At 65.6% G+C, this 44227-nt stretch carries 46 protein-coding genes and 1 pseudogene (1 of these 47 cut by a window edge); 23 read left to right on the plus strand and 24 right to left on the minus strand.

Features of this window, described 5'->3' with window-relative positions:
* Window positions 1-268, minus strand: partial view of a peptide-methionine (S)-S-oxide reductase MsrA gene (gene msrA, locus LG367_RS16470; RefSeq protein ID WP_226470355.1) — the 5' end (the start) only. Its footprint begins 383 nt before the window's first position; 268 of the gene's 651 nt are visible here — the first part of the coding sequence; the start codon lies at window positions 266-268; its stop codon lies beyond the left edge, outside the window.
* Window positions 269-453: 185 nt separating this feature from the next.
* Here msrA and LG367_RS16475 point away from each other — a divergent pair, with 185 nt between their 5' ends.
* On the plus strand, window positions 454-2109 hold the full coding sequence (locus LG367_RS16475; RefSeq protein ID WP_226470356.1) for a peptide-N4-asparagine amidase: 1656 nt from the start codon (window positions 454-456) through the stop codon (window positions 2107-2109).
* Between the two features lie 41 nt (window positions 2110-2150).
* On the opposite strand, the gene LG367_RS16480 is transcribed toward LG367_RS16475, so the two are convergent.
* Complete coding sequence (locus LG367_RS16480) at window positions 2151-3074, minus strand: DMT family transporter (protein WP_226470357.1); 924 nt, start codon at window positions 3072-3074, stop codon at window positions 2151-2153.
* 213 nt (window positions 3075-3287) lie between these two features.
* Between LG367_RS16480 and LG367_RS16485 the strand changes: the two genes are divergently transcribed.
* The 5 genes from LG367_RS16485 (at window position 3288) to LG367_RS16505 (ending at window position 7929) form a co-directional block, all read left to right on the plus strand.
* A complete protein-coding gene (locus tag LG367_RS16485) occupies window positions 3288-5006 on the plus strand; it encodes a glutamine--tRNA ligase/YqeY domain fusion protein (protein ID WP_226470403.1) in 1719 nt (572 codons plus the stop codon).
* A gap of 201 nt (window positions 5007-5207) precedes the next feature.
* Complete coding sequence (locus LG367_RS16490) at window positions 5208-5621, plus strand: hypothetical protein (protein ID WP_226470358.1); 414 nt, start codon at window positions 5208-5210, stop codon at window positions 5619-5621.
* Entirely contained in the window at window positions 5621-6196 is a 576-nt protein-coding gene (locus LG367_RS16495) for a nucleoside deaminase (protein WP_226470404.1), read from the plus strand. The genes LG367_RS16490 and LG367_RS16495 overlap by 1 nt, the downstream gene beginning before the upstream one ends.
* Window positions 6197-6344: 148 nt before the next feature.
* Window positions 6345-7397 (plus strand): 23S rRNA (cytidine(2498)-2'-O)-methyltransferase RlmM, encoded by a 1053-nt coding sequence (gene rlmM, locus LG367_RS16500; RefSeq protein WP_226470359.1) that lies wholly within the window; start codon window positions 6345-6347, stop codon window positions 7395-7397.
* A 139-nt stretch (window positions 7398-7536) separates the two neighbouring features.
* Window positions 7537-7929 carry an EF-hand domain-containing protein gene (locus tag LG367_RS16505; RefSeq protein WP_226470360.1) on the plus strand — a complete coding sequence of 131 codons (393 nt, stop codon included), beginning with the start codon at window positions 7537-7539 and terminating at the stop codon, window positions 7927-7929.
* Window positions 7930-8079: 150 nt separating this feature from the next.
* Here LG367_RS16505 and LG367_RS16510 read toward each other — a convergent pair whose 3' ends face one another.
* Together LG367_RS16510 and ubiH are read right to left on the minus strand one after the other, a co-directional pair.
* A complete protein-coding gene (locus LG367_RS16510; protein ID WP_226470405.1) occupies window positions 8080-9306 on the minus strand; it encodes a UbiH/UbiF family hydroxylase in 1227 nt (408 codons plus the stop codon).
* A 2-nt stretch (window positions 9307-9308) separates the two neighbouring features.
* The gene (gene ubiH / locus LG367_RS16515) at window positions 9309-10535 is read right to left on the minus strand and encodes a 2-octaprenyl-6-methoxyphenyl hydroxylase (protein WP_226470361.1); all 1227 of its coding nucleotides are present in this window, start codon (window positions 10533-10535) and stop codon (window positions 9309-9311) included.
* Window positions 10536-10617: 82 nt separating this feature from the next.
* Between ubiH and LG367_RS16520 the strand changes: the two genes are divergently transcribed.
* The 11 genes and pseudogenes from LG367_RS16520 to LG367_RS16570 all read left to right on the plus strand — a co-directional run bounded on the left by LG367_RS16520 (window position 10618) and on the right by LG367_RS16570 (window position 21251).
* Window positions 10618-11217: a hypothetical protein gene (locus LG367_RS16520; RefSeq protein WP_226470362.1), complete on the plus strand. Its 600-nt coding sequence runs from the start codon at window positions 10618-10620 to the stop codon at window positions 11215-11217.
* A gap of 40 nt (window positions 11218-11257) precedes the next feature.
* Window positions 11258-11824 carry a cob(I)yrinic acid a,c-diamide adenosyltransferase gene (locus LG367_RS16525; protein WP_226470363.1) on the plus strand — a complete coding sequence of 189 codons (567 nt, stop codon included), beginning with the start codon at window positions 11258-11260 and terminating at the stop codon, window positions 11822-11824.
* 59 nt (window positions 11825-11883) lie between these two features.
* Window positions 11884-12795: a histone deacetylase family protein gene (locus LG367_RS16530; protein ID WP_226470364.1), complete on the plus strand. Its 912-nt coding sequence runs from the start codon at window positions 11884-11886 to the stop codon at window positions 12793-12795.
* A 147-nt stretch (window positions 12796-12942) separates the two neighbouring features.
* Window positions 12943-15579, plus strand: coding sequence for an LPS-assembly protein LptD (lptD, locus tag LG367_RS16535; RefSeq protein ID WP_226470365.1), 2637 nt, complete (start codon window positions 12943-12945; stop codon window positions 15577-15579).
* A complete protein-coding gene (locus tag LG367_RS16540) occupies window positions 15576-16943 on the plus strand; it encodes a peptidylprolyl isomerase (RefSeq protein ID WP_226470366.1) in 1368 nt (455 codons plus the stop codon). Before lptD ends, LG367_RS16540 begins: the two co-directional genes overlap by 4 nt.
* A gap of 4 nt (window positions 16944-16947) precedes the next feature.
* Window positions 16948-17922, plus strand: a complete 975-nt coding sequence (pdxA, locus tag LG367_RS16545) for a 4-hydroxythreonine-4-phosphate dehydrogenase PdxA (RefSeq protein ID WP_226470367.1) — start codon at window positions 16948-16950, stop codon at window positions 17920-17922.
* A gap of 86 nt (window positions 17923-18008) precedes the next feature.
* Entirely contained in the window at window positions 18009-18347 is a 339-nt protein-coding gene (locus LG367_RS16550) for a tRNA-binding protein (RefSeq protein ID WP_226470368.1), read from the plus strand.
* 4 nt (window positions 18348-18351) lie between these two features.
* Window positions 18352-19146: a 16S rRNA (adenine(1518)-N(6)/adenine(1519)-N(6))-dimethyltransferase RsmA gene (gene rsmA, locus LG367_RS16555; RefSeq protein WP_226470369.1), complete on the plus strand. Its 795-nt coding sequence runs from the start codon at window positions 18352-18354 to the stop codon at window positions 19144-19146.
* Between the two features lie 188 nt (window positions 19147-19334).
* Window positions 19335-19718, plus strand: coding sequence for a Co2+/Mg2+ efflux protein ApaG (gene apaG / locus LG367_RS16560; RefSeq protein ID WP_226470370.1), 384 nt, complete (start codon window positions 19335-19337; stop codon window positions 19716-19718).
* A gap of 14 nt (window positions 19719-19732) precedes the next feature.
* Window positions 19733-20566, plus strand: a pseudogene (locus LG367_RS16565) (symmetrical bis(5'-nucleosyl)-tetraphosphatase); the annotation flags it as partial.
* A gap of 22 nt (window positions 20567-20588) precedes the next feature.
* Window positions 20589-21251, plus strand: coding sequence for a DUF1287 domain-containing protein (locus LG367_RS16570; protein WP_226470372.1), 663 nt, complete (start codon window positions 20589-20591; stop codon window positions 21249-21251).
* Here the strand turns inward: LG367_RS16570 and LG367_RS16575 are convergent.
* From LG367_RS16575 to LG367_RS16615, 9 genes are all read right to left on the minus strand, one after another.
* Entirely contained in the window at window positions 21248-21742 is a 495-nt protein-coding gene (locus LG367_RS16575; protein WP_226470373.1) for a dihydrofolate reductase, read from the minus strand. The genes LG367_RS16570 and LG367_RS16575 overlap by 4 nt on opposite strands.
* Window positions 21730-22083, minus strand: a complete 354-nt coding sequence (locus LG367_RS16580; RefSeq protein WP_226470374.1) for a hypothetical protein — start codon at window positions 22081-22083, stop codon at window positions 21730-21732. The genes LG367_RS16575 and LG367_RS16580 overlap by 13 nt, the downstream gene beginning before the upstream one ends.
* Window positions 22084-22103: 20 nt before the next feature.
* Entirely contained in the window at window positions 22104-22898 is a 795-nt protein-coding gene (locus tag LG367_RS16585) for a thymidylate synthase (protein WP_226470375.1), read from the minus strand.
* Window positions 22899-22919: 21 nt separating this feature from the next.
* A complete protein-coding gene (lgt, locus tag LG367_RS16590) occupies window positions 22920-23807 on the minus strand; it encodes a prolipoprotein diacylglyceryl transferase (protein ID WP_226470376.1) in 888 nt (295 codons plus the stop codon).
* A 98-nt stretch (window positions 23808-23905) separates the two neighbouring features.
* Window positions 23906-24400: a TPM domain-containing protein gene (locus LG367_RS16595; protein ID WP_226470377.1), complete on the minus strand. Its 495-nt coding sequence runs from the start codon at window positions 24398-24400 to the stop codon at window positions 23906-23908.
* The gene (locus tag LG367_RS16600) at window positions 24400-25305 is read right to left on the minus strand and encodes a TPM domain-containing protein (RefSeq protein ID WP_425490997.1); all 906 of its coding nucleotides are present in this window, start codon (window positions 25303-25305) and stop codon (window positions 24400-24402) included. The genes LG367_RS16595 and LG367_RS16600 overlap by 1 nt, the downstream gene beginning before the upstream one ends.
* Window positions 25306-25363: 58 nt before the next feature.
* Window positions 25364-25999, minus strand: coding sequence for a LemA family protein (locus tag LG367_RS16605; RefSeq protein ID WP_226470378.1), 636 nt, complete (start codon window positions 25997-25999; stop codon window positions 25364-25366).
* Window positions 26000-26149: 150 nt separating this feature from the next.
* Complete coding sequence (locus tag LG367_RS16610) at window positions 26150-26899, minus strand: TerC family protein (protein WP_226470379.1); 750 nt, start codon at window positions 26897-26899, stop codon at window positions 26150-26152.
* Window positions 26900-27055: 156 nt separating this feature from the next.
* Window positions 27056-27439 carry a diacylglycerol kinase gene (locus LG367_RS16615; RefSeq protein ID WP_226470380.1) on the minus strand — a complete coding sequence of 128 codons (384 nt, stop codon included), beginning with the start codon at window positions 27437-27439 and terminating at the stop codon, window positions 27056-27058.
* 236 nt (window positions 27440-27675) lie between these two features.
* Between LG367_RS16615 and LG367_RS16620 the strand changes: the two genes are divergently transcribed.
* Complete coding sequence (locus tag LG367_RS16620) at window positions 27676-28386, plus strand: SGNH/GDSL hydrolase family protein (protein ID WP_226470381.1); 711 nt, start codon at window positions 27676-27678, stop codon at window positions 28384-28386.
* An 85-nt stretch (window positions 28387-28471) separates the two neighbouring features.
* Window positions 28472-28906 carry a hypothetical protein gene (locus LG367_RS16625; protein WP_226470382.1) on the plus strand — a complete coding sequence of 145 codons (435 nt, stop codon included), beginning with the start codon at window positions 28472-28474 and terminating at the stop codon, window positions 28904-28906.
* A gap of 40 nt (window positions 28907-28946) precedes the next feature.
* On the opposite strand, the gene LG367_RS16630 is transcribed toward LG367_RS16625, so the two are convergent.
* Window positions 28947-29894 carry an isoaspartyl peptidase/L-asparaginase family protein gene (locus LG367_RS16630; protein WP_226470383.1) on the minus strand — a complete coding sequence of 316 codons (948 nt, stop codon included), beginning with the start codon at window positions 29892-29894 and terminating at the stop codon, window positions 28947-28949.
* 378 nt (window positions 29895-30272) lie between these two features.
* Here LG367_RS16630 and LG367_RS16635 point away from each other — a divergent pair, with 378 nt between their 5' ends.
* Together LG367_RS16635 and LG367_RS16640 are read left to right on the plus strand one after the other, a co-directional pair.
* Window positions 30273-32735: a CmcI family methyltransferase gene (locus LG367_RS16635; protein WP_226470384.1), complete on the plus strand. Its 2463-nt coding sequence runs from the start codon at window positions 30273-30275 to the stop codon at window positions 32733-32735.
* Window positions 32732-33625 carry a class I SAM-dependent methyltransferase gene (locus tag LG367_RS16640; RefSeq protein ID WP_226470385.1) on the plus strand — a complete coding sequence of 298 codons (894 nt, stop codon included), beginning with the start codon at window positions 32732-32734 and terminating at the stop codon, window positions 33623-33625. Before LG367_RS16635 ends, LG367_RS16640 begins: the two co-directional genes overlap by 4 nt.
* Before the next feature lie 80 nt (window positions 33626-33705).
* Here the strand turns inward: LG367_RS16640 and LG367_RS16645 are convergent, their stop codons facing one another.
* The 6 genes from LG367_RS16645 to LG367_RS16670 form a co-directional block, all read right to left on the minus strand.
* Window positions 33706-34761: a phytanoyl-CoA dioxygenase family protein gene (locus LG367_RS16645; RefSeq protein ID WP_226470386.1), complete on the minus strand. Its 1056-nt coding sequence runs from the start codon at window positions 34759-34761 to the stop codon at window positions 33706-33708.
* A 120-nt stretch (window positions 34762-34881) separates the two neighbouring features.
* The gene (locus LG367_RS16650; protein ID WP_226470387.1) at window positions 34882-36117 is read right to left on the minus strand and encodes an ABC transporter permease; all 1236 of its coding nucleotides are present in this window, start codon (window positions 36115-36117) and stop codon (window positions 34882-34884) included.
* Window positions 36118-36236: 119 nt separating this feature from the next.
* A complete protein-coding gene (locus LG367_RS16655) occupies window positions 36237-36977 on the minus strand; it encodes an ABC transporter ATP-binding protein (RefSeq protein ID WP_226470388.1) in 741 nt (246 codons plus the stop codon).
* Entirely contained in the window at window positions 36974-38428 is a 1455-nt protein-coding gene (locus tag LG367_RS16660) for an efflux RND transporter periplasmic adaptor subunit (protein WP_226470389.1), read from the minus strand. Before LG367_RS16660 ends, LG367_RS16655 begins: the two co-directional genes overlap by 4 nt.
* A 288-nt stretch (window positions 38429-38716) precedes the next feature.
* Window positions 38717-40015, minus strand: a complete 1299-nt coding sequence (locus LG367_RS16665) for a sensor histidine kinase (protein WP_226470390.1) — start codon at window positions 40013-40015, stop codon at window positions 38717-38719.
* Between the two features lie 49 nt (window positions 40016-40064).
* Entirely contained in the window at window positions 40065-40778 is a 714-nt protein-coding gene (locus LG367_RS16670) for a response regulator transcription factor (RefSeq protein ID WP_226470391.1), read from the minus strand.
* 197 nt (window positions 40779-40975) lie between these two features.
* Here LG367_RS16670 and LG367_RS16675 point away from each other — a divergent pair, with 197 nt between their 5' ends.
* A complete protein-coding gene (locus LG367_RS16675) occupies window positions 40976-41323 on the plus strand; it encodes a DMT family protein (RefSeq protein ID WP_226470392.1) in 348 nt (115 codons plus the stop codon).
* 19 nt (window positions 41324-41342) lie between these two features.
* On the opposite strand, the gene LG367_RS16680 is transcribed toward LG367_RS16675, so the two are convergent.
* The 4 genes from LG367_RS16680 to mazG form a co-directional block, all read right to left on the minus strand.
* Window positions 41343-42332, minus strand: coding sequence for an XVIPCD domain-containing protein (locus tag LG367_RS16680; protein ID WP_226470393.1), 990 nt, complete (start codon window positions 42330-42332; stop codon window positions 41343-41345).
* 62 nt (window positions 42333-42394) lie between these two features.
* The gene (locus LG367_RS16685) at window positions 42395-42697 is read right to left on the minus strand and encodes an Mpo1-like protein (RefSeq protein WP_226470394.1); all 303 of its coding nucleotides are present in this window, start codon (window positions 42695-42697) and stop codon (window positions 42395-42397) included.
* 12 nt (window positions 42698-42709) lie between these two features.
* Window positions 42710-43081, minus strand: a complete 372-nt coding sequence (locus LG367_RS16690) for a hypothetical protein (RefSeq protein WP_226470395.1) — start codon at window positions 43079-43081, stop codon at window positions 42710-42712.
* A 48-nt stretch (window positions 43082-43129) separates the two neighbouring features.
* The gene (gene mazG, locus LG367_RS16695; RefSeq protein ID WP_226470396.1) at window positions 43130-43957 is read right to left on the minus strand and encodes a nucleoside triphosphate pyrophosphohydrolase; all 828 of its coding nucleotides are present in this window, start codon (window positions 43955-43957) and stop codon (window positions 43130-43132) included.
* Window positions 43958-43971: 14 nt separating this feature from the next.
* Here mazG and LG367_RS16700 point away from each other — a divergent pair.
* On the plus strand, window positions 43972-44227 hold a 256-nt coding region (locus tag LG367_RS16700), incomplete at its 3' end, for a hypothetical protein (protein WP_226470397.1).

Here is a 44227-nt window from a genome sequence, read left to right on the forward strand (position 1 = left end):
TGCACACTTCGCGGTACGTGGCGTTTGGGGTGTAGCCGCCGGCATAGCCGACCGCCGTGGTGTCCACGCCGGGAATCGACCAGAACTTGCGTTCGGCGCCCCAGAAGCAGCCCATGCCGAACTGCACGCGGCTCAGTCCGGCGAAATCGCCGCGCAGCGGACGTCCGTGAATGTGGTGAGCGTTGTGCAGCGGCATTTCGCTGCTGCGTCCCGGCAGCGCCTTATTGGGTTGCGGCATGCGTTGCTTGTAGGCACCAATTCCGAACATGGTCGGCTCCGCGGAGGGGGGACGAACACAATCTGCGGCTGCGAGCGAAGGATTCAAGATGCCGCGGCACCCGAGTTGTGCGGGTGCATCAGGACGATCCGAACCGCTCTTGTAACCTAGCCGCGTCAGGGTATGCGGGGGGCGTGCCCGAGCCGCAACGCCGCCATCCAGCCCTGGAGTCCGCCATGCCCGCCGATCCGATGTTCCGCTCCCTTTCCCACCTCGCCGCCGGCCTGCTCGTGCTCGGCACCCTGCTCGCTCCCGTGGTCCATGCGGCGGATGAATTCGGCACCGACTGGGACGATCCGCGCACCGCCGATCCCGCCGTCGCGCGTCCGGATACGAAATCCTGCTCGGTGCAGATCGTCGATCACGGCTTCGACAATTTCGATCCCTATCTCAGCAGCATCGCGCCGCCACCGGGTTGCCCAGGCCCCTGGAACAAGATCGTGCTGGAGATGGACGGTGCGGTGAAGGGCGTGCAATACGACCGGATCTCGCACCTGGAGATCGGCGGTGTCACGGTGTTCCGCACCAGCACGCCCGAGCCCTCGCGCGAAGGCATCCAATGGCACGTGGAGAAGGACATCACCGCCTACGCGCCGCTGCTGAAAACGCCGCAACCCACGGCGATGTATCTCGGCAACGTCGTCAACGACACTTACACCGGCGTGATCTACGTGAAGGCGCGCGTGGTGTTCTACCAGGCCGACCGCAAGCATCCGGCCGCGCAGACGGCCGACGCGGTGCAGCCGCTCTCGGCGCCGCGCCGCGACGGCGCCGACCTGATCGGCGACTACGTGCTGCCGATCGATGCCGAACGCTGGCAGGCCGAGGTCTATGCCACGGGCTCCGGTGGCGGTTGCGAGGAATTCTGGTACTTCATCGCACCGACGAGCACTGGCTATTCCTGCCCGGGTCCGGGCCCGTATCGCGAAGTGCAGGTGCTGATCGACGGCCGCGTCGCCGGCATCGCCATGCCCTATCCGCACATCTACACCGGCGGCTGGTCGAATCCGTTCCTCTGGTACGTGATCCCCGCGCCGCGCGCCTTCAACATCGAACCGATCCGCTACGAACTCACGCCCTTCATCGGGCTGGTCAACGACGGTAAGCCGCACGAGATCCGCTTCCGCATCGCCGGACTCGACCCGAGCGCCAGCGGCTGGGAAATGCAGCCCAACCTGCAGGTCTGGCGCGATCCGCACGGCCGGCGCACGCAGGGCGGCCTGCTGACCTACAAGCTCGGCGACATGCAGAACGCGCCGGTGTTCAGCACCTTGCCCGACGGCCGCTCGCAGGTGGCCACGCGCGGCGGGCACCAGCTTGAAGTGAAGGGATGGCTGCGCGGCTCGCGCGGCTACCGGCTCGTCAGCGTCAAGCGCGCCGTCGGCAATACCAACACGCACACCTGGGACGAAGGCGAATACCACGACGGCGTGGTCGGCGACTGGAACGACACGTCGGTGGTCACCACCACCTTGCCGGGACGATTGCCGGAAGTCTCGACCGATGCGCAATCCTTCGGCTTCGACGGCATGATCAGCTTCGAGCCCGTCGCGGGCCAGAGCTACTACCGCATTACCACCCGGCTGAAGATCTACGACAAGGCCAACGCACTGGCCCTCGGCGGCGCTTCCCTGTTGCCACGTTGGCTGATCAAGGACAACAGCTTCGACGGCGAGGCGGGCTGGAATTACGGCGTGCCGCGCGACCAGCGCCATGCCATCGGGCATTCCACCCAGCGTCATCGCCACAGCAGCAATGCACTGCCCTGCTACGACCGCACGATCTCGCAACAGAACGGCTTCGTGAGCACCGACAGCAACGGCTGTCGCTGACGCCCTTCGCCCGCTCCCACGCACGGGAGCGGGACCGAGCGCTACGTCGGCTGCTCGGGCAACCGCGAGCGTCCCTTCAAGCTGGCCAGGAAGATGCCGGCCAGCGTGAAGGCCAGCCCCAGCCATTCGCGCGACGTGGTGAGGCGATCGAACAGCGCCACATCGAGCAGGAAGGCGACGATCGGCTGCAACAACAGCATCAGGCCGATCACCGCCACGCGCAGGTGCGACATCGCCTTGGAGATCAGCACCCAGCTCAAGCAATGCCCGATGCCCGCCAGCGCGAGCAACACCAACAACGACTTCAGCGACGGAATCGCGAACGACGTTCCCTCCGCCACGCCGGCCATGCCAAGCGCCGCGGCCCCGATCAGCGACACGATTCCCAGCACCTGCGCCACCGGCGCCGGGCGCGACGGATCGACATGCGCCACCTGCTGCGTACGCCGCAGCCCGACATTGAAGATCGCATACGACAGGCCGGTCGCCAGCCCCATCCAGACGCCCCAGCGGTACGCAGGCGGCAGCGTCGCCCAGCTGCCGCCCAGCATCAGCCACAGGCCGAAGAACGACAGCAGGATGCCCATCAGGAAGCGTGGCCCCAGACGCTCCCCGAACAGCAGCACACCAGCCAGTGCCATGAAGAACACCTGCGCGTTCGCCAGCAGCGTCGACAGCCCCGGCCCGATCAGCAGGATGCTGCGATGCCAGAGCCACAGGTCGCAGGCGAAGATCGCGCCCGGCAACAGTGCCCACAGCCAGACGCGGCGCGGCAGCGACTGCCATTGCCGCGTCGCGCGCGCATAGAGCAGCACCAGCACGCCGCCGAACAGCAGGCGCCAGAAGGCGGACACGGTCGGGGGCGTTTCCGCGATCCGGACCATCAGTCCGTTGGTACCGATGATGATCGCGCCGATCGCCATCCACACCAGCGCTCGGGATTCGGTCTTGTGGGGGGCTTGCATGGGGGAATTTCGGTGGCCGCGAACGGCGGCAAGCGCGCACGCTAGCACGAGCGGGCGTTTTCTGACCGGGATGTCGTGCGCGGGCGCGCGCCGCCTCGGCTAAACTGGCGGTTTCCCCACAGCGTCCCTGCCGCGATGAGCCATCCGTCCCGCCCCGCCACCGTCGATCCCGCCGCCGTCCCCGTGACGACGGTGCAAGACGCGACGCCCGCGATGCAGGCGGCTGTGAAACAGGATTTCATTCGTCAGATCGTTCGCGACGACCTGGCCAGTGGCAAGCACCACGCCATCCGCACGCGTTTCCCGCCCGAACCCAACGGCTACCTGCACATCGGTCACGCCAAGGCGATCTGCCTGGACTTCGGCATCGCCGAGGAATTCGGCGGCGTGTGCAACCTGCGCTTCGACGATACCAATCCGGCCAAGGAAGATCCCGAATTCGTGCAGGCGATCCAGGACGACCTGCATTGGCTCGGCTTCGACTGGGCCAACCTGCGCCACGCCTCCGATTACTTCGAGGTGTACTACCTCGCCGCGGAAAAACTGATCCGCCAAGGCGACGCCTTCGTCTGTGACCTCAGCGCCGAACAGGTGCGCGAATATCGCGGCACGCTCACCGAGCCCGGCCGCAATTCGCCGTACCGCGATCGTTCGGTGGAGGAAAACCTCGACCTGTTCCGCCGCATGCGCGCGGGCGAGTTCGCCGACGGCGCGCGCACGCTGCGCGCCAAGATCGACATGGCCAGCGGCAACATCAACCTGCGCGATCCGGCGCTGTACCGCATCAAGAAGGTCACGCACCAGAACACCGGCGACGCCTGGCCGATCTATCCGATGTATGACTTCGCGCACGCGCTCGGCGATGCCGTCGAAGGCATCACCCATTCGCTGTGCACGCTGGAGTTCGAGGACCATCGCCCGCTCTACGACTGGTGCGTGGACAAGGTCGATTTCGCCCACTCGCCCGAACTGCTGCAGCCGCTGCTCGCCAGCGGCCTGCCGAACGAAGCCGCCAAGCCGCGCCAGATCGAATTTTCGCGCCTGAACATCAACTACACCGTGATGAGCAAGCGCAAGCTGGTGGCGCTAGTCGGCGAGAAGCTGGTCGACGGTTGGGACGATCCGCGCATGCCCACGCTGCAGGGCCTGCGCCGCCGCGGCTACACGCCGGCCTCGCTGCGCCTGCTGATCGACCGCGTCGGCATCAGCAAGCAGAACTCGGTAATCGACTTCTCCGTGCTGGAAGCCTGCCTGCGCGAAGACCTCGATGCGCACGCGCCGCGACGCATGGCGGTCATCGATCCGCTCAAGCTGGTGCTGACGAATCTGCCGGAAGATCACGTCGAAACGCTGACATTCCCCAATCATCCGAAGGACGAGTCGGCGGGCACGCGCGGTGTTCCGTTCTCGCGCGAGCTGTGGATCGAGCGCGAGGACTTCGCCGAAGTGCCGCCGCCGGGCTGGAAGCGCCTGATCCCGGGCGGCGACGTGCGCCTGCGCGGCGCCGGCATCATCCGTTGCGATGAAGTGATCAAGAACGACGCCGGCGAGATCGTCGAACTGCGCGGCACGCTCGATCCCGAATCGCGCCCCGGTATGGAAGGCGCCAACCGCAAGGTCAAGGGCACCATCCATTGGCTCAGCGCGGCGCATGCGAAGGCGGCGGAAATCCGCCTCTACGATCGCCTGTTCGCGGTCGCCGATCCGGACGACGAATCCGAAGGCAAGACCTATCGCGATTATCTCAATCCCGACTCCAAGCGCAGCGTGCGCGGCTACGTCGAACCCGCCGCCGCGGAGGCCGCGCCGGAGACGTCGTTCCAGTTCGAGCGGCTCGGTTATTTCGTCGCCGATCGGCGCGACCACCGTAGCGATGCGCCCGTGTTCAATCGCAGCGTCGGATTGCGCGACACCTGGACGACGAAAGGCTGAGATCGTCAAACGCGCGGAACGCGTGAGATTTTCACCCGTTCCGCGCGCTCCAAAGCTTTCTCCAGACTGATGCGTCGATGCAATTCAGCGCCGGCGCGTCAAATCGGGCACGCGTCCGGAGCAAGCGAACGGCACGAAAGGTAAGATTCCCGCTCCCGTCCGCGTCCTGCAGAACGCCGGCCATCCTCGCGGAGTCTTCTCATGAACAGAATCGCGCTCCTGCTCTGCCTCGCCCTGTCGGCCTTGCTGCCGTCGGCTTGCGCGTCGTCCTCGGCCGGCGATCCCGCCGGACAGACCACGCCACCGCCGATGAGCACGCCCTCGCCACCGGTCCGCAGCGCCATGCCGGCGCTGGATGTTTCCTGCCGCACCAATGACGACTGCGCGGTGAAGAACGTCGGCAACTGCTGCGGCGCGATGCCCGCCTGCGTGAACAAGGACAGCCCGACCGATCCGGCCGCCGTGCAGGCGCAATGCGCGCGCGAAGGCCGCATGAGCGTCTGCGGCTTCCGCGAAATCAGCTCATGCCAATGCAATGCGGGCCGCTGCGAGCCCTCGCAGGAATCGCGCGAGAAGACACTCATCCCGTCGGAATCCAAGGAGCCAGTCCAATGATGTTGTACGCACAAGTCCACCTCACGCTTCCGGTCTGGGTGCAGGACGCCGTCGATGCCGGACGCCCCTATCCTTCCGACCACGACAAGGTCGCGCTCGCGGTCGACCTCTCGCGGCGCAACATCGAAGCCGGCACCGGTGGGCCCTTCGGTGCCGTGGTGTTCGGTCCCGAAGACCGCATCGTCGCCATCGGCGTCAACGTGGTGCTGCCGCAGCATACTTCGCTCGCCCATGCCGAGAACATGGCCTACATGCTCGCGCAGCAGCGTTTGCAGCGCGCGCGCTTGAACCTCAACGAGCAGGGCGAACGCGACGGCTCCTACACCTTGGCGACGTCCTCGCAGCCGTGCTGCCAGTGTTACGGCGCCACGGTCTGGGCGGGCATCGACCGCCTGTTGATCGGCGCGCGCGCCGAGGACGTGATGGCGCTGACCGAGTTCGACGAAGGCCCGCTGCCGGCCGACTGGATCGGCGAGCTGGGCAAGCGCGGCGTCGAGGTCACGCGCGACATCGCGCGCGAGGCCGCGTGCGACGTGCTGCGCGAGTACGGCACGCGTGGCGGCGCCAAGTACTGAGCCACACCATCACAATGCCGAATTTCTTTCCCCGTCATTCCTGCGAAAGCAGGAATCCAGTGCCTTTGCTGCAACATGTCGACTGCCAAGCTGAAAGTCGCTGGATTCCTGCTTTCGCAGGAATGACGGGAAAGGAGCATTGCAGGCAATGACGACGGGATTGCTCTGCTACTGCCGCGCCGGCTTCGAACCGGAGCTCGCCGCCGAACTCACCACGCGCGCCGCGGAAGCCGGCTGCGCGGGCTATGCGCGGACCGAGCGCAACAGCGGCCATGTCTGCTTCATATGCGACGATGCCATTGCCCTGTCGCGCGCGTTGCCGTGGCGCGATCTGATTTTCGCGCGGCAAAAGCTCGTCCTGATCGGCGAACTGCGCGGACTCGATCCGCGCGACCGCATCACGCCGCTGCTGGAAGCGTTGCCGCCATTGCCTTCCGAATTCGGTGCCCTGCTCGTCGAACACCCCGACAGCGATGAAGCCAAACCCTTGGCCGGGCTCGCGCGCGCCTTCGGCAACGCCCTGCGCCCTGCCTTGCGCAAGGCAGGACGGTTGACTGCCACCGATCACCCCGCATCGCCGCGACTGCATGTCTGCTTCATCGCGGGCGATCACGCCCTCCTCGCCCAGGCCGATCCCGCCGACAGCGCTCCCTGGCCACTCGGCATCCCTCGCCTGCGCCTGCACCCCGATGCGCCATCGCGTTCGGCGTTGAAACTGGAGGAGGCGCTGCTGACATTGCTGGACGATCACGAACGTGCGCAACAACTACAGTCCGGCATGCGCGCCGCCGATCTCGGCGCGGCTCCCGGCGGCTGGACCTGGGTATTGACGCGTCACGGCCTGCACGTGAGCGCGATCGACAACGGTCCGCTGCGCCAGCACGTGCTCGACACCGGACTGGTCGATCACCTGCGCGCCGACGGTTTCCATTGGCAACCGTCGACGCCGCTCGACTGGATGGTGTGCGACATGGTCGAGCAGCCGCGCCGCGTCGCCGAACGCATGGCGACCTGGTTCCGCGAGGGCTGGTGCCGGCATGCGATCTTCAATCTGAAACTGCCGATGAAGAAACGCTGGGACGAGACGCAGCTTTGTCTCGATCTGTTCGCCATGCAGGCGCAGCGGCCGTTGCGGATCCGTTCACGCCAGCTGTATCACGACCGCGAAGAAATCACGGTTTTCGCGACGACACGCCAATAAAAGCGTGCTCGATCGCGCCTGGCGCGGATCACCGATCGTGAATTCGCTCTGAGTGTTATCTCCAACGTATTCATTATTTTACGTCCGCTTGATGATCCCGCGCCCAGGATGCGCATGTCCTCACAAGCAAGGGCACGTCATGAACACTTTCAAGCAATGCACGCTCGCGCTCACACTGCTCGCGGCCTGCGCGGGCTCGGCCATCGCCTTCGCCCAGGATGCGGTCACGCAGGATCAGGTACCGCCTGCCGAACCGCAGACGCAACCGATGCCGCAGCAATCGGCGCCAACCACGCAGACACCACCTCCCGCCGCCGCGGCAACGGGTCAGGTCACGGTGAAGTCGGTCGAACCCAATTCGATCGTCGGCGACTACAAGATCGATTTCGACGCACTCGACAAGAATCACGACGGCTGCATCAGCCGCGCCGAGGCCAAGGTCAATGCGACGCTCACGGCGGAATTCCGCGCCGTGGACGAGAAGCACAAGGGCTGTCTCGACAAGCAGGCGCTGGCTGGCTGGATCATGTGATGCCTGTATTCACCCTTCCCCCTCCGGGGAAGGTGCCCCGAAGGGGCGGATGAGGGCGGAAAATCACTGGCCAAAGAACGCTCCCTGGCCAGTCATTCCCCGCCCTCATCCGGCGCTACGCGCCACCTTCTCCCGGCGGGAGAAGGGAAATCAAAGCCTGGCGGCGCGGCGCCACAGCGCCGCCGTCACCGGCGGCAGTTTTCCGGCAAGACCGAGCAGTTGCCCGCGCAGCAACGTGCGATGCATGCCGTCGCTGGAGAAAACGCGATTGATGCCGTCGAACGTCCATGCGGCGACCGCGTTCTCGCTCTTGCGCGTGCGCGCCCAGCGCGCGAGGCGCGAAGGCGATGACCAGTCGGCGTTGCGTGCGAGCGCGGCGGCGACCGCATCGCGAAGTCCGGCGACATCCCGCAATCCGAGATTGACGCCCTGCCCCGCGAGTGGATGCACCACGTGCGCGGCATCGCCGATCACCAGCACGCGACCCGCCACGTAGCGATCCACCAGCTGCCGGCGCAGCGGGAACGCGACGCGGCGCGATGCCGGGCGCACTTGCCCGAGGCGCGCATCGAAGGCACGCGTCAGCGCCTGCGAGAAAGCGGCATCGTCGAACGCCAGCACTTCGGCGGCTTGTCCTTGCGGCAAAGTCCACACGATCGAACTTTGTCCGCCGACGAACGGCAGGAAAGCGAGCGGACCGCCCGGCAGGAAGCGCTGCCATGCGGTGTCCTCATGCGGGAGGTCCGTTTCCACGAATGCCACCACGCCGCGCTGCGCGTAATCGTGCGCGGCGACTTCGGCGCCGGCGAGTTTGCGTAGCATCGAATCGGCGCCATCGGCGGCGATCGCCAGTCGAGCTTCGAGCCGGCTGCCATCGTCGAAACGCAAGGTGACACCAGCGTTTTCCGCGCCTTCGCCGTCCTGCTCCAGGCCTTCCACGCGCAGCGGCGCACGCACGTCGACACCCGCCTGCGGCAGCGCCGCCCAGAGACGATCGACCAGCAGGCCGTGCTCGACGATCCAGCCGAGCTCGCGTCGTCCGAGCGCATCCGCGTCGAAATGCAGTTCGCCACCGCCCGCGGCATCCCACACGCGCATGTGGCGATAGGGTTGCACGCGCGCGGCGCGTACCTGCGGCCATACGCCAAGGGTATCGAGCAGCGCCGCATTGTCCGGCGCGAACGCGTAGACGCGCAGATCGGGCGAAGCGGCGGACCACGCCGATGGCTCGGCCGCTTCCACCAGCACGACATCGAGTTCCAGCCGCGCCAGGGCCAGCGCGCAAGCGGCACCGACCACGCCACCGCCGACCACCGCGACATCCACGCGCCTGCTTCTGGAACGCCTGCTTCCAATGTGTCCGCTTGCAGAGTGCATGCTCATCGCAATTCACCCCTGCACAGCGCCGGCACGTCGCCGCGATAGCCCATCGCACCGCCGACCAGCAGTGCCTGCGCGGACGGAATGCGGTCCGCGGCCAGCATGCCCAGGCTTCGCAGCGGACGCAGCAGCGCCGCATCGTTGGCGGTGAGTTTCGCCAGGCCGTCGGTCATCGCCAGGGTGCGTTCGCGATCTTCGCGACGGCGCCTGGCGTAGGTTTCAAGCAAGCCGGCATCACCAGGATCTTTATCGGTAGACCCGCCGCCCAACGTCTCGATCAGCTCGGCCAGCGTCAGTGCATCGCGCAGGCCAAGGTTGAAGCCTTGCGCGCCGATCGGATGCAAGGTCTGCGCGGCATTGCCCACGAGGATGGCGCGGCTCGCGGTCGTGCGCCGCGCGACCACGCGTACCGCGTCGTACACGCTGCGCGTGCCGACGGAGAGGAAGCGTCCCGCGCGCCACCCGAAGGCGCGCTGCGCACGCGCGAGGAACGCTTCGTCGGACAGCGCGCGCACATCCGCCGCATCGCCGCGCGCGACACCATGCACCAGGCCATAGTGGCGATCGGCACGCGGCAGCAATGCGGTCGGACCATCGTCGCCGAGTCGCTCGAACGCGGTGCCATCGGGCGCGCGCTCGGTGCGCAACCGCGCGACGAACAGCGTCTGCCCGTAATCGTGTTCCTCCGCCGCGATGCCGAGTGCATCGCGAACACCGCTGCGTGTGCCGTCGGCGGCCACCAGCAGTTTCGTGCGCAGGATGTGTTCGCCGGCATCGTCGGCCATGCGGACGATGCGCTCGCCATCCTCATCAATGTCGGTGCCGACGAATCGGGCGGGACGGAAGCGCGTGAAGCGAACCAGCTCCTGCAATCGCGCTTCGAGCGCCTCGCCGAAATCGCGCGCGACCACGACCTGCCCGAAGGCCTCACGGCCGTAATCGGCGGCCTCCAGCTTCACGCGTCCAAAGTCGCCACTGCGGCTGGCGTGGATGCGCCGGATCGGCGCGCCGGGAACCCGCAGCTTCGCCAGCACGCCCAGCGCCGTCAGCGCATTGATGGTGGCGTCGGCGAAACTGAGGTTGCGTTCGTCGAACACCGCCGGCAGCGCGCCGGCCGGGGTGGCCTCGATCATGGCCACGTCCAGGCCGAGGCGGTCCAGGGCGATCGCCAGGCTGGCGCCGACCAGGCCGCCACCCACGATCACCACGTCGTAACTTGCCTTCATCACGACATGATAAAGCCCCGGGCGGGCACAGTCCGCTAGAATGACGGCCTGAACCGTCGCCGCGTCCGGAGCTTCCCGCCTCATGAACACCACCCTGCAACGCGCCATCGTCCTGTCGCTGCTCGTGCTGCTGATGGGGGCGACCCGGAGCCACTATTTCTCGCACTTCGCGCCGGTGCCGGACGCTTCGTGGGCGATCTTCTTCATCGGCGGCTTCTATCTGCGCGCCTGGACGCGCTGGGCGTTCCCGCTGCTGATGGTGCTGGCGGTGGGCATCGACTGGGTCGTGATCACCGGTCAGGGCATCGGTTTCTGGGAGCACTACTGCATGTCCCCGGCCTACTGGTTCCTGATCCCCGCGCATCTGACGATGTGGCTGGGCGGCATGTGGATGCGCCAGCACTACCAGGGCGCCAGCGTCCCCGCGCTCGGCCGGCTGGCGCTGAGCGTGGTCGCCGCCACCGCGCTGTGCCATCTGCTCGCGCAAGGCAGCTTCTACTGGATCAGCCGCAACGTCGCCGAGCCGACTTTCGCCGGCTGGTGGCAGAACTACGCGCAATGGTTCCTGCCCTACCTGCAGAGCACGGCGACCTTCGTCGGCGTGGCGGCGGTCGCGCAGGCCGTGTCGGAGCGAATCGCCAAGACGTCCCACGTCGAAGCGCGGGACGCCAAGCACCGCTGATCTAGCGCTGCCGATCACGCACTGCTGATTACTGATCGCCGTGGGCAACCGGCTCTCGAAGATCTACACCAAGACCGGCGACGACGGCACGACGGGCCTCGGCGACGGTACCCGCACGCCGAAGGATTCGGCGCGCGTGGCCGCCTACGGCACGGTCGACGAAGCAAATTCGACGATCGGCCTGCTGCTCGCGTCGTCCGAGGTTCCCGATGACATCCGCGAGCTGCTCACCACGGTGCAGCACCAATTGTTCGATCTGGGTGGCGAGCTGTGCATTCCCGGCCATGCCGCCATCGACGATGCCGATGTCGAGCGCCTGGAGCAGCATCTCGACCACTACAACGAGGCACTGCCGCCGCTGAAGGATTTCATCCTTCCCGGTGGTGGCGAAGCGGCGGCGCGCTGCCACGTCGCGCGCACGGTGGTGCGCCGGGCTGAACGTGAAACAGTCACGCTTTCCCGCCTGGAGACAGTACGGCCGCAGGCGATCCGCTATCTGAACCGGCTGTCCGACCTGCTGTTCGTGCTCGCGCGCGTGCTCGCCCGCGCCAGCGGCCATGGCGAGGTGCTGTGGGCGCACGAACGACGCAAACGTACCCGCAACTGACGCGGCCACGACTGAGCCGGGAGTAACATCCGGCCGGAACTCCCCGCCCGGCCCCGCTCTTGCACATCTACACCCATTCCGCGTGCCTGCTGCACGACACCGGCCCCGGCCATGCCGAGCGGCCGCAGCGGCTGGGCGCGGTGATCGAAGCGCTGCGCACCGGCTTCGACGATCTTGATTGGTGCGAAGCGCCACGCGCCACGCGCGGGCAGCTGCTGCGCGCGCACGACGAACGCCTGCTCGCCAGCGTGCTGGAAACCAAGTCCGATCATCGTGTCCAGCTTGATCCGGACACCGTGCTGTCCCCGGCTTCGGCCGAAGCCGCCCTGCGTGCCGCGGGCGCGGCCGTTGCCGCAGTGGATGCTGTGCTCGCCGATGCCTGCGCCACCGCGTTCTGCGCCGTGCGGCCGCCCGGTCATCACGCCACGCCCGAGGCGGCGATGGGCTTCTGCCTGTTCAACAACGTCGCCGTGGCGGCCATGCACGCCCTCGACAAGCACGGTCTGTCGCGCGTGGCGATCGTCGATTTCGACGTCCATCACGGCAACGGCACGCAGGCGATCTTCGACGCGGAACCGCGCGTCCAATATTTCAGTTCGCATCAGATGCCGCTGTACCCGGACACGGGAGGCGTGCGCGAGCGCGGTGTCGGCAACATCTTCAATGCGCCACTGACGCCGGGCACCGGCAGCCGTGGATTCCGGACCGCCTGGAGCGAACGCCTGCTCCCCGCCCTGGATGCATTCGCGCCGCAGCTGCTGTTGATCTCGGCGGGCTTCGACGCGCACTGGCGCGACCCCCTCGCGCAGTTGCAGCTCGATGCCGAGGATTACGCCTGGATCACCGGCGAACTGCGCACGCTCGCCGCCCGTCACGCACAGGGCCGCATCGTGTCCATGCTGGAGGGCGGGTACGACCTGCAGGCGCTGCGCGAGTGCAGCGTGGCGCACGTGGGCGTGCTGCACGGCTGATCCGCCGCCTCTATGGCGCTCGGCCCGCGCTTTGGCGGGCATCGGGCCCGGATCATTCAGCTAGCGTTTTGCGGGGAACGCCCGCGCATTGCCGCTGCGCGGGGGATGCGTCAAGCTAGCGGTCGTTTTGGCTGAACGGATGCCTGCGTGCGCCGAGTTTTCCGACTGCTGCCGTTGCCGTTGTGCATCGCCTTCTCGCTCACCGCGCAGGCTGCCGACGACCCGCCCGAGGACTACTCCCTGTGTCCGGTGGATGACGCAGTGCCGTTCTTTCCCGACGCCCAGCCGCCGGTCGGATCACCCGAAGACCGCACCAACCTGCCGACCGACGTCAAAAGCGAAGGCGCCCAGGGCGTCAGCGGCGAGACGGTCACATTCCAGGGCAATGTCTCGCTCAAGCGCGGCGACCAGTTCCTGGGCGCGGACAACCTCAGCTACAACCAGCAGACCGATCAGTACGTCGCCGAAGGCAACGTGCGCTATCAGGATTCCAGCATGCGCATGCTGGCCGACCGTGCCACGGGCAACCAGGACCAGGACAAGCACAAGATCGATCAGGTGCGTTACCAGCTCACTTCGCGCCGCGGCAACGGCGGCGCGAAAGAAATCCAGATGGATGGCACGCACGGCAAGCTGATCGGCTCCTCGTACTCGACCTGCCCGCCCAACGACCGCCGCTGGGAACTACGCGCGCCCCAGATCGATCTCGACACCGAAGAAGGCTTCGCCACGGCGCGCCACGCCACCGTGCGCATCGGCAAGGTGCCGGTGCTGTACATGCCCTGGTTCAAGTTCCCGATCGACGACCGGCGCCATACCGGCTTCCTCATGCCGAACTTCGGCCAGTCGGGCCGCAACGGTTTCGATTACCGGCAGCCGATCTACTTCAATCTGGCGCCGAACTACGACATGACGCTCGAACCGCGCATCATGACCAAGCGCGGCGTGATGCTGGGTACCGAGTTCCGCTACCTGACGCGTACCGGCAAGGGCACCTTCAACTTCGACTTCCTGCCTTCGGACGACCTCACCAAGCGTGAGCATGACGAGGAGCTGGACGATTTCACGCGCGAGGGCTATTCGCTCGAGAATCGCCGCAAGAGCGATCGCGGCCGCTTCTTCTTCGTCGGTTCGCAGAACATCACGCGGCAATGGCAGGCGCTGGCGAACCTGAAGTGGGTGAGCGATCCGCGTTATCGCGACGATTTCTCCAACACCCTCACCAATCAAGCGTCCTACAGTTCATCCAGCGATATCGGCTTGTACGGCCGTGGGCGCTATTGGGACGCCAGCATCACGGCGTCCTATTACCAGCTCACCGACTACACGCTGCGCGAGGCCATCAATCTCCCCTATAACCGCATGCCGCGGCTCAACTTCAATTGGGAGCAGCCCTTCAGCCGCTGGATGGTCGCCGGCCTCAATACCGAAGCGACGCGTTTCGAGCATACGGGCGACGGTTCCACCGACGTCTTCCGTACGATCACCGCCACCGAAGCCGCGTGCACGAGCAAGGGCGGCGCCTTCCGTCCGGGCGACATTCTCGACAACGGAGTCGAGTGCCTGCAGACCGTGAAAAACAGCAGGCCGGGCGGCAGCCGTCTCGACTTCAAGCCGTATGTCAGCTTCCCCATCGGCGGCGCCGGCTGGTTCATCACGCCGACGCTGGCATGGCGCTATACCGCGTATCAGCTCGAAGACGAGTTGGCGACACAGATCGCGGGACAACGCGCCGCGGCTTACGTCAGAAGCACACCGGAAAACGACGTCGTCACTCCCGCCCTGATCACGCGTTTCTACGACGACAAGCCGACCCGCAGCCTGCCGATCGGCTCGCTCGACGCCGGCCTCTACTTCGATCGCTCCACCTCCTGGGGTGGCGAGAGTTTCCTGCAGACGCTCGAACCGCGCCTGTTCTATCTCAATGCGCCCTATCGCAATCAGGATGGCCTGCCGCTCTTCGACACCGGCGATCTCACCTTCAGCTGGGGTCAGTTGTTCCGCGACAACCGCTTCTCTGGCGCCGATCGCCAGACCGACGCCAATCAGCTGACACTCGCGGTCACCAGCCGCTGGCTGCGCGAATCCGACAGCCGCGAAAAACTTTCGCTCAGCTTCGGACAGATCATCTACTTCGAGGATTCCAAGGTCCTGCTCGCCCCGAATCGGCAGCCGATCGAAAAGGGCAAGTCCGCGTGGGTGGCCGATGCCAATTACGCGATCAACGATCGCTGGACGATCGGTGGTTCCTACCAGTGGGATCCGAAGGACAGCACCAAGGATTTCGTCAGCCTGCGCACGCGCTATCTGGTCGGCGACAAGGGCATCATCAACCTCGCCTACCGCTATCGCCGCAATCTCGGCTACGACCCCACCAGCACCAATGAAGATGTCCGCAATCCGGACCTGATCGATCAGATCGATTTCTCGTTCCTGTATCCGATCACGCAGTCCTGGAGCATCGTGGGTCGCTACTACTACTCGATGCGCGACAACCAACTGCTCGAAGGCATCGCCGGTATCCAGTGGGACAGCTGCTGCCTGGCCGCGCGTCTGGTGGGCCGCCGTTACGTGCGCAATCGCGAATCGGAGATGAACAGTTCCATTCAGTTCGAACTTGAACTGAAGGGCCTGGGCTCGGCCGGCCAGAAGACGGAGAACCGCCTACGCCGTGCTATTCTCGGCTACTACCGCGACGACCTCTATCTCGTTCCGCCGGCCCAGATCAGCAACGATGGCGTCGACAACAACGACGTCGATCCCACCGACACTCTCATCCCATGAAAAGACTGCTCGTTACCTTTCTCGCCGCCGCCGTATCGCTCGGCGCCATGGGCACGTATGCCCAGTCGGAACAGCCGCTGGATCGCATCGCGGCCGTCGTCGATGAGGACGTGATCCTGCAAAGCGAACTCGACCGCGCGCTCAACAACGTGCTCGCCCAGTACGCCAACCGCCAGGACCAATTGCCGCCGCGCGACATCCTGCAGCGCCAAGTGCTCGAGCGCCTGATCCTGGTGAAACTGCAGACCGCCGACGCCGCCCGCACCGGCTTGCGCGTCAGCGATCAGGAAGTGGACAACGCCATCAACAACATCGCCAGCCAGAACAAGCTGACGCCTGATCAGCTGCGCGCGCAACTCGCGCGCGACGGCATGTCGTTCGAGGATTTCCGCAGCTCGCTGCGCGACGAGATCCTGACCCAGCGCGCACGCCAGCGCTTCGCGCAGACGCGCATCAGCGTCAGCGAGAGCGAAGTCGACGCCGCCGTCGCGGCGCAGGCCAAGGGCGGCACGCAGTACCACCTCGCGCACATCCTGATCTCGCTGCCGGAAGGCGCCACGCCCGAGCAGACCGCCACCGGCCAGCAGAAAGTCGACGGCATCAAGGCCCTGATCGACAAGGGCGAGATGACATTCAACGCCGCCGCCGTGCGCTACTCCGACAGTCCGAACGCGCTGGAAGGCGGCGATCTGGGCTGGCGCAGCGCCGACGAGATTCCCAACGCCTTCGCCAGCACCATCACCAGCCTGCAGCCGGGGCAGGTGATTGGCCCACTGCGCGGCCCGAGCGGTTTCCAGCTAGTGCAGCTGATCGAAACCCGGCAGGCCGACCAGACCGCGAGCCAGACCGTCACCCAGTACCACGCCCGCCACATCCTCGTGCGAGGCGACGACGACAAGGCCAAGGCGAAGATCGACACCCTGCGCGCGCGCATCATCGGCGGCGCCGATTTCGCCAAGACCGCTCAGGAAGATTCCGACGACACCACCACCAAGACCAAGGGTGGCGATCTCGGCTGGTTCACGCAGGACCAGTTCGGTCCGGAATTCGGCACGCAGGTCAGCGCGCTACAGGACGGTCAGGTATCGCAGGCGTTCAAGACCCAGGCCGGCTGGCACATCGTGCTGCGCGAAGGCACCCGCCAGACCAATGTGACCGACGAGAACCGTCGCGCCCAGGTCCGCGAGAGCATCGGCCAGCGCAAGCTGGAAGACGAGTGGAACCGCCATCTGCACGAGCTGCGTGGTGAGGCTTTCGTCGACATCCGCACCGTGGGCACCACGGCGCCGGCTGGCGATGCGACTACGCCCGCTCCCGCAGCCCCGGCCGCCACCGAAGCCGCACCGCCCAAGAGCGGCAGCTGACGAGATGACACCCGCCCGGTTGGCGCTGGTCCCGGGCGAGCCGGCCGGCGTCGGGCCGGAACTGTGCGTGCGCGCGGCGCAGCAGCCGCGCGAAGACTGCGACATCACCGCCTTCGCCGATCCTCAAACGCTGCAGATGGCTGCGGACGCGCTGGGATTGCCTCTGCGACTGCTCGATCCCGATCAACGGCCGCAACGCCCCGGTGATCTGCCACTGATCCCTGTCGCGAACGCCGCTCCAGCCATTTTCGGAACGCCCGATCCTCGCAACGCCGCTGCGGTGGTCGGTGCCTTGCGCAAAGCCGCGGATGCCTGCCTGTCCGGCACCTTCCACGGCATGGTCACCGGCCCCACCCACAAGGCCATGATCAACGCAGGCGGTATCGCCTACAGCGGCACCACCGAACTGCTGGCCGAACACGCCAACCGCGACGTGGTGATGATGCTGGCCAACGACATCGTTCGCGTCGCTCTGGTCACTACCCACCTGCCGCTGCGCGCCGTGGCCGACGCCATCACGCCCAAGGCGCTCGAACGCTGCCTGCGCATCGTGCACGCATCCCTGCGTGAGCGTTTCGGCATCGCCGATCCCACGATCTGCGTGCTCGGGCTCAACCCGCACGCCGGCGAATCCGGCCATCTCGGCCGCGAGGAAATCGAGGTCATCGAACCGACGCTGGCACGCCTGCGCGCCGAAGGCATGCGCCTGCACGGCCCGCTGCCGGCCGACACCGCCTTTCTGCCGGCGAAGCTGGCCGGATTCGACACGGTCGTTGCGATGTATCACGACCAGGGTCTGCCGGTGCTGAAGTACAGCGGCTTCGAGCGCGCCGTGAATCTCACCCTCGGCCTGCCCTATCTGCGCGTCGCGGTCGATCACGGCACCGCGCTCGATCTCGCCGGCAAGGGCGTCGCCGATGCGTCGAGCCTGTTCGCGGCGATCGATACCTGCGCGCGGCTCGTGCCGCACCAGCATTAGCTTAGGCGGCCACTCGTCATCCCTGCGAACGCAGGAATGACGGGCAACAGCGTATGCTTTCCTCAACTTCTCACATACTTTTCCGCATGCAAGAGATCGCCTGGGACGACTTCATGAAAGTGGAACTGCGCGTCGGCCGCGTGCTGTCGGCCGAGCCGTTCCCGCAGGCGCGTAAGCCCGCCTTCATCCTGCAGGTCGATTTCGGCCCCGAAATCGGCGTGCGCAAATCCAGCGCGCAGATCACGGCCTTGTATACACCGGAGCAACTGATCGGCCGCCTCGTCGTGGCGGTGGTGAATTTCCCGAAGAAGCAGATCGGTCCGCTGATGTCCGAATGCCTGGTGACCGGATTCCACGACAGCGAGGGCCGCGTCACCCTGTGCATGCCCGAGAATGAAGTGCCGCTCGGCACGCGGCTGCTGTGATCACATGAACCTCCACTTCCGCGAACCGGCGAAGAAATCCCTCGGTCAGCACTTCCTGCACGAGCGCGGCATCGTCGAGAAGATCCTGCTCGCGGTCGATCCGAAGCCCGGCGATCGGCTGGTCGAGATCGGCCCCGGCCAGGGCGCGATGACCTTCCCGCTGCTCGACCGGCACGGCACGCTCACCGCGATCGAATTCGATCGCGACCTGCTCGCTCCGCTGACCGAACAGGCGCGGGCGCATGGCGCGCTCACCCTCATCCATGCCGACGTGCTCAATGTCGATTTCACCGAGCTGGCCGGCGACGGCGGCCCGATCCGGCTGGTCGGCAACCTGCCCTACAACCTGTCCTCGCCGATCCTCTTCCACGCGCTCGATCACGCCGCGGCGATCCGCGACATGCACTTCATGCTGCAGAAGGAAGTGGTCGACCGCATGGCTGCCGGTCCCGGCAGCAAGGTCTATGGACGGCTCAGCGTGATGCTGCAGGCGTATTGCCAGGTGTCGGCCCTGTTCACCGTCGCGCCCGGCGCGTTCCGGCCGCCGCCGAAGGTGGATTCGGCGGTGGTGCGGCTGGTGCCGCGGCCGGCGGACGCGGTCGGCATTCGCGACCCGCGCCGTTTCGCCGATCTGGTGCGCGCCGCGTTCGGACAGCGCCGCAAGACCCTGCGCAACGCCCTGCAGACACTGTGTGACAGCGATGCGATCACGGCGGCCGGGATCGACCCGCAAGCGCGCGCCGAGCAGCTTCCCGTGACCGATTTCATACGCCTGGCGAACCAAACCGGGACCGCGTAGTCCAAGACAACGCTGAAAATCAGCGTTGCCGCGGTACAGGGATGTGCCGCTCGCGAATCAATCACGCAAGTGGTTGATTCGCGGAAGCGAGTCCAGGCTTAGCCTGGACTCGCGATTGCTGAAAAAGTCCTGGATGGACTTTTTTAGCATTACTCCTAGTATTCAGACATTGCGCTTACACTTCCGACATGGACGAGACATCGGACTACACCCTCGAGATTCAGATCTCGACCCGCTACCTCGACGAGGAATCGGCACCCGAGGACGATCGTTATGTCTTTGCCTACACGATCCGCATCCGCAACCTGGGCCGCCTGCCGGCGCAGTTGCTCTCGCGCCATTGGGTGATCACCGATGCCAACGGCCGGATCGAGGAAGTGCGCGGCGACGGCGTGGTCGGCGAACAGCCGCGCATCGAACCCGGCGAGCAGTTCACCTACACCTCGGGTGCGATCCTCGCCACCGCCGTGGGCACCATGCAGGGCAGCTACGACATGATCGGCGACGACGGCACGCATTTCGATGCGCCGATCCCGCCGTTCACGCTGTCGATGCCGCGAACATTGCATTAAGGCGACCCTAGCGAATGGCCGTCTGGGCAATCGGTGACCTGCAGGGCTGTTACGCCCCCACGCAGAACCTTCTCGAGAAAATCGCGTTCGATCCCGCGCAGGACAAGCTCTGGTTCTGCGGCGATCTCGTCAATCGCGGCGGCGAATCGCTGGAGACGCTGCGCCTGGTGCATTCGCTGCGCGCCAATGCCGTCTGCGTGCTAGGCAATCACGATCTGTCGTTGCTCGCGATCGGCGAGCGCCAGGAAAACGAGCAGCGCAAGGTCAACCCCGACTTGCAGCGTGTGCTCTTCGCCGAGGATCGCGACACCTTGCTCGACTGGCTGCGCCAACAGCCGCTGTTGCATGCCGACCGCGAACTCGGTTGGATGATGGTGCACGCCGGCCTCGCGCCGAAATGGACCACACAGCTGGCCGAGCAATACGCGCGTGAAGTCGAACAAAAACTGCGCGGCGACAGCTTCCGAAAACTCTTCAAGCGCATGTACGGCGATCGCCCGCACTGGGCGCCGAACCTCACCGGCCTCGATCGCGATCGCGCCATCATCAATGTCTTCACCCGCATGCGCTATTGCACGCCGCGCGGGCGCATCGCCTTCGAGGAAAAGAATGCGCCCGGCTCGCAGCAGCCCGGGCTGTACCCGTGGTACGAAGTGCCCGGTCACGCGCCGCGCGATCTGAAGATCGTCTGTGGCCACTGGTCCACGCTCGGCCTGTTCATTGGCCACGGAGTGCATGCCATCGACACCGGCGCGGTCTGGGGCGGCAAGCTCACCGCGCTGCGGCTCGACAGCGAAGACCTGCGCATCGTGCAGGTGCCGGGACGCCCGGTGCCGCCCCCCGTTCCGCGAACGACCTGACTTCTCCGACATGCTGCAACGGATTTGCGGCTTCGCACTCATCGGCGGCATCGCGCTTGCGGCCTGCACGCCGGATCGGCCGCAGGGTGATACGGCTGGCGCGAAGAAACCGGCGGTGGCGCAAAATCCCGTCACGACGGCCACGCAATCTCCGCCATTGGTCCGCGCCGCGCGCAGCCAAATCGGCGCGACCCGCGTCTACGATCCCGCCTACGTCCGCCTCGCCTATCCCGGCGGCGATGTCCCGTTCACGCGCGGCGTCTGCACCGACGTGGTCATCCGCGCCTTGCGCACGCAAGGCATCGACCTGCAACAGCGCATCCATGAGGATCGCCTCGCGTACTCCGAGCACTATCCGGCGCGCTGGCGCGGGCTCGCGGCCGACCGGAACATCGATCATCGCCGCGTTCCGAATCAGATGGTCTGGTTCGACCGGCAAGGCTGGCGGCAACCAATCACGGCGCGGGCTTCCGACTATCGTCCCGGCGGCATCGTCGCCTGGGATCTCGGGCGTGGCGTGCTGCACATCGGCATCGTCTCCGATCGCACCACGCACGACCGGATTCCCTTGATCCTGCACAACATCGGCAGCGGAACGCAGGAAGAAAACCTGCTGTTCGGTTACAAGATTATCGGCCACTACCGGCCGGTGCTGTCTGCCGTGCCCGGCTAGGCGCGCCGGTATTCCACGAACTCGAATGCGAACGCATGCTTCGCATCGGCGGCATGTGGCTCACGCGATACCGCACCCCAGGCATCGCGATCGAATTCGGGAAAGAATGCATCCGCGCCCTCCACGATCGTGTCGACGTGGGTCAGATGCAGCACCGTCGCCGCCGGCAGCGTCAACGCATAGATTTCGCCACCGCCGATCACGCACAGTGCCTCGGAGTCTTGCGTGGCGACTCGCGCTTCTTCCAGCGAGGCGACCGCTTCCATGCCCTCGAACGGTACTTGCCCGGATCGCGTCAGCACCAGATTGCGACGCCCCGGCAGCGCGCGCCCCAACGACTGCGCGGTCTTGCGCCCCATCAGCACCGGCTTGCCCAGCGTCAGCTGCTTGAAGCGCTTCAGATCGTCCGGCAGATGCCAGGGCAACGCATTGCCCTCGCCGATGGCGCCGCGACGATCGAGCGCGGCGATCAGTGCGATCACCTGCGCCATTGCTGACGACGACGCACTGATTCGGATGTCGATATGGACCTGGCTTCGATGTCGTCGTAGATGCGGGCGGCGCCGCTTCTCACGCCCCACACGAAACCCAGCGCCGCCAGATAGAAGATCACGAATGTGGCGCATTCAACCGGATGCTCGGCGATGCTGGCGAGCAGGCCGACCATCGTCAACGGCTGGCTCGCCAGGAAGATCGCCCTGGCCACCGCGATCAGCGGGACCACGAGCAGACCGCTGATCAAGCTGATGCTGACGCCGTTGGCCACGGCCATCAAATGATCGGCGAATTTCTCTCGCGCTTTCGCCGTTTTTCCGAAACTGTCCGTGGGCATGCGGCTCACTCCTTTGAACGCTACACCGCCACGGGCGCCTTGATCGCCGGTAACGGGTCGTAAGCGTGAATCTCGATGTCGTCGTAGGTGAAGTCGAACAGATCGGACACGTCGGGATTCAGATGCAGCTTCGGCAGCGGACGCGGAGTGCGCGTGAGCTGCTCGCGGGCCTGCTCGAAATGATTCGAATACAGATGCGCGTCACCCAGCGTGTGGACGAAATCGCCCACGCGCAGCCCCGTCACCTGCGCCACCATATGCGTAAGCAACGCGTAGCTGGCGATGTTGAAGGGCACACCGAGGAAGATGTCGCCGCTGCGCTGATAGAGCTGGCAGCTGAGCCGGCCATCGGCCACGTAGAACTGGAACAGCGCGTGACAGGGCATCAGCGCCATCTGCGGCAGGTCGGCGACGTTCCAGGCCGAGACGATCAGGCGGCGCGAATCAGGATTGCGCTTGATCTCCTCGACCACCCATTTGATCTGGTCGATCTCGCCGCCATCAGCGGTGGCCCAGCGACGCCATTGCTTGCCGTACACCGGGCCGAGTTCGCCGCGCGCGTCGGCCCACTCGTCCCAGATGGTGACCTTGTTGTCGCGCAGGTAGGCGATGTTGGTGTCGCCCTTCAGGAACCACAGCAGCTCGTGCACGATCGAGCGCAGATGCAGTTTCTTGGTGGTGACCAGCGGGAACCCTTCCTCGAGATCGAAGCGCAGCTGCCAGCCGAACACGCTGCGCGTGCCGGTACCGGTGCGGTCCGATTTTTCCGTTCCGTGCTCGAGGACGTGTCGCAGCAGATCTAAGTATTGCCTCATGGGTATTGCTTCATGACGATCTCAGGCCTTTTCGGCGGCTGCCGGCGGCTGCGGTTGCAGCGTCGGCGCGCGGTGCGATTTCCAGAGCCAGAACAGACCGATCAGGATCAGCGGCACGCTCAACAGCTGTCCCATCGTCAGCCAGCCGAAGGCAAGATAACCCAGGTTCTCGTCCGGCAGGCGCACGAATTCCACCGCGAAGCGGAACACTCCGTACAGCAGCGCGAACAGCCCGGAAATCGCATAGCGCGGACGCGGACGGCTCGAGTACCACCACAGGATCACGAACATCGCCACGCCCTCGAGCGCGAACTGGTACAGCTGCGAGGGATGACGCGCATACATGTTCAACGCGCCTGATTCGAACTGCGCGCGCAGCATCGTCGGATCCAGGATCAGCCTGGATACTTCCGGGTCCTGCGGGAACACCACGCCCCAGTTGCCGCCGGTGGCCTTGCCCCAGAGTTCGCCGTTGATGAAATTGCCCAGGCGCCCGAAGCCCAGGCCCGGCGGCACCAGCGGCGCGACGAAATCGGCCACGTCGAAGAAATGCAGCTTGTGGCGCCGCCCCCACCAGAACATCGCCACCACCACGCCAAGCAGGCCGCCGTGGAAGCTCATGCCGCCTTGCCAGATCTTGAAGACCTGCAGCGGGTGCTCGATGTAGGTGCGCAGGTCGTAGAACAGGATGTAGCCGATGCGGCCGCCCAGCACCACGCCGAGCATGGCGTAGAACATCAGATCGCCGTAGGCGTTGGCGTCCACGCCCGGCAGACGGCCGGCGCGCACGCGGCTGCGCCCGAGATACCAGGCCGCCACGAATCCCAACAGATACATCAGTCCGTACCAATGCACGGCCACGGGACCGATCCGGAACGCGATCGGGTCGATCTGGTGCAGATAAAGCATCGGGCGAGGCACTCCTGGTCAATCCAAGGTGTCTATTGTGCCTGTCGGAGCGATGGCCGGACACCGAAGGCCGGCCGGCGATCGCTCAATCCAGCGCGCTAATCGAGCAGATAGGGCCGGTCCGGCAGCTCGTTCTCGTCCGCCTCGCCGGGCACGCGCGGGAAATGCGCCGCGAGCAGGTCGGAGGCCGCCGTCACGCCCGCGATCACCGCGTCTTCCGCGTCGCCGGCCTTCAGGCGCTCCTCCATCAGCTGGCAGACGCCGCGCCATTGTTCGTCGCTGACCAGACCTTTCAGGCCGCGATCGGCGACGATCTCGATGCGATGATCGGCCAGAAGCAGGTAGAGCAGGACGCCGTTGTTGGCCTCGGTGTCCCAGACGCGCAATTGTCCGAAGACCTGATGGGCACGGTCGCGCGCCTGCATGCCGCGCAGCACCGCCCTCGCCGGCAGTCCGGCCTCCACCGCGAAGCAGACCTCGCCACGATGGCGAGCTTCTCCCGTCTTCACTGCGTCGGCGATGCGGTGCAGGCTGTCCTCCGGGAACAGGCGCCGGCTCGAAGGCGGGAACAGATGACGCAACAGGCGCTTCATCACCACCCCCCCGAGGCGCCACCGCCTCCGCTCATGCCGCCGCCGCCCGACCAGCCGCCTCCGCCGCCGGAAGAGCCGCCACCCCATCCTCCGCCACCACCCCAGCCTCCGCCGCCGAAGCCGCCCCAGTCACCGCCACGCGCGAAGCTGCCGGCCGGCAGCTTGACCAGGCCGTAGAGGAAGCCAAAGAAGGCGGCCACGCCGCCGAGCACCAGGAACGAGGAAATCAGCCAGGCCACGCCACCGGCCGCGACGCCCGTCAGCAGTCCGCGAATGCCCGAGGGCGTGCGTCCGAACAGGCCGCGGGCGATGTTGGCGACGATGAACGCGGCGAACAGGGCGAAGATCCAGTCGCCGCCGCCGCCCTGGCCGCGTGCGTTCGCCCGTGTGTCCGCCATCGGTTCCGGCAAGGGCTCGCCGTCGATGAGCTTGGTCAACGCCGCGGTGGCATCGAGGATGCCGCCGCCGTAATCCTCGGCGCGGAATTTCGGCACCAGATATTCCTGAATGATGCGCCCGGCGGTGATGTCGGGGATCGCGCCTTCCAACCCGTAGCCGACTTCGATGCGCACCTTGCGATCGTTCTTGGCGATCACCAGCAGCACGGCGTCGTCGACGCCCTTGCGCCCGATCTTGTATTGCTCGAAGGCGCGCACCGCGTACTGCTCGATGGTCTCCGGCTGCACGCTCGGCACCATCAGCACCTGCAGCTGGCTGCCCTTGCGCTGCTGCAGCGCGAGGGCCTGCTGTTCGAGTTGCTGCTTCTGCGCGGCATCGAGTGTGCCGGTGGTGTCGACGACCGGCGAATCCAGCGCCGGGATCGGCGCCAGCTGCTGCGCCCAGGCCAGCGCGCAAGGCAGCAACAGCAGCAAGACGAACAGACGGATGGCGGTCAGCCGCGGCAATTCGAACTCCCGGGGCGCCGCTTCCGCGACGGCGGAAGCGGCTTTGGCCCGATCAGGCTCAGTTGGCCGGCTGCGGCGCGGGCGCCTGCTGCGCCGGCGGCTGCGAATTGCCGAAATCTACGCTCGGCGCGTTCTGGATCTGCGCTTCGTTCTCGACCGCGAAGTTGGGCTTCACCGCGTAGCCGAAAATCTTCGCGATCACCACCTGCGGGAACGAGCGGATGTAGGTGTTGTAGTCCTGCACCAGCTGGATGTAGCGGCCGCGCGCCACGGTGATGCGGTTCTCGGTGCCTTCCAGCTGCGTCTGCAAGCCGATGAACTGCTGGTCGGCCTTCAGATTGGGATAGTTTTCCGTCACCACCATCAGTCGCGACAGCGCCTGCGACAGATCGCCCTGCGCCTTCTGGAATTGCGCCAGCGACGCGGCATCGTCCGCCTTGACGTTGATCTGGCTGACCTTGGCGCGCGCCTCGGTCACCTGCGTCAGCACCTGCTGCTCGTGCGCGGCATAACCCTTGACCGTTTGAACAAGGTTGGGGATCAGATCGGCACGACGCTTGTACTGGTTCAGCACCTCGGACCAGCCGGCTTTCACGGCCTCATCCTTCTGCTGGATCTCGTTGTAGCCGCATCCGGACAGCAGGGCGGCGAGCAATGCGATCAGGACGATCCGCATGGGCGAAAGGATACGCATGGGCGATTCTCCAGCTGGTTGAACGAGCCTGTTTTGAGCAGGCATGTCGAGCGGCACTCCGACAGCATATGGGGCCGCTGCGGCCTGCATTCCAGCACCCTGCGGGTGACGACGCAATCACATACGGCCGTCACCCGTCGCCGAAAACGATTACCAATCGCCCGCGCCGGGCACGTGGTGCTGGGAAGCGCGGCGGCGCATCAGCAGGTTCAGCCACTCCACCAGCACCGAGAAGCCCATCGCGAAGTAGATGTACGGCTTGGGCACGTGCACGCCGAAGCCATCCAGGATCAGCACCACGCCGATCAGCAGGATGAAGGCCAAGGCCAGCATCTTCACCGTCGGGTTCGAGTCGATGAAGCGGCCCAGCGGATTGGCCGCCAGCAGCATGATCGCCACCGCCAGCAGGATCGCGAACACCATGATCGGAATGTGCTGGGCCATGCCGACCGCGGTGATCACCGAATCCAGCGAGAACACGATGTCGATCACGGCGATCTGCGCGATCACCACCCAGAACACCGAGGAGGTCTTGGTGGTGCGCGGGTCCTCGTCGTGACCGCCGCTGATCAGGTCGCGGATTTCCATCGCGCCCTTCACCAGCAGGAACAAACCGCCCAGGATCAGCACCAGATCACGGATCGAGATGCCCATGCCGAAGAGCGTGAACAAGTCCTGCTCCATGCGCGCCAGGAAGGCGAGCATGACCAGCAGCATGATGCGCGTGATGCAGGCCACCGCGATGCCGATCTTGCGTGCGATCGGACGCTGGTGTGCGGGCAGGCGCCCGACCGCGATCGAAATGAAGACCAGGTTGTCGATACCGAGCACGATTTCGAGCGCGCTCAAGGTCACCAGTGTCAGCCATGCATCGGGGGAAGCGAGGAAGCTCAGATCCATTCGTTATCTCTTTTTTAATTCAATTGTCGAAAAGCGTGTGCTGCGCAAAGGTAAGTTGCCTTCCTTGGCGCGAGTGTATTGGCTCTGGATGACCGGCCCGGCCATCCATGACCCGGCGTTCGCCGACGCTGCGCGGCAATGCCGCGCAAACTCGCGTCAGCTCACCCACCGGGGCAACAGGATCGCCGCCCAAACCAGCGCCACGTTCAACAGCAGCACGAACACCGCGGCCGATCCCATGTCCTTGGCGCGTCCGGCCAGTTCATGATGCTCCGGGCCGTAGCGTTCGATCACCGCTTCGACCGCGGAGTTCAACAATTCGATGCTCAGCACCAGCAGCACCGAACCGATCATCAGCGCCCGCTCGACGCCGTTCTCGCCCAGCCACCAGCCTAGCGGCGCCAGGATCACGAACAGATAGACCTCGAGCCGGAACGAGGATTCGTGCAGCCAGGCCGCGCGCAGCCCCTGCATCGACCACTTGGCCGCGAGCAGGATCCGCGCCGGACGGCGTGGCAGGTGGCCGAATTCATCCGCCATCGCGCAGCCGCCGGTTCAGCGCCGCGCCGGCACGACGGAACGCGACAATGAAGTCGCGCCCTCGGCGGAGATGCGGTGATGGACGGAGGCCAGCGCGTCGGTCGGTAACATGCGGCGGGGTCGGATGCGGCCTGCGGCCAGATTGCGTATTTTGCCACAGGGCGGCTGCCGGTACGTTTGCAATCGCGGCGGTGTCCTGCTATCCACGGACGCTTCCCGCCACTGCCCGAGACGCCATGCGCCCGCATCGGTTCTTCCTCGTCCTGCTGGTCGCATCGTTGCTCGCGACTGGTTGTGCCTCGCCCGCCGATGTCGGGCGTTCCGAAGCGCCCACCGAGGCCGCTCTCGATCCCGTCTCCTCCCCCGAGTGGACCGCGGACATGACCCGCTTCGCCGAGCAGGACGCGGCGAATCCGCCGCCCGCAGCGCCGGTGGTCTTCACCGGCAGCTCCTCGATCCGCCTGTGGACCACGCTCGCCGAGGACTTCCCCGACCTGCCGGTCCTCAACCGCGGCTTCGGCGGCTCGCAGGTGCGCGATTCGGTCTGGTACGCGGATCAGGTGGCGATCCGCTACCAGCCGCGCCGCATCGTGCTCTACGCCGGCGACAACGACATCAATGCCGGGCGCGCGCCGCAGCAGGTGTCGTCCGATTTCCGCGCCTTCGTCGCGCGCATCCGCCGCGATCTGCCGAAGGTGCCGATCGTCGTGCTCTCGATCAAGCCCAGCCTCGCGCGCCTGGCGCAGCTGCCGCGACAGCGCGAGGCGAATGCCCTGCTGAAAGCGGACGCGGCCGCCCTGTCCGGCGTCACCTTCGTCGACATCGCCACGCCGATGCTCGATGCCGACGGAAAGCCGCGCGCGGAGTTGTTCGGCGAGGACGGTCTGCACATGAATCGGCAGGGATATGATGTCTGGCGGAGCGTCGTCGCGCCGTACTTGCGTTGATCGCGACGTGGGGCCGGCGCACGCGGTGAAACCAGCTGTCGGGAAACAGTCCGCCGAAAAACAGGAAATAGAAACAGGAGATGTCATGAGCGACACCGACATCGTGCTCCAGACTCGCGATCGCGAGCACCTGCGCCTGCTCGCGATCTTCCACTACGTCTTCGCCGGCCTGTCGTTGTGCGGGCTCGGCTTCATCGTCGTGCACTTCGCGATCATGCGCACGGTCTTTTCACCGGAGCATTGGCAGCCATCCTCCGGCGAACCGCCACCGCCGGAACTCATGTGGATCTTCTTCTGTTTCTATCTCGTGTTCGGTACGATCATCCTGGTCGTCGGCGTGCTCAATCTGCTGGCCGGGAATTTCCTGCGCGCCCATCGCAACCGCACGTTCTGCCTCGTGGTGGCGGGAATCAACTGCCTGCAATTCCCGTTCGGCACGGTGCTCGGCGTGTTCACGCTGACCACGCTCACGCGCGATTCGATGCGCGAACTCTTCGCGCAACCTCCGGCGACGGGTTGACCGCGACGCGTCAGTCGCGGGCACTTCAGGCGCCAGCGCTTCAGTCGCGAAAAATCGCCGTCCCGCGCGAGCCGTCCGGCCGGATCCAGCCGCGATACATCCCCGCCGTGTTGAACGGCATCGCGATATTGCCGTCCGCATCGAGCGCGATCGCGCCGCCGTCGCCGCCGAGCGCGGGCACGGTGTCCATGATCACCGCATCGGCGGCCACCTGCAGACTGTCGCCGCGATAGGCGACGCGCGCGGCGATGTCGTGCGCCACCGCGCAGCGGATGAAGAACTCGCCCCAGCCCGTGCCGGACACACCGATGCGCGCATCCGCCCAGGTACCGGCGCCGATCAGCGGCGAATCGCCGACGCGGCCCCAGCGCTTGTTGGTCATGCCGCCGGTGGACGTCGCCGCGGCGATACGTCCCTGCGCATCGAGCGCCACCGCGCCGACAGTGCCGAAATACTTGCCCTTCAGGTTTTCGCCCGCCGCCGCGTCCTCGCGCTCGCGTGCCTGCGCCTGCTGCCATTCGCCGCGACGGTGTTCGGTATCGAACCAGGTGTTCGGGACGCGCACGATCTCGCCGCGGCTATCGGCGAACGCCTCCGCGCCGGCGCCGATCAGCAGCACGTGCGGGGAATGCTCCATCACCGCCCGCGCCAGCGAGACCGGATTGCGTATCGTCGTGACGCCCGCCACCGCACCGGCGCGGCCGCTGTGCCCTTCCATCAGGGACGCATCGAGTTCGTGCCGCCCTTCCGCATCGAAGACCGCACCCTTGCCGGCGTTGAAGCGCGGCGAATCCTCCAGCACGCGCACCGCTGCCTCCACCGCGTCGAGCGCGCTGCCCGCGCGCGACAGGACCGCATGGCCGGCATCCAGCGCCGCGTCGAGATCCGCGCGGATACCCTGCTCCTGCTCGACCGACAGCTGCGCGCGCTCGATGACGCCCGCGCCTCCGTGAATCACGAGTGCCGTGGGCCTGGTGGTTGCGGTCATGGTTGGAATCGGTCGCTGAACGGTTGCGCAGGATACCGTCTCCCGCGCTGTCGCCGCCCGCCTGGCGAAACGGCTCGTGCTGCACGATCTAAACAAGCCGCCGCAAGTGTCTTCAGACTGACCGAAATCGTCCTCATCCGACCAAAGCTTGGCCGATGATGCAATGCGGCAACAGAGTTCCGGCCGCCCCCGTCTACCGGTGGAACGATGCAGAGCGCGCCGTAGTCGAATCTCGGAGTGCGTCCTGGGTCAACATTCTGTATCGTCGCCCCCTACGCAGGGGAACGGCGACCGAACGCCTCGTTCGGCACCGGGGCGATGCGAATCGCAGGAAGCGCATTCACATCGCTATCGGATAAATCCGTTTTGGGAGGACGTGTGACAGACAGTGTCGAACAGGTGCTGAAGCAGCCGCGTGGCGATACCGGAGATCCGCCGCCTCCCGCGCCGCCTTCCGATTCGTTGCAGAACGCGACGGTCGCGCCGTTCTTCGAAGGCTTCGTCGACGGCGTCAGCGACGGCGTGATCCGTGGCTGGGCCTGGTTCCCGCAACATGCCGGCCATCGCGTCGTGGTCGAGGCCGTGATGCATGGCGCTGTCGTCGCCACCACGACGGCTTATCGATACCGCTCCGATCTGGAGAGCGCGGGCAAGCACGACGGCTATTACGCCTTCGCGCTCCCCTTGCAACACCTGGCTCGTACCGACGCCTCGGTTTCGCTGCATGCGCGGCACCCCGACGGCAGCAGCATCGAACTGTTCGGCAGCCCGCTCCCGAGCACGATGCTCAGCGACACGGCCGCCACACGCACGCCCGACAAGCCACCGATCGCTTTGTGCAACGCCGAATTTTTCGGCTACCTCGATACGACCTCGCACAGCAGGATCGGCGGCTGGATTCACAGAGCCGACGGCGCGCCGCAACGCGTCTCGCTGGCGGTTTACGAAGGCGATCAGTGCCTCGTCACTTTCGATGCCGATTTGTGGCGAAGCGATATCGCCGATCTGCAGCAGGGCAACGGCTTCTGCGGCTTCAGTGTTCCCACGCCCGAATCGCTGCGCGATGGAGAACTGCATGAGATCGACATCTGCATCGCCGAAACGCGCCAGCCTCTCACGGCCCGCCCGATCCGCATTCGCGAAAACAAGCGCACCATCGCCGCGCATCGTACGGCACTCGCGCCCATCGTCAGGGACGCAGTCGCGCCGGAAGTCGACATCACCTTCATCGTCAACTTCTACAACATGCGCCGCGAGGCCGAGCGCACGCTCACTTCGCTGAGCCGCCGCTACCAGCGTGGCATCGACGGTGTCACGTACGAAGTGCTGTGCATCGACAACGGCTCCAACCCGCCGCTGGACAAGGCATGGGTGGAGAGCTTCGGACCGGAGTTCAAACTCTTCCGTCCGAACCAGCTCCTGCCCTCTCCTTGCGCCGCGATCAACGAAGCCGCGCGCCAGGCACGCGGTGCACATCTGGCCATCATGATCGATGGCGCCCACGTGCTGACCCCCGGCGTGATCCGCGAAGCGATCGACGCGTTCTCCACGGATCCGCATGCGATCGTGGCGGTGCGCCATTGGTTCATCGGTGGCGATCAGCGCTGGCTTTCCGCGGTCGGCTACACGCGGGAGATGGAGGACAAGCTGTTCGAACGCATCCACTGGCCCGCGGACGGTTACCAGATGTTCTTCATCGGTGACCCCATCGGTGAAAACCCGGAGCCGTGGCTCAATGCGCTGATCGAGAGCAACTGCCTGTTCCTACCGACGGGCCTGTACGACCGCATCGGTGGCATGGACGAAGGCTTCAGCGAGCCCGGCGGCGGTTTCGCCAACCTCGATCTGCTCAAGCGCGCCGCCTCCGGCATGACGGGCGAGATCGTGTCGCTGATCGGAGAGGCGACTTTCCATCAGTTCCACGGCGGCACCACCACCAATGTCGACGACGACGAAAAGGATTTCCGCGTCCGCACCTACCAGCACAACTACCGGCAACTGCGCGGAGAGGAATTCCAGGCCATTCCGCGCGATCGCATCCGGCTTCGCGGCCGTATCCACCATGATGCGTCGGTGTCGGTCCGGCAGCGTCCGCTGTTGCCGTTGCGACTGGGCATCACCGACAAGACGCGTCCCGGCAACATCGAAATGCATTTCGATCGCGGCGCGCAGATCTATCTGCAAGCGTCCTACGCCGAATCCAATCTGCATCGGAAAACCACATGGCTGGGCCAGCCGGTCGGCGTGTCTCCAGCGGATCTGGTCAACTTCCAGGAGATCCTCAGGACCGAACGCCCGCAGTGCATCGTGACCACGTGTTCCGAGCACGGCCTGATCCTGTTCCTGGATTCGATGTTGACGATGTTCGGCCTGGAGGATTCCAGGATCGTCGTCGTCACGGACGAGCCGCTTCGCACGCAATTGCCGGCCAGGGTGCGCCTCGTCGTCGGCGATGCCTACTCCGGCGATACCTTGTCCGCGGTCCGTGGCCTGGTCGGCGCCGACGAAACCAGCCTCGTGTTCTTCTCGCCGCGCAAGGAGGATTACATTCCGGTGGAGCAGCTGCGTGCGTACGCGCAGTTCGTCTCGTTCCGGTCCTACCTCATCTTCCTCGGCTCGGTCTTCGGCCAGCCTTGGCTAGGTTATTCCTCCTATTGGTTCCAGAGCGCGATCAACGGCTTCGTAGCCTCGTCGGCATTCGTCATCGACAAGACGTGGAACCAGCATCTGATTTCCACTTCACCGAACGGTTATCTCCGCCGTGTCGGCGATGTCGGCCCCTTCGACGCCTACGATGCTTCCCTGGACAACTTGGATTCGCAATCAGGTCACGCCCCATGAACCGTTTCTGGTATCGCCACCTTCAGCCCATCATCGAAACCGTGCGGCCCAGCCGGATCATGGAAGTCGGCGCGGATCGAGGCTGGAACACCCAGCACATCCTCGAATACTGCCGCCAGCACGATTGCCACGTCGACATCATCGATCCGGCGCCGCAGCCTTCGCTGCACGAAGTCATGTCTCGCTATGGCGACGAATACACCTACCATCCGTTGCGCAGCGTCGAGGCCATCCCGTTGGTGGCGACTCCCGACATCGCCCTGCTGGATGGCGACCATAACTGGACCACCATCTACAACGAACTGACCCTGATTTTCGCAGGCGCCGCCGAAGCGGGCGTCAAGCCGCCGATCATCCTCGCGCACGACTGCGCTTGGCCCTACGCGCGCCGCGACATGTACTACAAACCCGACGACCTCGATCCCACGGAACGGCACCCTTACGCCTACCGCGGCATCCTGCCCGGCGTCTCCGAACTGGTTGAGGAAGGGCTCAACGGCGTTCTCGCCAATGCCACGCATGAAGGCGGCCCGCGCAATGGCGTCCTGACCGGCATCGAGGATTTCATCGCATCCTCCCCGCATCCGATCCACGACTTCATCCTGCCGTTCTTCAACGGCCTGGGCATCTTCGTGCCGGAATCGCGCATGACGCCGCAATTGCGCGCGTTGATCGACAGTTTCTTCACGGCCGAAGCATTGCTGCAGGCATGCATCGCGATCGAGAACGACTCCATGCACCTGCGCGCGATGCTGCAACAGACCGAGGGACGGCTGACACGTCGCACGGACGCGCTCAAGCGCGCGCGCGAATTGCTGGCCCAGCAGGCCGCATTGATCGAAACGCTACAGGCCCGCATCGACGACGCGGACACCGTCCTCGCGAGCTGAGATTCCGCAGCTTGTCCAACGGCCCGGTCGCATGCGCACGATGCGACCGGGCCGTTTTCACGCGGCGCGCGCCGATCGTTTCAGATGACCAGCGGCCCCTGCTGCACCGGATAGCTCGACGGTGCGAAGAACCAGGACTCGATCGCCCAGCGATCCTTGGTGCGGCCCGGCGGCAGACCGGTGCGGTGCAGGAACAGATGATCGAACAGCAGCGCATCGCCGGCCTGGAATTCCGGCGTAGTGATCGGCGTGCCCTCCGCGCTGATCTCGGCCAGGCCATGCCCCACCGACCACGGAAAGTAGGCGCCGTGGGTGCCGGTTTCGAGGATGCGCGGAATGCGGCGCGGGACGACGTCCAGCCCGGAAGCATCGACGCCACAAGGCGTCAGCGCGACCCAGACATTCATGCTGCGCACGTCCGCGCCGAGGAAGGCGCCGTCCTGATGCCAGTCGGTGTGGTTCAAGGATGCCGCGACGCGGCGCAGCGTCGACTTGCCCATCGACAACGCCGGCCGCTCGCCAAGATATTCGGCGATCAGGCTGACGATGCGCTTGCGTTCGAACAGCTCGATCAGATTGAACAGATTGCGCGGCGAATCTGCGGTCCACACGGCGCCCGAGGATTCCACCCACTCGCGGGATTTCCCCAATTCGGTGCCTTCCGGATGCGGGTACGGCGTGTACCAGGCCGCTTCCTCATCCGTGGCATGTCCACCGAGCGCGGCATCGCGCGCGGCCATCGCCCGGTCGATGCCGGCCGCGTAACGTTCTGCTTCCTCGACCGAGAACAGCCCGCGCACGAGGACATGGCCGTGATGCAGGATGCCGCCGGCAAGCGTTTGCAGATTCAGCTGATCCGGCGTGATTTCATACAGTCCGCCCACGCCGGGACGCGGATCTTCGGCGTACGGCGGCCACTCCGGCCGTGGCTGTGACTTGTCCAGATCGGCGAAGGCCGCGCTGCGCCATTGCACCAGGCGGGATTCCAAAGTCGCGTCGCGCTGACGGCGAATTTGTTCAACGGCGCGGTCGATCGCCTCCAGATAGCGACCCGACGCGGCCAGCCGCTCGGCTTCGCCGAACACCTGTCGTTCCGCTTCGGGCGCGATGCGATCGCTTTCCAGGAAAGTTGACATGACCTCTTCCCGTTCCGAGACGAGACAAGGATAACAGTTCGACGGTGACGGGCAGAGGCTTCTCGACGCGCCCGCTCATCACGTCATCCACGTTCATGTCCGCGATGCCGCGATGCGGCATCACTGCTGTCGCAATGCCTCGATCGGATCCAGCTGCGAAGCCTTCCGCGCGGGGTAGTAGCCGAAGAACAAGCCCGTCGCGATCGAGAACGCGGCCGCGAGCCCGACGACCTGAACGTTCAGCGCCACCGGAAGCTCGCTGAACTTGCCCACCAGCAACGCGCCGACGATGCCGATAGCGATGCCGATGACGCCGCCGATCAGCGAGATCAGCATCGCCTCGGCGAGAAACTGCCGGCGCACGTCGCTCGGCGCGGCGCCGACGGCCATGCGCAGGCCGATCTCGCGGATGCGCTCGGTCACCGAGACCAGCATGATGTTCATGATGCCGATGCCGCCGACGATCAGGCAGATGGTCGCCACCGCGCCGAGCAATTTCGACATCAGATCGGTGGTGGCGGTGCGCGTCTTCACGATCTCGCTGATGTTGCGGACGTTGAAGTCGTCGTCGTCACCGGGCTTGATCTTGTGACGCTGGCGCAGCAGCGCCTCGATCTCGGTCTGCACGTAGGCCAGGTCCTTGGCGTCGGCGACGGTGAGCGAGATCTGCATCACCGCGCTCGGGGGCAGGCCCATCATGCCCATCAGACGGCGGCGCCCGGTTTCCAGCGGCACCATCACCACGTCGTCCTGATCCTGGCCGAAGCCGCCCTGGCCTTTCGGTGCCAGCGTGCCGATCACGGTGAAGGGCACGCGGCCCAGACGGATGGTCTGTCCGATGCCGTCGTCGTCACCGAACAACGTGCGGCGCACGGTGTCGCCGAGGATCACTTCCTTGGCCGCGCTGCTGTAGTCCTGCGCGTCGAACAGAGCGCCGTTGGCCACGCTCCAGCCGTTGATGTCGAAGAAATCCGGCTGTACGGCCTGCCAGTTGGTCGCGGCGTTGTTTTCCGCGTACACGACCTGGGTGCTGCCGCGCAATGCACCGGCCACGTATTGCACTTCCGGGATTTCGGTGCGGATCGCGTCGACGTCGCCCTCGGTAAGCGTGAAGAAACTGCTCGCGCTCATGCGCACGCCGCCGGCACCGCGACCCGCACCGGGATTGATGTCCAGGCGCTGCGACCCGAGACCGGATACCAGCTTGTCGATCTCCCGCTGCGTGCCCTGCCCCACCGACACCATCACGATCACGGCGGCGATGCCGATGATCACCCCGAGCGAGGTCAATGCGCTGCGCATCCAGTTGCCGCGCAAGGCATAGATGGCGGTGCGGAGGATGTCGGTGAAGTTCATACAAAGCCTCTTGGTCGTAATGCTCTGCCATCCTTGGCGCAACTTAACTGCCTTGCGGATCGCCCTGCCCGGCCATCCTTGGCCGGGCGCTCGGAGCCGCAGCTGATGCCGATAGGGCATCAGCTAAGCGCGGCCCCTCCCCCTTCGGGATGCAGCTCGCCATCGTGCATGACGTAGATGCGATCGGCGTGCGCGGCGACGTCGGCATCGTGGGTGATCAGCACCACGGTGTGGTCCTCGTCGCGCAGGCTCTTGAACAGCGACAGGATTTCCTCGCCGGTGCGGCTGTCGAGCGCGCCGGTGGGTTCGTCGGCGAGCAGGATCGGCGGACGATTGATCAGGGCGCGCGCGATCGCCACGCGCTGCTGCTGGCCACCGGACAATTCGCTGGGACGATGGTCCGCGCGTTCGGACAGACCCACCGCGGCCAGCGCCTCGCGTCCCAGGCGCAGACGCTCGTGCGGCGGCACCTGCGCGTAGGCCAGCGGCATCGCGACGTTCTCCAGAGCATTCATGCGCGGCAGCAGATTGAAGCCCTGGAAGACGAAACCGATCTTCTCGCGGCGCAGCATCGCCAGTTCCTCGGCATCGAGGGTGGCTACGTCGACACCGTCACAGGCGTAACGTCCGGTACTCGGCGTATCGAGACAGCCGATCAGATTCATCAGCGTCGATTTGCCGGAACCCGACGGCCCCATGATGGCGACGAAATCGCCACGCGCGATGCGCAGGTTCACGCCCCTGAGCGCCACCACTTCCGCCTCGCTGCCGGGCGAATAAACCTTGCCCAGGTCATGCGTCTCGATGACGGCCGCCGCTTCCCGGCCTGTCGCAGCCCGGCTTGTGACAGCCTCGCTCATTGCGCGGCACGCTCGCCGGTGACGACCTGGTCGCCCTGACGGACGTCGCCGGAAATCTCGGTGCTGGTGCCGTCGCTGACGCCCACGCGCACCATGATCCGCTGCGGCTTGCCATTGACGAGCTTGAACAGCGGCGCGCGCTTGGCGCCGATCAAGGCCGAGATCTGCGCGTCCCATTTCTTCTGCTGGTCCGCATTGAGCGTGGCGCGGAAGGCGGCGAATTGCTGATTCATGCGTTCGGCCATGCGCTGACGCATCTGTCCCTGCGCATCGCCGCTGCCGCCCATCGTGATGCGCATGCCGCCCGGCCCACCGCCGCGCCCGAACAGGGTGCTGCCACCGTTGCCGGCCTGCGGCGCCGTGCGCGCGGCGATGCGCTCACGCACGGCAGCGATCGCCTTGTCGAATTCGGCCTGCTGCTGTGCATTGAGTCCGAGTTCGGCCGCGGTGCGGCTGAGATCGTCGACCATGCCGCTGCCACCGGCGGCCCGCGGTGCTTCCGGTGCCGCGTTGTCGTCTTCGGCTGGCTTGTAGCGCAGCGCCGCGTTCGACACCTTGAGCACGTTGCTGCGCTTGCTCACTTCGATTTCGGCATTCACCGTCAGGCCTGGCAGCAATGTGCCGTCGCTGTTGTTCACGGTCACGATGACCGGATAGGTGACGACGTTGTTGGTGGTGGTGGCCGACAGCCGCACCTGTTCCACCGTGCCCTTGAACTGTCGATCGGGAAACGCATCGGCGGTGAAGGACACCGCCTGCCCGACCTTGAGCTGGCCGATGTCGGACTCGTCCACGGCCAGCTCGATCTGCATCTTGCTGAGGTCCTCGGCGATCTTGAACAGCTCCGGCGTGTTCAAGCTGGCCGCCACGGTCTGACCGGGCTCGATTGAGCGCGTGAGCACCACGCCGTTGACCGGCGAGCGGATCACGGTGCGTTCGAGATTGATGCGCGTGGTCTGCGTGGAGGCGGTCTGCGAGCGGATCGTCGCCTGCGCGGCGTTCACCTGCGCCTGCGCCTGATCGCGTGCGGCGCGCGCGAGGTCGACGTCGCTCTTGGCGACGAGCTGTTGCTGGACCAGTTCGGACTTGCGCTGGAAATCGAGTTCGGCATTCCGCAGTGTCGCCTGCGCCTGCCGCAGCGAGGCCTCGGCGTTGGCGATCTGCGCCGCGCCCTGCGTGATCTGCGCCTCGTAGCTGCTGGGATCGATGCGGGCGATGACCTGGTCTTTCTCGACCTTGTCGTTGTAGTCGACCAGCACGTCGGTGACCTGTCCTGAAATCTGGCTGCCGACGGTGACCGTGGAGATCGCGCTCAAGGTGCCGGTCGCGGAAATCGCCACGCGGATGTCGCCGCGTTCCACCGGCGTCGTGCGCCAGGCGCCTTCCTCGGCCACGGCCTTGTGTTTCTGCCAATACCAGAGCCCTACTCCGACAAGGGCGAGGACCGCCACGACGATCACGATGCGGCGCAATGTGCGCGAAGATGACTTTCGGGCGCTTGACTGACCTGCTCTTGACGGACTTGTTGTGCTCATGCGGTCGCTATGGTGAGAGCCGATACCCAACAACGCGTCAGGCCGGCCTTGGTTGACAGGTGCGTGGCGGGCGTATTTCGAGGGAGGGTTCGGGCTGGGTCAATGGCAAGTGCCCGAAAGCGGGATGGAGCGCCGTAAGCAGGATCGCATGCTGTGGCGAAAGTTCCCGATTGCGCCGACTTTCGTTCCGGCGCCGGTCGGGCGCTATCCGATCAGGTGCCTGGTGAACCCGATCGTCGCCGTGGTGCCGACGCCCGGCGCGCTATCCAGCGTGACCTGCCAGCCGAAGCGCTCGCCCAGCCGACGCACGATCGACAGGCCCATGCCCTTGCCTCCGCGCCCGAAGATGTCGGCGCGATAGAACGGGTCGTAGGCCTTGCTGAGGATTTCCGGCGACATGCCGATGCCGGTGTCCTGCACGATGATGCGATCGTTCTCGAGGATCACCTCCACGCGGCCCTGGTCGGTGAACGTGCAGGCGTTGTCGAGCAGCTTGTCGAGGATCACCGCCAGCGCGCGCGGCGAGGCGTACAGGCGCGGCGAGGCATACGCGGTCACCACCAGTTCGACCGGCTTGTTGCGCAAGCGCGCGCGTGCCTTCTCGGCTTCGTCGTCGACCACGGCGCTGACGTCGAAATCCTCCAGCAGCGCGCTGTCGCCGTCCTCGCGCGCGAGGATCAGGAAGGCGTCGATCACCGCTTCCATGTCGCGGCCGGCGCGCTGCATGCGCGACAGCGCGCGCTGCGACCGCGGCGAGGTTTCCGGATCAGCGATCATCATGTCGGTGGCGACACGGATCACGGTGAGCGGCGTGCGCAGTTCGTGGCTGGCGTCGCGAGTGAAATCGCGCTCGCGGCGGACGAAGTCGTGCACGCGCTCGATGAGTCCGCGCAATGCCGCGCTGAGCTGCCCGACCTCGCTGCGGTCGTCGTCCGGAACGCGGCTGCGCGCCAGCAGATTCGCCATGGCGCCGGTGTCCGGGTCGCCAGGCTGCCAGCGCGAGACCTGCTCGGCCAGCCAGTTCACCGGCGTCACCAGACGCTTGGAGATGCGGTAGGTGACCCAGGTCGCGGCGACGACCGCGAGCAGCGCCAGCAGGATCGAGATCGTGGCGGTCCAGATCACGGTCGCATCGGTCACGGGAAAGGACATGACGATGTACAGCCGCCCCTGCGGCCGTTGTTCGAGCAGGACCTTGTAGCGCGTCCCCGGCAACTTCGACACGCCGGGCTGGATGCCGCGCAGTTCCCGCGGCAATGCATTGGGCGAGGCGCCGGGCGCCAGAAAATAGCTGCGCACGGTCGAGGTCGTCGGCAGCGGGAAACGCGGATTGGTCGCGCGGCCGGTCCAGTAGTACTGCGCCTCGGCGCGCAGCCGCTCCACGCTCGCCATCTCGCGGACGATGGCACCAGCGACGACGATACCGATGGCGATGGCAAGACTCATCAGCACCGCCTGCAAGATGAAGGCGTAGCGGAGCTTGCGTGGCAACCCCTGGGGCATGGCGGGACCGTGCGGAGGGTCCGCAAGCTTACATCAAGACTCCCTCCCGTCAGGAGGGGGGTTGCTCGATGTCAGCGATGCGATATCCAGCGCTCTGCACGGTGTGCAGGAGCTGCTTGCCGTAGGGCTTGTCGATGGTCTTGCGCAGGTTGTAGAGGTGGCTGCGCAGGGTGTCGGAATCCGGAAGGCTGTTGCCCCAGATCTCGCGCTCGATCTCCTGTCGGTTGACCACCCGCGGCGACTCGCGCATCAGGATGGTCAGCAACTTCAGGCCGATCGGCGAGAGCTGCAGTTCCACCCCGCCACGCGTGGCGCGCAGGGAGGCCGGATCGAGCACCAGATCGGCGACCTTCAGCACCTCCGAGCCGACCTGCCGGCGCTCGCGGCGGATCAGCGCGCGCAGGCGCGCCTCCAGCTCCTGAATCGCGAACGGCTTGGTGAGGTAGTCGTCGGCCCCGGCACCCAGGCCGGTGAGCTTCTCATCGAGGGTGTCGCGGGCGGTCAGCATCAGCACCGGCGTCGACTTGCGCGCCTCCTCGCGCAGGCGCTTGCAGACTTCGATGCCGTCCAGGCGCGGCAGCATCAGATCCAGCACGACCACGTCGTAGCTGTTCTCGGACGCCAGCCGGTAGCCGTCGAGCCCGTCGGTGGCATAGTCGACCTCGAAACCCCGCCCCTCGAGGTACTCACCCACCATCTCCGAAATATTGCGGTTGTCCTCGACGATCAGGACAAGCCCGCTTGGTTCTTGTGATCCGCGCATACCTGCTCCTGAGTCCCGAGACTGTGCAAGACGATCTTCACCAGCGTTCCCGCCTTCACGACCATCCTGATGCCCCGGAACCCAATCGTTAATGAAGGCCCCTTCAGCTTTGTGAAGGGTGGGGGGCCGCGAGTGGAGAAAGCGTGAAGGCGGTTAACCTTTTCACCCCATCCGACCCCTCCCTGCGACCTTCCACCATGCCGACCCTGTCCGAACGCCTCCTGCCCGTCATTCTGCTGATCGGTTCGAACGTCTTCATGACGTTCGCCTGGTACGGGCATCTGAAGTACAAATCCTCGCCCCTGATGCTCGCGGTGCTGGTGAGCTGGGGCATCGCCTTCTTCGAATACTGCCTGCAGGTGCCGGCGAATCGCCTCGGCAGCGCCGTGTACTCGGCGCCGCAGCTCAAGGGCATGCAGGAAGTGATCACGCTGCTGGTGTTCGCCGTCTTCTCGGCGACCTATCTCGGCCAGGCGCTGAAGTGGAACCACTGGGCCGGCTTCGCGCTCATCGCGGTGGCGGCGTGGCTGATCTTCCTGGAGTGACTTCCTGGAATGACGGTCCTCAGGGCGTCGCGGCGAGCGCCTCGAGCTTCTTGAAGGTCTCCGCCGCCGACGCTCCCACCGCCGACCCGGTATCGGTATGCGCACGGCGGTGCGACCACGAGTGGTAGTCGTTCTGCACCACGAACACGTTCTGCCCGCGCGTCACGTAATCGGTCTTGATGCTCAGGATCACATGATCGATGCGATCGAGCCCGGCCTGCTTGGCCACCAGCAGCATGCTCGCGGCCAGTCGCTCGCTGGCCTCGTCCGGCGTCCGGCCCAGGCTGGCATCGAGCTTGTGCACTGCGGCCAGGCTCTGCCGGTACAGATTGTGGTCCGGATGCGTGGCGCTGGTGGGATCGAACGACGGCGGCCTGGGCGGTGAAGCCGCGGCACGCGACTCCATCCGCGGCCTGGGCTCGCTCGGCAGGGCTTCCGGCGTCTCCGCATCCTCGCGCGGCCCTTCGAAACGGAAGCGGAAGGCATCGATCTGCTTGGGATCGAGCATGCGCAGCGCGACGCCCGGCGCATCCCCGTCCTCGAACACGTGCACTTCCACGCCCATGATCTCGCCAAGGGTGGCGTACACGCTGTTGTCGTCGACGCCTTCCTCGCCCGCGTCCGGATAGTCGGCATCCTGGCGATTCAACAGCGGCAACAGCGAAGCCGCCGAATTCCATCGCAGCAGCGCCTCGGTCGCGTCACCGACGAATACCGCCAGCGTCTTCTGCCCTTCCCAGTACAGCGCGCTGTCGTTGAACTCGGTGCGCTCCGGCGCCATCCACAGCCCTTCCACTGGCGCATGGATGTAGTGCCACGCCTGCAACGCATGCCCATCCTTCGCATCCAGCCCGAACTGCAGCGCGGCGCCCGTGGCGCGATCGGTGATCAGGCCGTGCAGTTCCGCCAGGGGTATTCCCGTCGACAGATCGCGCAGCAACCAGTAGTTGTGACTGACCGATAGTTCCTTGACGCGGTACAACCGCGCCTCGATCGAATATTTCGCCATTGCGGTGGTGTCTTCTTCCGTGTGTCGCTGTTTGCGGGTAGAGGGGACTTAAAAAAGCGGGCTTAGAACTTGATCTTCCCGGCGATGATGTCCTTGAACATCACCCAGTCGCCGATGAAGGAATAGATCGGATGCTTGAACGTCGCCGGACGATTCTTCTCGAAGAAGAAATGCCCCACCCAGGCGAAGCCGTAGCCGCAAAACAACGCGGCCAACAGCCACCAGCCGTTGCCCAGCACGATCGCGGCGACCACCAGCCCCAGCACGCCGCAGCTGCCGATGAAATGCAGGCGTCGCGAGGTGCGGTTGCTGTGCTCGCTCAGATAGAACGGATAGAACTCTCGGAAATTGGCAAAGCGTGACATGACGGCATTCCTCTAACGAATCGCTCTCGCCCACGTGCGGTTGCGCAAAAACACGGCCAGTGCCGCCAGCAACCAGAGCAGGCCGAACGTGCCGGTGAACCAGTAATCGCGGCCGCTCTGGTATTCCACCCATGCCGAATACAGGAAGACACCGCCCATGATCGCGATCAGCAGCGGCGCCGACCACAGATAACGGCGGCCCGCCGTGTAAGCCGCGCCGGCTTTGTGGTTCAAGGCTTCGATGTGACCGATGCGGATGCTGCATTCGCCCCCGCAGGACAAGCCGAAGCCCAGATCCTCGGCGCAACCCTCCGCGCAAAGCCCTTTGCCGCAGCCCCGGCAGACGCCCACCGCGGCACGATCATGGTGCTTGTAGCACTGCATGGAACCTCCCGTTCTCGATTTAGGAATCTCAAGGCAATGCGAGATTGCTCAGCTTCCCTGGACCTTCTCCTTGGCCTTGGCCCGGTCCCAATACGCATCCTGCACCGTCAGCGGCAGTTTCTGCAACTCGACGCCATCGGCTGCCGCCAGCGTCTCCATCGCCCGGAAGCGACGCTCGAACTTGAGATTGGCGCGGCGCAGCGCGTTGCCGACATCCACCTTGGCGTGACGCGCGAGATTGGCGCAGACGAACAGCAGATCGCCGATTTCGTCCTCCAACCGGTCACGCGCGCTTGCGTCCTGCGGATCGGCCGCGATGGCGGCGAACTCCACGCGCACTTCATCGATTTCCTCATGAAGTTTCTCGATCACCGGCTCCGGCCCGGGCCAATCGAACCCAACCCTCGCGGCGCGATTCTGCAACTTGATCGCACGCTGCCACTCCGGCAGCCCGCGCGAGATGCCGGCCAAGGCTGAAGTGTCGCTTTCACCGGCATCGCGACGCTCCGCCTGCTTGATCTGCTCCCACGCCAACTTCACCGCATCGGCATCATTGTGCGCTGCACTGCCGAACACGTGCGGATGACGACGCAGCATCTTTTCGCTGATCGCATCGACCACGTCACCGAAAGCGAAGGCACCCTCCTCCTTCGCCATCTGCGCGTGGAAGACCACTTGCAGCAGCAGATCGCCGAGCTCGTCCTTGAGCGCTGTCAGATCGTTGCGATCGATGGCATCGGCGACTTCGTACGCTTCCTCGATCGTGTATGGCGCGATCGTGGAGAAATCCTGCTCGAGGTCCCAGGGGCAGCCGCCATTCGGGTCGCGCAGGCGGGACATGATGTCGAGGAGGTTTTGGATGTTGTTTTCTGCCACGGAAGAGTTTCCGGTTGCTCTTTGGTTGGAACCTTAAAGCAAAAGCGTTCCGTCCGCTGTCGCAGCTTTGCTCGTCATCCCAGCGGAAGCTGGGATCCATTTGGCTGTTGCCTTTGCTGTTGCTGTTGAAAGATCAAAAGCGTTTCGCCCCTGAAGGGGCGAGTTCATTTCTTTTGGTAAGCCCCACTGCACGCGCAGGAGCGCGTGCGAACGGCGAAGCCGGCTCCGAAGGGGTGAGCGCCATGGATGGCGCGAATCAAAGAAACGAAC

Origin of the sequence: Luteimonas panaciterrae (assembly GCF_020511115.1) — a bacterium.
Classification (GTDB): Bacteria; Pseudomonadota; Gammaproteobacteria; order Xanthomonadales; family Xanthomonadaceae; genus Luteimonas; species Luteimonas panaciterrae.

Coding starts and splice junctions, on each gene's coding strand:
- LG367_RS16475 (WP_226470356.1), top strand. CDS start 454: ATGCCCGCCGATCCGATGTTCCGCTCCCTTTCCCACCTCGCCGCCGGC.
- LG367_RS16480 (WP_226470357.1), bottom strand. CDS start 3,074: ATGCAAGCCCCCCACAAGACCGAATCCCGAGCGCTGGTGTGGATGGCG.
- LG367_RS16485 (WP_226470403.1), top strand. CDS start 3,288: ATGCAGGCGGCTGTGAAACAGGATTTCATTCGTCAGATCGTTCGCGAC.
- LG367_RS16490 (WP_226470358.1), top strand. CDS start 5,208: ATGAACAGAATCGCGCTCCTGCTCTGCCTCGCCCTGTCGGCCTTGCTG.
- LG367_RS16495 (WP_226470404.1), top strand. CDS start 5,621: ATGTTGTACGCACAAGTCCACCTCACGCTTCCGGTCTGGGTGCAGGAC.
- rlmM (WP_226470359.1), top strand. CDS start 6,345: ATGACGACGGGATTGCTCTGCTACTGCCGCGCCGGCTTCGAACCGGAG.
- LG367_RS16505 (WP_226470360.1), top strand. CDS start 7,537: ATGAACACTTTCAAGCAATGCACGCTCGCGCTCACACTGCTCGCGGCC.
- LG367_RS16510 (WP_226470405.1), bottom strand. CDS start 9,306: ATGCACTCTGCAAGCGGACACATTGGAAGCAGGCGTTCCAGAAGCAGG.
- ubiH (WP_226470361.1), bottom strand. CDS start 10,535: ATGAAGGCAAGTTACGACGTGGTGATCGTGGGTGGCGGCCTGGTCGGC.
- LG367_RS16520 (WP_226470362.1), top strand. CDS start 10,618: ATGAACACCACCCTGCAACGCGCCATCGTCCTGTCGCTGCTCGTGCTG.
- LG367_RS16540 (WP_226470366.1), top strand. CDS start 15,576: ATGAAAAGACTGCTCGTTACCTTTCTCGCCGCCGCCGTATCGCTCGGC.
- pdxA (WP_226470367.1), top strand. CDS start 16,948: ATGACACCCGCCCGGTTGGCGCTGGTCCCGGGCGAGCCGGCCGGCGTC.
- LG367_RS16550 (WP_226470368.1), top strand. CDS start 18,009: ATGCAAGAGATCGCCTGGGACGACTTCATGAAAGTGGAACTGCGCGTC.
- rsmA (WP_226470369.1), top strand. CDS start 18,352: ATGAACCTCCACTTCCGCGAACCGGCGAAGAAATCCCTCGGTCAGCAC.
- apaG (WP_226470370.1), top strand. CDS start 19,335: ATGGACGAGACATCGGACTACACCCTCGAGATTCAGATCTCGACCCGC.
- LG367_RS16570 (WP_226470372.1), top strand. CDS start 20,589: ATGCTGCAACGGATTTGCGGCTTCGCACTCATCGGCGGCATCGCGCTT.
- LG367_RS16575 (WP_226470373.1), bottom strand. CDS start 21,742: ATGGCGCAGGTGATCGCACTGATCGCCGCGCTCGATCGTCGCGGCGCC.
- LG367_RS16580 (WP_226470374.1), bottom strand. CDS start 22,083: ATGCCCACGGACAGTTTCGGAAAAACGGCGAAAGCGCGAGAGAAATTC.
- LG367_RS16585 (WP_226470375.1), bottom strand. CDS start 22,898: ATGAGGCAATACTTAGATCTGCTGCGACACGTCCTCGAGCACGGAACG.
- lgt (WP_226470376.1), bottom strand. CDS start 23,807: ATGCTTTATCTGCACCAGATCGACCCGATCGCGTTCCGGATCGGTCCC.
- LG367_RS16595 (WP_226470377.1), bottom strand. CDS start 24,400: ATGAAGCGCCTGTTGCGTCATCTGTTCCCGCCTTCGAGCCGGCGCCTG.
- LG367_RS16605 (WP_226470378.1), bottom strand. CDS start 25,999: ATGCGTATCCTTTCGCCCATGCGGATCGTCCTGATCGCATTGCTCGCC.
- LG367_RS16610 (WP_226470379.1), bottom strand. CDS start 26,899: ATGGATCTGAGCTTCCTCGCTTCCCCCGATGCATGGCTGACACTGGTG.
- LG367_RS16615 (WP_226470380.1), bottom strand. CDS start 27,439: ATGGCGGATGAATTCGGCCACCTGCCACGCCGTCCGGCGCGGATCCTG.
- LG367_RS16620 (WP_226470381.1), top strand. CDS start 27,676: ATGCGCCCGCATCGGTTCTTCCTCGTCCTGCTGGTCGCATCGTTGCTC.
- LG367_RS16625 (WP_226470382.1), top strand. CDS start 28,472: ATGAGCGACACCGACATCGTGCTCCAGACTCGCGATCGCGAGCACCTG.
- LG367_RS16630 (WP_226470383.1), bottom strand. CDS start 29,894: ATGACCGCAACCACCAGGCCCACGGCACTCGTGATTCACGGAGGCGCG.
- LG367_RS16640 (WP_226470385.1), top strand. CDS start 32,732: ATGAACCGTTTCTGGTATCGCCACCTTCAGCCCATCATCGAAACCGTG.
- LG367_RS16645 (WP_226470386.1), bottom strand. CDS start 34,761: ATGTCAACTTTCCTGGAAAGCGATCGCATCGCGCCCGAAGCGGAACGA.
- LG367_RS16650 (WP_226470387.1), bottom strand. CDS start 36,117: ATGAACTTCACCGACATCCTCCGCACCGCCATCTATGCCTTGCGCGGC.
- LG367_RS16655 (WP_226470388.1), bottom strand. CDS start 36,977: ATGAGCGAGGCTGTCACAAGCCGGGCTGCGACAGGCCGGGAAGCGGCG.
- LG367_RS16665 (WP_226470390.1), bottom strand. CDS start 40,015: ATGCCCCAGGGGTTGCCACGCAAGCTCCGCTACGCCTTCATCTTGCAG.
- LG367_RS16670 (WP_226470391.1), bottom strand. CDS start 40,778: ATGCGCGGATCACAAGAACCAAGCGGGCTTGTCCTGATCGTCGAGGAC.
- LG367_RS16675 (WP_226470392.1), top strand. CDS start 40,976: ATGCCGACCCTGTCCGAACGCCTCCTGCCCGTCATTCTGCTGATCGGT.
- LG367_RS16680 (WP_226470393.1), bottom strand. CDS start 42,332: ATGGCGAAATATTCGATCGAGGCGCGGTTGTACCGCGTCAAGGAACTA.
- LG367_RS16685 (WP_226470394.1), bottom strand. CDS start 42,697: ATGTCACGCTTTGCCAATTTCCGAGAGTTCTATCCGTTCTATCTGAGC.
- LG367_RS16690 (WP_226470395.1), bottom strand. CDS start 43,081: ATGCAGTGCTACAAGCACCATGATCGTGCCGCGGTGGGCGTCTGCCGG.